A 57,671-nucleotide genomic window follows, 5' to 3' on the forward strand; every position below is an offset into this window, starting at 1 on the left:
CTGGACCCGGGCCTCCGATTCGCCGGGCAACTTTTTGATGAGGAAAGTGGTTTATTTTATAATCGGTTCCGCTATTATTTGCCGGAAGCAGCGTGCTACCTCAGTCCCGATCCAACTGGCCTCTGGGGCGGTGAGAATACCTATGCATATGTGACAAATCCCGCTGGATGGGTTGACCCTCTGGGACTTAGTAGATGTTCTGCCGGAGCTGCTACTGGTAATGGAAAGAGCATTACTAACAAGTGGTTGAAGGGCTCTCATGGTAATGCAGGATTGTTTCCTGCTTCTATTGCTGAGAAAATGAAAGGAAAAACGTTTAAGTCGTTTGATGATTTTAGAGAAACCTTTTGGAAAGAAGTTGCTAAAGATCCTCATTTATCACAAGAGTTCAGCAAATCTAATATTACTAGAATGTTAGATAGCAAGGCACCTATTTCTCATAACACCCAATGGAATGGGAAAAATAGATCTTATGTTCTTCACCATCGAACACCAATTCAGCATGGAGGAGGCGTATACGATATGGATAATATATTAATAGTTACACCTAAATACCATTTGGATGTTCTTGATCGGTCATATCATTTTTGAGGTTCAATATGATGTCTAGAAATGAACTCGTTGAATTAATAAGGAAGATCCAACGAAGTGAAGGCACAGAGGAGGAAGCGGATAAGAATATTGATTTATTGTGTAATAGTGTATTAGATCCAATGGCTTCAAATTATATATTTTATGATGACCTAAGTGCCGAAGAAATTGTAGATAAAATATTATCTTATAAACCTATATCTCTTTAATCATAACCACCCGCATAGCGGGTGGTTTGCTCTAGCCCTATAAGGGCATATTACCGACTGCGCCTAAATGACGCCCTTTCGTAAACGTCCGGTCATCTCACCTTGTTCTTCCTCTCCGGCCCATGCACGCTACTGCTTCCTTATCTTCACCTGGAGACTGACACCATGAGCCGTAGCCGATATACCCCGGAACAAAAACAGCAACATGTGACCCAATGGCGCCACAGTGACCTGACTCGAAAACAGTATTGCGAACAGCATCAGCTGAGTTTTTCCTCTTTCCGCGACTGGATTGCCGACAGTAACAACATCCCCCAACCTCTCAGCCAGACACTACCCGCCATCTTGCCGGTTTCACTCCAGCCTGACGACGCGCGCACCGTCACCCTGCATACCCCAGACGGGTATGCCATCGCCTGTCCATTAACACTGTTGCCTGACGTGATGCGGGTATTGGCCCGATGCTGAAACTGCAACAGCTCTTTCTGGTGCGAGAGCCCGTCGACATGCGTCGGGGCATTGATGCCCTGACTCAACACCTCGAGGGACTGAATTTGCGCTGGCAGGACGAAGCCGCTTTTGTTTTCTGCAACAAGGCCCGCTCCCGTCTCAAGGTGTTGCGCTGGGACCGACACGGTGTCTGGCTCTGTACCCGCCGTCTGCATGCCGATACCGATATCGCGGTGCTGGAGACCCAGCTTTCACGCCTGCATCTCCCGGAAGCTCCCCCGGCGGTCTGCCCCAAACGACAGCCTTATACCGACGACTTTACCCTGTGAAGATATCTGGTTGGCGCTGGAGATGGAGCCTTACTTTTATTACCAGAGAACCGTTGATATTTTTTCTATCTCCGCCCCGGAGACAGTTATGCTTATTTACTCTAGACGTGATACCTGACGGCTTCCACAAAAGCCATAAAAGCCGGTGAAGCTTGTCGCCGGTTGGGATAATAAAGATGAAATCCCTGAAAATATGGACACCAGTCTGCTAAGACTTCCTTTAATTTCCCGTCGGCAATGTAGGGTTTAGCTAAATATTCAGGAACATAAGCCAGTCCTATACCATCCAGTGCGCTATTCAGAAGATGAATAGTACTATTTGAGGTAAATTGCCCATTGACCCGAATATTCAGCTTTCTGCCATCTTTCTCAAATTCCCACACGTAAATACCGCCAACAACTGAATAACGGGCATTAATACAACAATGGTTTGTCAGATCATGAGGAGATTGCGGAATTGGATACTGCTCAAAATAGGCGGGTGTCCCAACTACGGAGAGGCGCCAATCCGGACCAAGACGTACTGCTATCATATCTTTACTGATAGCTTCGCCAAGCCGGATTCCTGCATCAAACCGCTCACTGACAATATTCGTGAAACCGTAATCGATATTGACCTCCACGTTGATGTCAGGATATCGGGCAAGAAACCTGGCAAGCATGGGCCTCAGGATCATCTGTACCGCATCGTCTGAGCAAGTGATCCGAATTGTACCCGCAGGTTTATCCCGAAGTTCACCCAATCTTTCAATTTCAGCGTTAATCTGTTCAAAAAGAGGACTAATAGAATGTAATAATCTTTCCCCTGCTTCTGTCGGTGCGACATTACGTGTTGTGCGGGTTAATAAACGTACTCCAAGTCTTTCCTCCAGAGCTTTAATGGTGTGGCTGAGGGCTGATGGCGTGACGCCCATTCTTGCCGCAGCCTTTGTAAAGCTTCGCTCCTCTGCCACTAACAAAAATGCTTGCAGATCATCCATCCTGAAACCTCAATTGTTGAATTTTTCTCACAAGAGCATGCTAATTATAGCGTCTAATCAAAGAAACACTATGCAATTAAGATCTACATGAGTTTGATTATCGCCATAGTTGTTTGGGATGCATAAAGCACGTCATTCCGTTCTGCTATCAAATGAATGCCGGAGAAAAATGAAAACTGTTGATATTGATGTAAGACCATACACGCATTCAACACAGCCACCTGCATGGGGAGCGGTCTTTTCGATGGCTCTCTGTGTTGTTGTATTGATTGCGTCAGAATTTATGCCCGTCAGCTTGCTAAGTCCAATCGCACAGGACTTGCAGATGAGCCAGGGGCAGGTGGGTCAGGCTATTTCAGTTTCAGGCTTTTTTGCCGTGCCGACCAGCCTGCTGAATACTCCCCTGACAGGTAAGTTCGACCGGAAAAAAGTGCTGCTGAGTTTCACGCTGCTTCTGACAATATCCGGGGTGATTGTGACACTGGCCGCTAATAACGTGGAGTTCATGGTCGGACGGGCTTTATTGGGCATCGCCATTGGTGGTTTCTGGTCAATGGCGACGGCGACTGTGATGAGGCTGCTTCCACCTGATTCTGTTGCGAAAGGGCTGGCTCTGATAAACGGTGGCAATGCGCTGGCAGCGACCATTGCAGCTCCGTTAGGCAGCTTTTGGGGACAGTATATTGGCTGGCGAGGCGCCTTTTTTATGGTAATCCCACTTGCCATACTGGCGTTTGCCTGGCAATGGCGGGGGATTCCTGTGATGGAAGCCAGTAAAAAAAATGAAGTAGTCAATCCATTCAGGTTGTTGAAGAGAGCGCAGGTTGCTCTGGGTATGGCTGGCATCATGTTGTTATTCATGGGGCAGTTCGCTGTTTTTACCTATCTGCGGCCGTTTCTGGAAACGATTACTGGCATCAGTGTGACTGAATTATCCCTCACGTTCCTTCTGTTGGGTGCTAGCGGTCTGGTTGGAACATATTTCATCGGATTGTTATTAAAAAAACGGTTGTTTGCCTACCTGATTGCTATCCCTCTCGCGATGGCAGTGGTTGCGGTAGTCCTTACCATTTTCGGAAATTTTGGCATAGCGGTTGCGGCGTTACTGGCAACTTGGGGATTAGTCGCCACGCCAGCACCGGTTGCTTGGGGACTCTGGTTGAGCCGCGCACTGCCGGATGATGCGGAAGTTGGTGGTGGCCTGATGGTCGCGACTATTCAGCTAGCTATTACGTTGGGAGCCAGCTCCGGCGGAGCAATGTTTGATGTCATGGGTTGGAAAAGTCTCTTCGTCTTTGGCGCGGTATTACTGTCGTTATCTGCCATTTTTACCTGGGCTGCACAGCGTTCAGCCCATCCAGACGTTATTGCTTATGGGTAAGCATGGACAATAGCAGAGAAAAACGTACTGACTTTTATATTTCATTAAAGGCAAATATATGAACATGAAAAAGATAGTTTCAGCAATAGCTTTGAGTACGATGTTATCAACATCGGCAGTAGCATCTGCCGCGGATACGCTGGCTTGGGATAAAACATTTGCGCAAAGTGACAAGGTAATCCACCAGAAGGTGTCGCTCATTTGTTGACAGAAATCGCATTGGTGTCATTGGTATCTGCGGGAGCGGAGGGTTTGCACTCAGTGCTGCGGCTGTCGATCCTCGGATGAAGGCCATAGTGACTATCAGTATGTATGATATGGGCCGGGATCGCCGTCAGGGATTGGGGGACACAATGACCAAAGAGGATAGGATCAAAGCACTTGAAGACATTGCCCAGCAACGCTACGTCGAATTTGAAGGTGGGCAGAAACGCTATGTTATCGGGACTCCGGAAGAAATTACCGCCGAGTCACCCGCTGTAGCTCGCTAGTTCTATGATTACTACCGGACGCCGAGGGGACACCATCCTCGTTCAACAACAGCAATGTCTCTGACCAGCAACCCGGCATTAATGAATTTCTTTCCGTTCTCTCAAATAGAGGCAATCTCGCCCCGTCCGATTCTGTTCATTGCGGGTGAGAAAGCTAATTCCCGTTACTTCAGCGAGGATGCTTACAAATTGGCGGCTGAGCCTAAGGAACTTTACATTGTTTCCGACGCATTGCATGTGGACTTATATGATCGGACGAAATTCATTCCATTTGACAAGATTACATCATTTTTCACTCACAACTTGAAATAAGATAATAACAAACTAAAGGCGCCTTTAGTTCCAGGCCGCTGATAAATCGCGTTTAAAATAGCGAGGTTCGTCAGCGGCCTGAATACCCTTTTTATAACAGGCATCAACAATGTGGAGCATATCAGCCGTATTGCGCCTAGAGGAGGCTACTGTCTGCTTTGCCCGGTTTTAATATGGCTCAGAGCTGAATGATGATGCTCCGTTAAAACCTAAGGTATTAAGGAAGTTAATGCGCGGTATATCCACCATCAACGGGGTGGTAACTACCGGTAATGAAAGACGCATCCTGAGATAGCAGGAAGCAAGCTAGTGCAGCGACTTCATCTGGTGTTCCGAGGCGGCTGACAGGATGAAGCTTGGTAGCTTCTTGGACTACATTGGTGTCGAGCCTGGATAGCAATGATGTGTCGATGCAGCCGGGCCCGACGGCGTTAATCCGGATCCCTTGTTTTGCATACTCCAGCGCGGCAGTCTTTGTCATGCCTAGCAACGCATGCCCGGCGGCTACGTATGCAATCAAGTTGGCGAAACCAACACTACTTATGGCCGAGGCTATGTTAACAATTGCACCACCGCCAGAAGCCAGCATCGCGGGGATCTCGTACTTCATTGAGTACAGGACACCGTGCATGTTGGTGTTGATGACCTGATGCCAGTCATCTAACGGATAGTCCGCGGTCGGATGGAGCGGGCCGGTTATCCCTGCGTTGTTGACTGCCAGATGTAGTGCCCCAAAGGTTTTTACTGTTTGGGCCACTAAGCGCTCTACCGCAGACGCTTGGGTAACGTCGAGCTGAATGGCGATAGCATTATCAAGGTCATTGGCAAGGGCTTGAGCCGCGTTGCCGTCGATATCGGCCACGACAACTTTTGCACCGTTTGCCGCTAGTCTGCGGCAGATTGCAGCACCAATACCCATTGCACCGCCGGTAACGATTGCTACCTTATTATTAAAATTTAAAGTCATATATTTTACTCCTGTAAGTGAATGATACAAACTAATTAGTTTTAGTTTGCGTTGGTTTTTTTCTATATTGTCTTAATATAACGTCTAATAAATCTTTTCTCAACTTAGCCCTATATTTTTCGGGATTTGGTATATTGGATGATTTTGTGAGTATTGAATAAGTTGTATTTTTAATTAATATCACGTCAATTTTCTAGAATATATTGTTTGTTTTTTGGATAGTGATCAAAATAAAATTTTTTATAATTAAATTTAATTTTTATTTGTTTAATCTTATTTTGTATTTTTTTAATAATTTTGTTTGGTATTAATTAGGGTGGAATAAAGTATAATCTGATTTAGTATTCATGTATAATAAATGCAGATAACAATTTCGCTTTTAATGATGAAATTCAGTGTATGATAATAAAAATTGCAGAAAATGAAAGGAAATTATTTAAGAAATAAAGACTAAAATGAAATATCTTATCTAGAATAACAAATTGATAGTTAAAATAAGACACCGTATGGTCAATTTGTTATAAACAATCTAAGTACATTGCGATCTAAAAAGCTGATACGGACAAAGCGATAATAATCTCCTCTTTAGGCTTATTACGGCTAAAGGAGGCTACTGTCTGCTTTGCCCAGTTTTAATATGATTCGAAGCTGAATGATGATGCTCCGTTAAACCCTAAGATATTAAGGAAGTTAATGCGCGGTGTATCCACCATCAACGAGGTGGTAACTACCGGTAATGAAAGACGCATCCTGAGATAATAAGAAGCAAACTAGTGCAGCGACTTCATCTGGTGTTCCGCGGCGGCCGATAGGATGATCATTGATCATCTCTTGGACTACATTGGTGTCGAGCCTAGATAACATTGGCGTGTCGGTGCAAGCGGGCCCGACGGCGTTAATCCGGATCCCTTGTTTTACATACTCCAGCGCGGCAGTCTTTGTCATGCCTAGCACTGCATGTCCGGCGGCTGCGTATGCAATCAAGTTGACGAGACCAACACTACTTGCGGCCGAGGCCATGTTAACAATCGCACCACCGCCGGAAGCCAGCATCGCGGGGATCTCGTATTTCATCGAATACAGGACACCGTGCATGTTGGTGTTGATGACCTGATGCCAGTCATCCAACGGATAGTCCGCGGTCGGATGGAGCGGGCCGGCTATCGCTGCGTTGTTGACTGCCAGATGTAGCGCCCCAAAGGTCTCTACTGTTTGGGCCACTAAGCGCTCTACCGCAGACGCTTGGGTGACGTCGAGCTGAATGGCGATAGCATTATCAAGGTCATTGGCAAGGGCTTGAGCGGCGTTGCCGTCGATATCGGCCACGACGACTTTTGCACCGTTTGCCGCCAGTCTGCGGCAGATTGCAGCACCAATACCCATTGCACCGCCGGTAACGATTGCCACTTTATTATTAAAATCTAAAGTCATATAATTCTACTCCTGTAAGTGAGTGATACAAACTAATTAGTTTTAGTTTGCGTTGGTTTTTTTCTATATTGTCGTAAAATAACGTCTAATAAATCTTTTTTCAACTTAGTCTTATATTTATTTTGTGATTTGGTATATTGGATTATTTTATGAATATTGAATAAGTTGTATTGTTAATTAATGTTTTGCCAATTTTCTAGAATATATGGTCGGTTTTTTAGGTGGTGACTAAAATAAAATTTTTTATAATTAAATTTAATTTTTTTTATTTAAACTTATTTAATGTTTTTTTAATTATTTTGTTTGGTGTTAATTAGGGTGGAATAAAATATAATCTGATTTAGTATTCATGTATAATAAATACAGATAGCGGTTCCGCTTTTAATGATGAAATTCAGGGTATGCTAATGAAAATTGCAGAAAATGAAAGGAAGTTATTTAATAAATAAAGACTAAAGTGAAATGTCTTATCTGGAATAACAAATTAATAGTTAAGATAAAACACGTATGGTCAATTTATTACCAACAATCTAAGTATATTTTGTCCTGAAAAATTGATACGGACAAAGCGACAACAATCTCCTCGTCAGGCTTATTACGACTAAAGGAGGTCACTGTCTGCTTCGCCCAGTTTTAATATGGCTCAGAGCTGAATGATGATGCTCCGCTAAAATCTAAGATATAAAGAGATCAACGTGCGGTATATCCACCGTCAACGAGGTGGTAACTACCAGTAATAAAAGACGCATCCTGAGATAGCAGGAAGCAAACTAGTGCAGCGACTTCATCTGGTGTTCCGAGGCGGCCGACAGGATGATGCTTGATAGCTTTTTGGACTACATCGGCGCCGAGCCTGGACATCAATGGTGTGTCGATGTAACCAGGCCCGACAGCGTTGATCCGGATTCCTTGTGTCGCGTATTCTAGCGCGGCGGTCTTTGTCATGCCTAGCAATGCATGCTTGGCTGCTACGTATGCAATCGAGTTGGCGAGACCAACACTACTTGCGGCCGAAGCCATGTTAACAATCGCACCACCGCCAGAAGCTAGCATCGCGGGGATCTCGTATTTCATCGAATACAGGACACTGTGCATGTTGGTGTTGATGACCTGATGCCAATCATCTAACGGATAGTCTACGGTCCGATGGAACGAGCCGGCTATCCCTGCGTTGTTGACTGCCAGGTGTAGTGCCCCAAAGGTCTCTACCGTTTGAGCCACTAAGCGCTCTACCGCAGACGCTTGGGAGACGTCGAGCTGAATAGCGATAGCATTATCAAGGTCATTGGCAAGAACCTGAGCTGCGTTGCCGTCAAGATCGGCTATGACAACTTTTGCGCCGTTTGCAGCCAGTCTGCGGCAGACCGCGGCACCAATACCCATTGCACCGCCAGTAACGATTGCTACCTTACCGCTAAAATCTGAAGCCATATTCTACTCCTATAAATGATATGGAATAAGTCATGTTTTGGAAGATGAATTGATCCCATTGTTCAAAGTTTGATCTTAAACGAACTCGTGTTGTCACGTTCCAGCATGAGAAATCAAGGGGCTGGAATACCCTTTAGTGGAATTGGCAGTAAATAGATTTTTTTTATTTTTCGTTATAGAACATCTGGAAATGCAATATTTTTAATAGTTGGTCAGATTAGTTTTAGTTTTTATTGATATCTTTCTATTTACATTAACGATATTACCTTATTTTCTGTAAAATAATGCTTAATAAATTATTTTTCAACTTAATCTTGTGTTTTTTTATAATTTGGCATGTTGGATGATTTTGTAAATATTGAATAAGTCGCATTTTGGATTAATGTTGCATCTGTTTTTTAGAATAGATCTCTAATTTTATTGGTGTTTTTCAAAATAAAATTTTTTATAATTAAATATAAAATTTTTAGTTTATATGTCAAAACACTTAATATTTTTAAATAATCTCGGTTGGATATTAGTATAAAGAAAATAAAATATAAAGTGATTTGACATTCACACATAATAAATGCAGATAACAATTCTACTTTTAATGATAGAATTCAGCGTCCGCTAATGATAATTTCAGAAAATTAAATGAGAACGCTTAAATGATAAATTGATAGCAAAGATTATATCTATTATTTCAGCTGTACGTTAATACTATATATTAACGCCTTAGCGAGCCAGAAAAGTAGTCACTTTAAGCTCTGAATAGAGAGTTGGTGATCAGTTGTGATGGAAAAGTTTCATAATGCTAATATGTTAAGAAGTAATGAATTTTTTTGCGTCGGTATGATCATTCGGTATAAATTGTATTTCGGTTTTTTCTGGATAAAAATAAGATTGAGGAAAGTGATAATCTCTATTGAATAGTTTTCACTTGAAAAGGCTTTACCTGTTTCTCTAATCTAAGTAAATCATTGAGGTAGGGTACAATAAAGTCAATTTGTGAAAAATAATCTCAATAGGCAGGGGTATTATTGTTGTCTGAAATTTAAGAGCATTTGGATATAGTCAATTTTCTTAACTGGATAGTTAATTCTACATTAAATTATTGTCAGATTATTCACTTCTTTTGTTGTTTTGGGTTATCGGTTTACTCTGGTTTTTAAAAGTTAAATTACGTCAAATTTTATTTTACATTTAAGTAAATAAATTCCTAGCGTTATTAATGAATAATTATTTATTTATTCTTTTCATCTATATGTAGCAGATTTCATTTATGCACAATTTATTCGCTTTTTATTCACTAAAAGTGCATAAATTGTGCATAAAAATACTTTTTGGAATTTTGAACGAGATCAAAAAGTATTTTTTTTGTGTATAACTTGTGTTGACTTTGTTAAAGGCGGGCAACAGTATCTCTCTAGTGGCTGTGCAGCTATTTTTGGGAATAGTCATGGGATTAATAAGAATAATATTAAAAAGATCCTGTAATTCTATTATTTTTAAGGATTTTTAGGTTTCAGTTTGGTAAACCTTTTCCTCGGCATACATTAATAAGTTGTGTAAGTGTGAGACGAAAAATGATGCGGGGTATATTACTTTCTTTCGTCCGTGTACTCTCTATTTTAAGGGGAAATGATCTATGTTAGAAAATATTCAGAGAAGTTGGTTTGATCACTATATGGTTCCTTGTTTCTCTCCTGCCAGGTTCATACCTGTTCGGGCCAAAGGTTCGAAAGTATGGGATCAGGATGGTAAGGAATATATCGATTTTGCAGGTGGAATTGCCGTTAATTCATTAGGGCATGCACATCCTGAATTAAAGGATGAGTTAATTTCTCAAATTGAGAAAATGTGGCATATAGGTAATGGTTACACCAATGAACCTGTCCTGAAATTAGCAAAAAAACTCGTGGAAAATACTTTTGCTGATAAAGCATTTTTCTGTAATTCAGGAGCGGAAGCTAACGAGGCAGCATTAAAGTTAGCCAGAAAATATGCCTCTGATAAATATGGGAAAAATAAGAGTGAGATTATTTCATTTAAAGATTCTTTTCATGGGAGAACATTATTTACCGTTACAGTAGGCGGGCAGCCAAAATATTCACAAGATTATGCCCCCCTGCCGCAAGGAATTACCCATCTTCCTTATAATGATTTATCGGCAATTAGAGAACACATTTCTGAAAATACCTGTGCGGTTATTGTCGAGCCTATTATCGGTGAGGCCGGTGTTGTTCCCGCAGATCCTGCGTTCTTGCAGGAATTACGTACTTTGTGTGATCGTTTTCAGGCGTTGCTTATTTTTGATGAAGTTCAAACTGGGGTAGGTCGTACAGGGTATCTTTATGCTTATCAGGAATATGGTATTGAGCCTGATATTCTTACCAGTGCTAAAGGTCTCGGCGGAGGCTTTCCTATCGGCGCCATGTTAACAAAACAACATATTGCAGCGGTTTTTCAACCAGGAACGCATGGTACTACGTTTGGCGGTAATCCTTTGGCGGCAGCAGTTGCCAATAAGGTGTTTTCCATTGTTAATCAGCCAGAACTGCTCACCGGCGTTTTGCAACGTCATGATTACTTCATGGATAAATTGTCGAAACTGAATCAGCGTTGCCGAATATTCAGTTGTTTGCGCGGTAAGGGGCTGCTTTTAGGCGCTGAATTGGATAAGGCTTGGCAGGGTAAGGCGAAGCAATTAACTAATTTGGCCGCAGAGGAGGGGTTAATGGCCTTAATCGCGGGTCCAGATGTATTGCGCTTTGCGCCGGCATTAAATATCGACTTGGCTGATATCGATGAAGGTCTGGCTCGTCTTGAAAGCGCCATCATGCGGTTTGTCGGTTAATAGTAAGGTTTATAGGTTAATAGTAAGTTGAAGGTGACGTTATGATGCTTTTCCGAGCTGTCCGGCATAGTGACTTAAATGGGGTTCAGTCTTTATCTCAACGCGCTGGTATAGGTTTGACATCTTTTCCCAATAACCTGGAGCAGCTGCGCGCACGTATTGCGCGTAGCGTTGATACTTTTGATGGAAAACTGTCCAGGGCTCAACAGGGATTCCTTTTTGTGCTGGAAGATACGGGCGTGAATCGGGTGGCGGGTGTCAGTGCCATCGAAGTGGCGGTTGGGCTGGAGGAGCCGTTTTATAACTTTCGGGTACAAAAAACCGTTCGCTCATCACGTGAATTGGGGATTTATAAATCTATTGAAGCGTTAACTTTGGAGCAAGATCAGACCGGTAACAGTGAATTATGTACCTTGTTTCTAGATCCAGAATATCAGAAGGGGAAAAATGGAACATTTCTCTCCAAAGCTCGTTTTCTTTTTATCGCCGCATTTAGGGATATTTTTTCTAAAATTATATTCGCTGAAATGCGGGGAGTTGCAGATGAGCAAGGAAATTCCCCTTTCTGGAATTCATTGGGACAACATTTTTTTGGTATTCCTTTTTCTCAGGCAGATTACTTAACCGGTATTGGATCGAAAACCTTTATTGCAGAGCTAATGCCCCTTCACCCTATTTATATATCCTTATTATCGGCTGAGGCTCAGAAGGTGATTGGGCAGGTCCATGAGAAAACTGTACCTGCCCGGGCTATTCTTGAAAAAGAAGGTCTTTCCTATCAAGGCCATATCGATATTTTTGATGGCGGCGCTTTATTACAGGCCGAGATTGACCGGCTACGTGCGGTAAAAGAGAGTCGTCTCGTTCCTGTTAGTAAAGCAGCATCAGTGACCAGAGATGATGGTGTTTCTTGCATCGTTGCCAATCAGCAGTTTAGTGAATTCCGAGCGCTTTTATTAAATGTGGCGTGTGACAGTAATGAACTGTTTTTAACAACCGCTGAGATGGATGCACTTCAAGTAAGCGATGGGGAGCAGGTTCGACTGGTTAGTCTCTTTCCAAAGGAAAATTAAACATGAATTATAAAGCACATTACATTGGGGGAAGATGGATTGAGGGGCAGGGTGAGTCAATAACTAAATTTTCCCCAATAGATCAACAGATTCTGTGGCAAGCTAACAGCGCTGATGCTTCTCAGGTCAGAGCCGCTTGTCATGCTGCCCGCGAGGCGTTTTATGTCTGGTCGCATTTGCCCGCCAGTGAGCGGATTAAAGTCGTTCAGACGTTTGCGGCTTTACTGAATGAGGAGAAAGAGACGCTCGCTCGTGTTATCTGTCAGGAAACCAGTAAACCGTTATGGGAAACGCGGACTGAAATACAATCTATGATAGGTAAAGCGGCGATTTCTATCGAAGCGTGGGAACAGCGTACCGGTGAATCAGAAACGATTATGCCAGATGGCCGTGCCTTACTGCGTCACCGTCCTCACGGTGTGATGGCGGTTTTTGGTCCGTATAACTTTCCCGGACATTTGCCTAATGGTCATATTATTCCTGCGCTTATTGCGGGTAATACGCTGGTGTTTAAACCGAGTGAATTGACGCCGATGACCGCGGAAGAGACGGTAAAACTATGGGAAAAAGCGGGTTTGCCCGCCGGTGTGCTCAATCTGGTTCAGGGAGCGCGCAGTACCGGGACTGCATTACTGGAGGATAAGCAGATTGATGGCGTGCTGTTTACGGGGAGCGCCAATACTGGCTTTCACTTTCACCGCGTGCTTGGCGGTCAGCCGGAGAAGATGTTGGCGCTTGAAATGGGGGGAAATAATGCATTGATCGTCGATGGTTGCGACGATATTGATGCCGCGGTTTACACCATTGTGCAATCAGCATTTATCTCAGCCGGTCAACGTTGTACTTGTGCTCGCAGATTGTTGGTGAAAAATGGCGTGCACGGAGACGCGGTGATTAAGCGTCTGGTGGAGGTGACAGAGCGGATCGTGCCATCCCATTGGGATGCTCAACCTCAACCGTTCATCGGTGGCGTCATTTCTCTACAGGCTGTGCAAAATCTATTGGAAGCTCAAGATCGGTTGCAAAAACTGGGAGGCATCTCTTTGGTTTCACTGGAGCAATGTCAGCCGCAATCAACGTTTCTGACCCCCGGAATTATTGATGTTAGCCAAATCACTGATGTTCCTGATGAAGAGTATTTCGGGCCGCTACTCATGCTTATGCGTTATGACACATTTGATGAAGCGTTGGCAATCGCTAACAACACCCGATTCGGGCTGGCGACCGGTTTAATTTCGCCGGATGCCGCCTTGTTCCAACACTTGTCAGAAGATGCCAGAGCGGGCATTGTGAACTGGAATAAGCCGTTAACCGGGGCTTCCAGTAAAGCGCCTTTCGGCGGCATTGGCGCGTCAGGAAACTACCGACCTAGTGCTTATTATGCGGCTGATTACTGTGCCTGGCCGATGGCATCTCTGGTTGCCGACGAACTTACTTTTCCTGAGACGCTTGCGCCGGGGATCTGCTTCCCTGATTAACCGTTTAACGGAATAGGTTTCAATTTATACAATTTTTTCAGAGGGATTTATGGCTGGTTTTGAAGCAAATTTTGATGGATTGGTCGGCCTGACCCATCATTATGCGGGGCTTTCTGTGGGTAATAAGGCTTCGATTAATAATAAGGATAGCGTATCTAACCCGTGTAAAGCCGCGCTGCAAGGTGTGATGAAAATGAAAGCGCTGGCTGATGCGGGGTTTATTCAGGGAGTGCTTCCGCCGCAACAACGCCCTAATATCCCTGCCTTACGTAATTTAGGTTTTGTCGGCAGTGATGAGCAGATACTTCATAAAGCGGCTAAATATTCTCCGGTGTTATTATCAAAACTGAGTTCTGCTTCATCAATGTGGACAGCAAATGCGGCAACCGTGTCGCCTTCGGCGGATAGCGCTGATCAGCGAGTTCATTTCACGGTGGCAAATTTGAATAACAAATTGCACCGTTCGCTGGAGGTAGAAACGACAGCCGCCGCGTTAAAAGCCACGTTTGCTGATCAAAATTATTTTGTCCATCACCAGGCTCTTCCACAACATGAAGATTTTGGTGATGAAGGGGCGGCAAACCATAATCGCCTTGGCGGCGATTATGATACGCCCGGCGTACAGGTGTTTGTTTATGGCCGTAGCGCGTTTCGCGGCGGCCCGGTGCCTAAACATTATCCGGCGCGGCAAACATTGGAAGCCAGTGAAGCAATTGCCCGACTGCATCAGCTTAATCCGGCGCAAACCGTTTTTGTCCAGCAAAATCCGGTCGCCATTGACAGTGGTGTTTTCCATAACGATGTGATTGCGGTAAGCAACCGAAATGTCCTTTTTCATCATCAACATGCTTATCTTCATCAATCTCAGGCGCTGGCCGAAATTAAGCAGAAACTGTCGGTGTTGGGACAGGATTTTGTCTCAATTGAGGTGCCGTCTGAGCGAGTAAGCATTAAAGAGGCCGTTAATTCCTATCTTTTTAATAGTCAATTGTTGAGCAAAACTGACGGAAAGATGATGATCGTTGTTCCTGAAGAGTGCCGTCAAAACGCTGTTGTTTGGAGCTATTTACAGTCGCTGATTGCGCAATCCTCTTCACCGATTAATGAAGTTTGTGTTTTTGATCTGCGGGAAAGCATGCGCAATGGCGGCGGACCGGCTTGTTTGCGTCTGAGGGTGGTACTAAACGATGCTGAATTTCGTGCTGTCAATCCCGCAACATTGTTGAATACGCCGCTTTACGATCGCCTGACCAAATGGATAGCGCGCCATTATCGTGACGAATTATGTGCCGGTGATTTGGTTGATCCTCAGTTACTTCGTGAAGTTTATACCGCTCTGGATGAGTTAACGCAGATCCTGAATTTAGGATCAATCTATGAATTTCAGCGCTAAATTGGAGCAGATATGGATCTGTTAACATTATTGCTTGAAAAAAAACTTGCCGACCACCTGACATTTCCAGAGACAATGAATGTGCATTGGTTGGCAGAAGGGGTATTGCAGCTGATTCCCCATGAGGGAGAAAATCGGTCTCTGGTGATTTCTGCCGGTATTCACGGTAATGAAACCGCGCCCATTGAAATATTGATTCAGTTACTTGCACAGTTGGCGGATGGTACGTTAACACTAAAAAATAAATTGTTGATTATCTTCGGTAATTTGCCTGCGATACGGGCGAATCGACGTTATTTACAGCATGATTTGAATCGCATGTTTGGTGGTCGTTATCTGGATTTTCCGCAGGGAGATGAGCGATCACGCGCGGCTGAACTTGAAGATGTCGTGAGTCGTTTTTTTGCTGAACCTTCGGTGTCGTCGACAAATATTCGCTGGCATATTGATCTGCATACCGCTATCCGCGCTTCTCACCACGAACAATTCGCCTTGTTGCCTGTCAAGAGCTGTCCCTTTTCTGCTGAATTTATGCAATGGTTGCATGATAGCGATATTGATGCACTGGTTTACCATCGTGAGAAAGCCGGGACTTTCAGCCATTTCTTGAGTGAAAAGTTTGGGGCGGATAGCTGTACGATGGAAATGGGTAAAGCAATGCCTTTTGGGGAAAATGATTTAACCAAATTCCAAAAAATTACCGATGCTCTTTATAATTTAATTTCTTTATCACCAATAATTGCACGTATTAAATCTGAGTTGAAACATTATCAGGTAATTGACTCTATTATTAAGAGTGATAATAGTTTTCAGCTTCATATACCCACGGATACTTTGAATTTTACTGAATTGCCAGAAGGATTTGAAATCGCCAGCCAACATGATCGTCATTGGAAAGTTAAATTTCCGGCGAAGTTTATTTTATTTCCTAATGCTGAGGTCGCTAATGGATTAAGGGCGGGATTGTTACTTGCGTTAAATGAAAAAATAATTAAATAAGATATTACTCTATTTTCTTCCTGAAGCCGTGGTAACTTCTTCTTTGGGAAGATTTGGCAGTCAACTGATTCTTTAACGACGGACGGGTATTATCATGATAAAAAACAATAAAACTCAACAAAACCTTTCGGCAGAGAAATTTGCTGATACACAAACGCTTCATAGAGGGCTGAGTGCGCGTCATATTCAATTGATTTCCATTGGTGGCGCTATTGGCACAGGTTTATTTATGGGATCAGGAAAAACCATTGCCGTATCGGGTACATCAATCATTATTACCTATGCGATTGTTGGTTTTTTTGTCTATATGGTCATGCGGGCAATGGGGGAATTGCTCCTGACGAAATTGAATTATCGCTCTTTTGCCGATTTCGTTTCCGATTATTTAGGTACCAAAGCCAGTTTTTTTCTCGGCTGGACTTATTGGATGAGTTGGATTGTTTCTTGTATTGCTGATGTTGTTGTATGCGGCGGCTACATTCAATATTGGTTTCCCGGCGTTTCTCTTTGGGTGCCCGCATTTATAACGCTAGGTTTACTGGGTACTTGTAATCTTCTTTCTGTCCGCTTATTTGGCGAAGCTGAATTCTGGTTCGCCATGATTAAAGTCATTGCGATTTTAGCGCTGATTATTATTGGTGTTGGTATGGTGATGGTAGGTTGGCAATCACCGGATGGTATGATCGCCTCGGTGAATAATTTAACTGATCCATCGGTATTTCTGCCAAATGGTATTTTTGGTTTTTTTGCCGGTTTTCAAATAGCGATTTTTTCTTTTACCGGTGTTGAGTTAGTTGGCACGATGACGGCAGAAACCAAAGATCCGGAAAAGATATTGCCGAAAGCCATTAATAATATCCCGATAAGAATTATTATTTTCTATATTTTCTCCATGTTAAGCATCATTGCTGTCACTTCCTGGGGGCGAATTTCAGCGGAAGTTAGCCCTTTTGTGACGCTATTTGCCTTGGCTGGTTTGCCTGCCGCCGCCGCAGTGGTTAATTTTGTTGTGTTAACGTCGGCAATGTCCTCTGCTAATAGTGGATTATATGCTTGTACACGTATGCTTTATGGCTTATCAACAGAAAAAAATGCCCACCGGAAATTTAAAATTCTTTCCCGCAATACCGCAATTCCTGTACATAGCCTGATGTTTTCTTGTTTCTGTATGGTGATTGGTACGTCGCTTTTATTTATCATACCGAATGTCATGCAGTTGTTTACTATTGTATCCACTGTTGCTTCGATTATGGTGATTTATAGCTGGTGTGTGATTTTGATTGCCTATTTGGTTTATCGTAAGAATTGCCCTGATGTGCATAAACGTTCAATATTTAAGATGCCTTTGGGGATGTTAATGACTTGGATAACCCTGACCTTTTTCATCTTTACCATAGTGGTAATGGTTTTTGACCCGGATACACTGGTTGCACTTTGTGTCACGCCTTTATGGTTTATTTTGTTAAGTATTTTATGGCGTGTAAAAAAGAGAAATGAGGCACAGGAAGAACAACGTTATCAGATATCAAAAGAGAGTTTTCGTTCATAGACAGGAATGAAGAAATAATGGATTGAAACAGATAGAAAAATGGCTTCAATGGTGATCTCATATTAGCCGAAACGGCTCATTTGATTGTACGATATTCAACGGATATCAAACAATTACCTCAGGTGATAATCAAATCTTTTGCGGGCAGGGGCCTGCCTTTGCAGATATTTTAGTCAAAGTTGCGTTATTTCTTTTGACCTATTTCCAATTGAGACTTTGTTAAGTCCATTAGTTTTCACCTGCTAAGTATTTAGTCCCTTCAATGCCAAATAGGCTTCCATGCTACCTGTATTATTAGTCGAATCTAGCATTGGATATTCATGACCTCGGTGCTTTTATTAAATTTTAAATTAAATTTATTGATGATTTATTTTGTTTTTCGTCAAATTTTTTAATTCATTTTGAATCGTTGACCGTTTTAGTTAATGCCTCTGGTTTCTCTACATAAGGATATACAACATTAATCTTGGCTATTAGTGTATATTAAATAGTACAGGGCATGGATTTAATAATTAATATTATTAATTGTTGTATGATAGATTATATGTAAATATATTATCTATTATCAGTCGATAATTGATAATTGTTGTGTGGGAGGATGTTCATAGTGAGTGAAATTCAGCAATCCACCAGGAAAATTGAAATGGGTTATACGGTTTCCATAACTATAATACAGCCTTTAAATTTCTAATAAAATCAATAATATAAATATAGGCACATATGCAGCAAATTAATATCTCAAACAGCCACCGTTTGGTTCAATCCGAGGCTGAGCTACTCGGCCTTATTCTCGCCGAAGTAACTAATACTCCACATCCAGATCTCGTCATTATGGCGGGGCATTTTATGCTTTTTCTTGACGAAGAACGGGGATGCCTCGTACCGGGGGTTATTGAAGAAAATAGTTCGCCCATGCGAGAAAAAATTGAACGACGCGTAGGAATCTTTCCAGGATATACTTGGGAACTTGGTGTTCGAATCGCAGAGCAGCTTGATCCCCAATTCGAAGCGATTAAATTTCTGTTGCTTATCAACGATTGGCAATATGTTTCGCGCGATAATGGGCCTGCATCCGAATTAAGGCGTGTCTTCTACGAGCAATTCTCCGCGCTTCCGGCCTCATACCAATCTGTCTTGGAGCGCGGCGGGCGATTCTCTGAACAAAACATACTTGCAAGCCGCAAGCACCCTATTGCCTACCCGGAGACTTGGCTGAAATATCGGTTCCAGAAAAGCGCCGATAAGTTGGTCAAAGCGGGGCTTTTAAATCGTCGTGTTCTCGACAATGGTCCTGATGCTGGAACCGAAATTTCTCTTGTGGATGAAAACGGCGACTATCGGCCTCTCATTACCTGTGGTGTTACCGGATGTGCGGGAGAGATCACGGAGATGATCTCTGAGGTCTACAACGCGCAACATCGTCTTCTGGTTATTTTTGCCCCCGGCGAATGTTTTCAACCGGTCAAAACAGGGGTAAGTACCGCGCTCTCTCTGTATGGGCTTTCGGGTATGAAGGTGATTGTTGCAGATCCCGGTGGAAGCGGAGAGATGCGGCAGCAAGAGATCTACTCGAAGCTTGTTAACGTTGCTGTTTTCACTTCCTGATAGGCAGTCGCTATGAATGTCAATGAAAACACGACTGGCGCAATCTATCTGGATCATTGCGCCACGACACCATGCTTTCCAGAGGTCGTCGACATCATGCGATTCTATATGGAGCATGAATTCGGCAACGCTTCTTCCGCTCATGTGATGGGGCGTCGTGCCCGGCATGCGATTGAGAACGCTACCCAACAAGTTGCGTCTCTCATCGGCGCCCGCCCGGAAGAGATCGTCTTCACATCAGGCGCTACAGAAGCCAACAACATCGCTCTTTTTTCGAGTTTTGCCCACAACGAATGCGCTCCTGCGGGAGCGCTGCTTTGCCCCATCGACCACAAATCTGTGTTGCTCGTCGGCAAAGAGTTGGCTCGTCGGGGGCTTGATGTCGAGTATCTGCCGGTTGCCGCCAATGGTCGGGTAAAACCGGAAGATGTCATGACTAGACTGACCGCCGACACCCGTATCGTCAGCGTCACTCATGTGAATTCTGAGCTAGGCACCGTTCAGCCGGTGGATGAAATCGCTGCAATCACGCGTCGGTCAGGCACTTGGATACATGTGGATGCTGTCCAGTCTGTCGGCAAAATTCCCATGAACGTCAAGAAAACCGGAATTGATATGCTTTCGTTTTCTGCCCACAAAATGCGGGGACCGAAAGGGATTGGGGCGCTCTTCGTCGATGCGCGTATTGCGGCACGTTTGAGGCCCTTTATCTATGGCGGCGGTCAGAATCATTTGCGTAGCGGCACTTTGCCAACGCCGTTGATTGTCGGGTTTGGCCTTGCGTGCCAGGTAGTTCAGTCGACCCTCATGCAACGTCAGGCAAAAGTCACCGCATTGAGAGACTATTTCATCACTCGTCTGCATCAAAGAGTGCCGAATGCAGTGTTAAATACTGATCTCGCTTGCAGTTCCCCATATGTGGTGAATGTTCAGTTCAAAGGTATCGCTTCGGAGGCATTGATATCCGGGTTGCATCAGGTGGCTATATCGTCAGGTTCAGCCTGCAACTCCGCGGAACTACAACCTTCGCATGTGCTCACAGGCATCGGCTTAAGCTCGTCTCAGGCCAATGCGTCGGTTCGGTTCTGTTTTGATCCGGATCTCGATAATGCGATACTGGATACCGCAATTGAACACCTTGTCTTCCGATTAAATTCTATTCGCTAGGAGCATTATCTATGACTATGCAAACTTCCTCCTCAAGCCCTGGCACTGGTTTTTACGAACGGGCTTTCGGTAGTTTCTCTGCGGAAGCGGTATCTGAGGTACGCAAAGAGACCTATGGCGAAGATCTGGGGCAGAACAACTGGTCTTCTGCTGATGAGTTTAGAAAGTTCTCCCAATGGCTTCAATTATCTGACCGCTCTCATGTGCTGGATGTATGCAGTGGGTCTGGAGGGCCGGCTCTGTTTCTGGCAAGGACCAGCGGTTGTAGCGTGACGGGGGTTGACATTAATCCTCACGGTCTCCTTACCGCTCGGCAACTTGCGGCAGATTTCGGACTGGAAGATCGAAGCAATTTCGTTGACAGCGATGTTCGTCAGCCTCTGCCATTTCCTGACGGTACCTTTGACGCGTTATGGTGCATTGACTCGGTAATACATATTCCGGATCGGCTGGCTTTGCTGAGTGAGTGGTATCGGCTACTGAAGCCAGGCGGACGGTTTTTGTATACTGATCCTACTCTGGTAACGGGTATGCTCAGTAAAGAAGAGATAGTGATACGTGGCATGCCGGGTTATTTCCTCTATAGCCCAGTTGGATTGAATGAGCGCCTGATCAACGAAGCGGGCCTTTGCCTCGAAATGCAAGTGGACCTGACACAAAGCGTTGTTGAACTCAGTGAACGCTGGCGTGCCGGGCGTAATAAGCGCAAGGAGCAGTTTATCGCAATAGAAGGTGAAGAGACGTTCGAGCGTATGCAGAACTTCTTGTCCACCACTCAGTTAGTCTCAATCGAACGCAGGTTGTCGCGCGTAGCCTTTGTCGGTTATCGTCCATGATTATTCCCTGTTGATTGGATATCTTACTTTTTTTATCTTCATTATTGCCGGGCTGGATGCCCGGTTTAATCGTTCTGATTGGATCACATATCATGCTCGTTGCTCCCCTGATTTCTTTAAATAAAAAACTAATGTGAGTTATTATTTAAATAGCAGGAAATATTTTCATTGAGAGATATATTATAAAGAGAGATAAATAATTATTTGTCTTTATTATCAATGGACTTTTATAAGTTTTTACGATGTCATTACAATAATGAGAAATTATTCTTTAGATTATTATGGTATAAAAATATAATGATTATTTGATTGTATATATAATATTGTAAGAATTCTCGGGTTGTTAATTATATAGGTGATTGAAATTATTTTATTTTTACTTTTTGTCATTTTATTTTTATGTTTAAATCAAACTTTTATTGATTATATAGAGGTTTGTCTTTTTTGATTTAATAACCTATTTTTATTTAAGTTGGGAAATAACAAGATAAACGCATTAAACAAAATGGTTTATATTGTAATATTATTTTGTTGTTAAGTTCTTATTCATAGCATGATGGTGTATTAAGTTATTGTTCCTGTTAAAGACTGTATGGGTATGTTAATGATAATAATGAGGGTTATTCTCATTTCATTGGATACCGAAATCATAATTAAAGCAAGGAAAAAAGTATGAATTTAAATAAAAAGGCTTTTCTTATTTCCCCTTTTTTATTCGCTATTAGTTACGCTAGTCAGGCATGTAATGTTGATCCACAGATAGAAAGGATAATAACCCAAAATGGGTTAGCTAATACTAAAGTGATGTCCATGTATAGAAGTTGCACACTTACCGTCACGGCAGACACACCGAATAAAGTCACATTAACAAACAGTAAAGCGGCAAAGCGTGATAATGTAGCAGAAAAAGCGATGTACTGGTATCGAGGAATGGGGATAAATGAATATATAGCATTTGATCAGAATAAGTATAAAAATGTCCCTTGTGTTACACAAGCAAGTTTCTGTGGCATTGCGCCTGAATATACTTATTCACAGAGTTATCTGACAAATAGAAATCCGGGTGTTGTTATTGAGTTTAGTACGATAGAACCCAGTTGGTTATATAACGATTTTACAGTTAAACATCAGTGCCAATATAAAGCTGAGGGTGGAGGAACATATGGGCTGGGTGTAACAGGAACATCGGCAAGTTGCGATGCTGAATATAAGAGAATTGGAATAGGAAATATATTTAATGGATGGTTATCAGGAAAACCAGCCAAAATAGACGTTATAATCTCTTATGTATTGTTAGCAAAATAGATTTTAGCCTTAAATGATTTATGTTGAAATATATTGCACCGAGTGTTTATAACTTCGGTGCTTTTTATTGGCGATGTTTTTTATGTAAAAATATACTTTACAGGCAAGATATTATCATGTAGTAAAAGAAAATTATAATTAGTAGATATTCTACAATAAGTATGAATAAAGATTTTATCTTTTTGAATTATTTTGATGACTATAATTGCAATTAGATAATGTTATTTATATTGATTTTGAATGGTAAATAGGTGTTTTTTTATTTACATGATATTGTAATAAATAAAAAAGTATCTATTTTAAATGTTATTGAAATTATCTTTTTTTGTGTTTTTCCTGTTTTTTATTTAATTATTATAGGGCTTGTTTTTTTTGATTTCATAATCTACCTTTATTTAATAAGGCTAATAACAAGAGAAACTGATTAAATGATATGATTTATATTGCAAAGTTATTTTGTTGTTGGTTTCTTATTTGTGGTGGAATTTTATTTATAGTGGAATTGTACGTTAGGTCATTATGTGTCGGTAAAGATGATGACTGGATTTATTAATAACGGCTATGAAATATATCTTCGTTCTTTTGGGTATCAATACCATCGATAAAGTAAGGAGAGAAGTATGAGTTTTAATAAAAAAACCTTTCTGATTGCCACTTTATTAGTTGTGAGTCACTTTAGTATGGCATGTAATACTGATCCAATGGTGGAAAATATAATAAACAGCTATGGTCTACAAGAGACTAAAGTGATGTCTATGTATAAAAATTGCGAATTTGAGGTGGTGAATAGTGGCAATAGAGTGATATTAACTAATAATAAATCCGAAAATAGAAATGAACGTGCAGAAATAGCGATGTATTGGTATAGGGGAATGGGAATAGAAGAATTTAAGTTATTTGATAGTAATAAATTTAAGAGTATTCCTTGTGTTAACGTGCCAAATCGCTTTTGCGGCATTTCCCCTGAATATATTTACTCCAAGAGCTATCCAATTAGAGAAGATAAAAAATTTGTTATAGAGTTTAAGACAATAGAACCTGGCTGGCTATATAATGAATTTACCACTAAGCATGATTGCGAAATTGATGTTAAATCAAGAGGAAGATCATATGGGCTTGGTGAAATAAGTGCCTCGAAAAAAGATGAATCAAATTGTAAGCCTAAAGGTTATAAGATAGGAGATGAGTTCAATAAGTGGCTATCAGGAAAACCAGCTAAAATAGAGGCGATAATTGCTTATGTACAATTACCCATACCAGACTAATCTTAATATCTGTTATATATACCCGTCATCTTTCAAGTTGCCTCTTTGTTGGCCGCGCTCGCTCACCCCGGTCACATAGTTTGCTATGCTCCCGGGGATTCACTCCCTTGCCGTCGCGATGCATCTTGAAATCCATAGGGTATAATCGTGTCATTATCAGCTTTAAACTCTCTTTTTAGCGCCGAATGTCTTATCGCTTTGGTGCTTTTTTGGGTTAAATTTCATCCTCCTTGCGGGAGGATATAACTGATAGTACTCGATAGAATGTTAAAGGAATAAGTGTACATTGCAGCAAGAATTCTATTAAGTCACAAAGAAATTTTTTATTGAGAAATGTTTTTCAAAATACGTATTTTCATATAACTATTGGTTTTTTTCTTATATACTGTTACTATATCTTTTTGTATATATTATAATGACATATTTTTTAATTTAATCATATTGGAATTTGTTTTTGTTTTTTATAGTTAAATAATCTATCTTATTTCACTCAGATAATAACAAAGAAGATTAATGCAACAGGTTAATTTATTGTATGTTGTCTGTAATAGTGTTTTTTTAATCAATATATAACAATAAAATCTATTTCAATTAAGTACCAAAACTATAAATAAAGCAAGGAGAGAAATATGAGTTTGAATAAAAAAGTTTTCCTTATTTCCCCACTTTTATTAGCTATTAGCAGTTTTAGTATGGCTTGTATGAAAGATCCGGAGAACATCAGAAATCAGGTAAAAGATGCAATAACTGCAAATGGATTGGCAAAAACCAAAGTAATGTCTTTATACACAAATTGTGTTCTTAGAGTTAAAGACAACACACCAAATAAACTTACGCTAAAGAGTAGTAAAACCTCAAATAGTGATAATGAGGCAGAAAAATCGATGTACTGGTATCGAGGAATGGAGATAAAGGAATATCAAACATTTGATAAAAATAGGAACGAGAAAATTTCTTGCGTTCAAGAAAACAGTTTCTGTGGAATTGCGCCTCAATTCACTTACTCACAAAGTTATCTAACGAATAAAAAACCAGGTGTTGTTATTGAATTTAAGACGGAAAAGGCTGGTTGGTTATATAATGACTTTACAACTAAAAATGGATGTAAGACTAAAGCTGAAGGTGGAGGAACATACGGGCTTGGTGTAACAGGAACATCGGCAAGTTGTAATTCTGCATATAAGCAACGCGGAATAGGAAATATATTTAATGGGTGGTTATCAACGAATAAAATACAAGCTCAAGTTGCGTATGTATTGTTAAAAAAATAAGATTTAACTTTTATTCTGCAACCATGTAATTATCAATCTTAAATTTGTGCAGATAACTATAAAAGGTAAGGTGCCGCATATATGCGGCACAATTAGATTGTTTTTTGTAGTTCATTGCGTGCAGCCTGAGCTAGAAAACCACTTCTGCTGCCATATTCGGGATGGTTATGTACAATGATATCAATACGATGTAATAAACGATGTGGCAAAGTAATATTGATCCGCTCTGCTCTGCCATCGAATTTATCCATATTGACGTCAACTAGAATCCATTGACCATCAATATATTTGCCAATGTTTTCAGCGAGATGTTCTTACATCGTTCTGGCTGTAGGGAGTTCTGATTCATTTTGCGTTAATAATTCAAAATGTACCTCAATAGCACTTTTAGCGTCTTCCCAAGCTTCTTCAAGTGTATCGCCAGCAAAATAACAGTCGGATACATCAGGAAACCAGCCGCTTGTACTGCCATCTGTGTCAACTTCGATAAAAGCGGGATATAGCATATTTTTTCTCCTGATTTGAGTATTTCTAATTACTTCATTTGAGAACACGATATTTAATAAGTTGGCATAATTTTCCAATCTTATATCTTTCTGGGAATAAAAAGAAAATAAAAAGGCCAAATCCAGTGAAGTACAGGATTCAGCCTTTATCAGTCATTAATCTGCTACGGATAAGAAGCGGTTACGCTTCCCCCTGTGCTGATTGAATCGCAGTCAATGCAACGGTGTAAACAATATCGTCTACCAAAGCGCCACGGGACAGGTCGTTAACCGGTTTACGCATACCTTGCAGCATTGGCCCGATAGAAACCAGATCCGCAGAACGTTGTACCGCTTTGTAGGTGGTGTTACCGGTGTTCAGATCAGGGAAGATGAACACGGTGGCTTGACCGGCAACCGGTGAGTTTGGTGCTTTGGATTTCGCTACATCTGCCATGATTGCGGCGTCATATTGCAATGGGCCGTCAATGATCAGGTCCGGGCGTTTTTCCTGTGCCAAACGAGTTGCTTCACGAACTTTTTCAACATCACTACCGGCGCCGGAGTTGCCGGTAGAGTAGGAGATCATGGCTACGCGCGGTTCGATACCAAATGCTTTAGCTGAATCCGCAGATTGGATAGCGATTTCAGACAGTTGTTCAGCCGTCGGATCTGGATTGATTGCACAGTCACCGTAAACCAGAACCTGTTCTGGCAATAGCATAAAGAATACGGATGATACCAATGAGCTACCCGGCGCGGTTTTGATTAACTGCAATGGTGGGCGGATAGTGTTGGCCGTGGTGTGTACCGCACCGGATACCAAACCATCAACTTCGCTCTGTTCCAGCATCAACGTACCCAGAACAACGTTGTCTTCCAGTTGTTCACGTGCAACGACTTCGGTCATGCCTTTGTTTTTACGCAGTTCAACCAGACGTGGAACATAACGCTCACGTACAGCGACCGGATCAACAATTTCAATACCCGCGCCTAGTTCTACCCCCTGAGCAGCGGCGACACGACGGATCTCTTCTGGGTCACCAAGTAGAACGCATTGCGCAATACCACGGTCAGCGCAGATAGAAGCCGCTTTCACGGTACGAGGTTCGTCACCTTCCGGCAGAACAATGCGTTTGCCTGCTTTGCGCGCCAGTTCTGTTAATTGATAACGGAATGCGGGTGGAGACAGACGATGTGGGCGCTCAGAGTTCGCTGTCAGGGAGTCGATCCACTCTTTGTTGATATGGTGTGCGACGTAGTTTTGCAGTTTTTCAATACGTTCATGATCATCTGCCGGAACTTCCAGGCTGAAACTTTGCAGGCTCAGGGAAGTCTGCCAGGTGTTGGTATCAACCATAAAGACTGGCAGGCCAGTGTTGAAGGCACGTTCACACAGTTGCTTAATCGGCTCATCGATGGCATAGCCGCCGGTCAACAGAATTGCACCGATTTCAACCCCATTCATAGCCGCCAGACAGGCCGAAACCAGAACGTCTGGACGATCAGCCGAAGTGACCAGCAGAGAACCGGGACGGAAGTGCTCTAACATGTGTGGAATGCTGCGTGCACAGAAAGTCACCGATTTCACACGACGGGTTTTGATCGCGCCTTCGTTGATAATACGGGCGTTCAGGTGTTTTGCCATATCAATTGCACGAGTTGCAATCAGGTCAAAACTCCACGGAATGCAACCCAGAATCGGCAATGGGCTGTTTTTAAACAGCGTGTTCGGATCGATGTTAGCTACGGTGGCTTTTGAGGATTCGTCAAAGATCTCTGACAGATCAGGACGGGTACGGCCTTGATCGTCAACCGGCGCATTCAGTTTGTTAATAATAACACCGGTAATGTTCTGGTTTTTGCTGCCGCCAAATTCAGCACGAGCCAGTTCAACACGTTCTTTCAACTGTTCCGGGGAATCGTTACCTAGCGCCAATACGAATACGATTTCAGCATTCAGCGTTTTGGCAATTTCATAGTTGAGAGATTGGGCGAATGAATGCTTGCGGGTTGGAACCAGACCTTCAATCAGAATGACTTCTGCATCTTTGGTGTTTTCGTGGTAAAGGGCCACGATTTTTTCCATCAGTACATCTTTCTGATTGGTTGTCAGCAAAGATTCCACATGCGCCATGTCCAGCGGTTCAGCGGTTTTTATGCTGGAATGAGAGCGGATGATTGTCGTGGTTTGATCTTGGGCGCCACAGCAACGGGATTGGGCGATAGGTTTGAAGACACTCAGGCTAACGCCTTTTTGCTCCATTGAGCGAATTACACCTAAACTAACACTGGTCAAGCCGACGCTGGTGCTAGTAGGGATCAACATAATTGTTCGGGACACGGAAACCTCTTTACGGTTGCTCGTTGGTCAAAAATAGTACCGCCAGCAGTGGCTGGCGGTTGGTCAAATTATTACGCGGTCAGGCGTGCCGCATCTTGAGCGATCACTAATTCTTCATTGGTTGGGATCACCAAAGCAAGACGGCTGTTGTCAGTCGTGATAGCGCCGGATTTACCGAAGCGAGCGGCCAGGTTACGGTCGTGATCGTATTCGAAACCTAACAGAGCCAGTTTTTTCAGTACCAGCTCACGAACCAGTGAGGAGTTTTCACCAATACCGCCGGTAAAGATAATGGCATCCAAACGGCCTTCCATCAGTGCGGAATAAGAGCCGACGTATTTAGCCAGACGGTGGCAGTAAACGTCCATCGCGCGTTTAGCGTCGGCTTTGGTTTCATAGTTATCTTCTATATAACGACAATCACTGGTGACTTCGGTCAAACCTAGCAGACCAGATTCTTTGGTCAACAGTTTGTTGATTTGTTCAACGCTCATGCCCAGTGAATCATGCAGGTGGAAAATGATAGCCGGGTCGATGTCACCGCTGCGGGTACCCATTACCAGACCTTCCAGTGGCGTTAACCCCATAGAAGTATCAACACATTGACCATTAACAATAGCGGAGATAGAGCCGCCATTGCCCAGATGGCAGACGATAACGTTCAGCTTTTCAACCGGTTTGTTGAGCGTTTTTGCCGCTTCACGGGAAACGAAGAAGTGGCTGGTTCCATGTGCGCCATAGCGACGAATGCCGTGTTCTTTGTACAGGTTGTATGGTAGGGCATACAGGTAAGCCTCTTCCGGCATGGTCTGATGGAACGCGGTATCGAATACGGCAACGTTTTTGTCAGTCAGGTGTGGGAACCCTTTTTTCGCTTCTTCGATGCCAATCAGGTGAGCCGGGTTGTGCAATGGCGCGAATGGAACCGCGTCTTTAATCCCTTGAATCACTTCATCATTGATGGCGACGGATGCCGTGAATTTTTCACCGCCGTGAACAATGCGGTGGCCGATTGCAGAGATTTGATCAGAAAGTTCTGGTTTTTCCGCCAGAATAGTATTAACAATAAAGTTCAATGCTTCGCTGTGGGCTGCACCAGCACCTAAAGCGGCTTCATGTTTCGCGCCATCCATTTTCCACTTAATGCGGGCTTCGGGCAGGTTAAAACATTCAGCTAGACCAGAAAGATATTCTTCACCGTTAGCAGGATCGATGATAGCAAATTTCAGAGAAGAGCTACCGCAATTGAGGACCAGTACCAGCTTACTTGACATGGAAATACCTATATCGTGTTTGTCATTGAGTCTTACAGATAAGACATGTTGATTAATAAAACGTCAATTACTTATTAGCGTAGCGCGTAAGGTGATGACATTAAATGATTAACATCATGCTCTATGCAAAGAGCATGATGATAAGGTTTCGATTTTCAAAAACCCTTTTTCGCCAGCCATGATGTTAAGAGATAGCGTGATTTGTTAACAAAATGAACCTAAATGCAGTAAAAAAGGTAAAATGTGTCACTTTACTGCTGTGTATAACACAAAAGTGGATGTAGGATACCGATAGCCAGCAGTAAAAACAAAATATACTTAATCCTACAAAAAATATTTTATCATTTACAATGTTTTTTTAAAAAATGTGTTTTTAATTGATTGAGGTCATGATGAGCGCAATACCTCCCACCAGTAATGGATGGTTGAGAAAGATGCAACTGGGACAGCACTATATGAAAACTTGGCCGATTGAGAAACGATTGGCGCCCATGTTTCCTGAAAACCGGATTATTAAGGCAACTCGTTTTGGTATCCGGTTTATGCCGCCGTTGGCTATTTTTACGTTGACGTGGCAAATCGCACTGGGTGGTCAGCTTGGTCCGGCTGTGGCGACGGCGTTGTTTGCCTGTAGTTTACCGATGCAAGGGTTATGGTGGTTGGGGAAAAGGGCATCAACGCCACTACCGGCGGCATTGTTGAAATGGTTCCATGAAATCCGTGATAAATTTGCCGCCGCCGGTATCGCGATGGCGCCGGTGCAGCAAACGCCAACTTATCAATCTCTCGCGGAACTGTTGGAACGCGCATTTAAACAACTTGATCGTTCGTTTCTCGATGATGTTTAAGCCAGGAGAAATCTGTTGCTAGATTATTGCCGTCAATGTGTTGAAAAATCAGAAATGATGGTTCATGGCGAAAAGTGGGGGCATTGTTGATCGCAACCGGAGATTTTCCCCCGATAAAATGGTCTACTAGCCAAGTTTTCGATATTAATATCTTCTTCTTTGTTGATAGAGGCCATTTTGAATAGCGAACTCTTGTGGGTATTGACCCTGCTGTTGATAGCTATTGTTCTTTTTACTACCAATAAACTGCGCATGGATATTGTTGCATTATTGGTGATTATCGCGTTTGTCATAAGTGGAACGTTGACGCTCGGTGAAGCGACCAGCGGTTTCAGTGATCCCAATGTGTTGTTGATAGCTGCCCTGTTTGTTATTGGTGAAGGGTTGGTAAGGACTGGCGTTGCTTATCAAATGGGGGACTGGCTGGTAAGGGTCGCCGGAAACAGCGAAACCAAGATGTTGGCGTTACTGATGCTGACGGTGGCGGGGCTTGGCGCTTTTATGAGCTCTACGGGTGTGGTCGCGATTTTCATTCCTGTGGTGCTTAGTGTGGCGGCAAGAATGAAAATTTCGCCGGGGCGGTTGATGATGCCTTTGAGTTTTGCCGGGCTTATCAGTGGCATGATGACGTTGGTAGCGACGCCGCCCAATATGGTGATTAACAGTGAGTTGATAAGGGAGGGGCTTCCCGGTTTCAAATTCTTCTCTATTACACCGATTGGTATTTTGATTCTGTTTGCCGGTATTGGTTATATGCTGATCGCTCGCCATTGGTTGGGAAATAATCAATCAGATAAAGGTCATGATAAATGGAATCGCCGCACTTTCCGTGACCTTATCCGCGACTATAAATTATCCGGTCGCGCACGTCGTCTGGCGATCCGCTCGGGCTCCCCGCTGATTGGCCTTTCTCTTGATGAATCAAATTTGCGCGCCCGCTATGGGGCTAATGTCGTTGGTATTGAGCGTTGGCGACGTTTTCGACGCGTTATGGTCAGTGCAATGGGCAATACCGAATTGAGGGCGCGAGATGTGTTGCTGGTTGATATGTCAGACAGTGAGGTGGATCTGCGTGAGTTTTGCAGTGAGCAATTATTAGAGCCGATGGTGCTGCGTGGGGAGTACTTTTCTGAACAATCTCGTAATGTGGGAATGGCGGAGGTTTCTCTGATCCCGGAGTCAGATTTATTAGGAAAGTCGCTGCGGGAAATCTGTTTTCGTACCTGCTATGGCTTGAATGTTGTTGGTATTCGACGCGATGGTGAATCGTTGCCGGGTAAACTGGTCGATGAGCCGTTGCAACTGGGCGATATTTTGCTGGTTATTGGTGACTGGAAACTGATCCGTGTCCTGCAAACCAAAATGCGCGATTTTATTGTCCTTAATCTGCCGGTTGAGATCGAAGAAGTAGCCCCGGCAACGTCCCAAGCTCCACATGCGCTTTTTAGTTTGGCGCTGATGGTAGCCATGATGCTTACCGATGAAGTACCCAATGTGATTGCCGCATTGATAGCTTGCCTGTTGATGGGAAAATTCCGTTGTATTGATATGGAAAGTGCGTACCGCTCTATTCACTGGCCCAGTATTATCCTGATTGTCGGGATGATGCCATTTGCACTGGCATTACAGAAAACCGGCGGGATTGATCTGATTGTTCGCGGTCTGATGGATATTGCCGGTGATATGGGACCGAGGGTAATGCTGGTATGTCTGTTTGTACTTTGTGCGGTAATCGGTTTGTTTATTTCTAATACGGCAACGGCGGTATTAATGGCGCCGATAGCCATTGCTGCCGCACGTGAAATGGCAGTCTCTCCGATGCCATTTGCAATGATTATTGGTGTGGCGGCTTCCGCCGCATTTATGACCCCGGTGTCATCCCCAGTGAATACGCTGGTTCTTGGCCCCGGTGGCTATAAGTTTTCCGATTTTGTCCGTTTGGGCGTGCCATTTACCCTGCTGGTGATGGTGATAAGTGTGCTGGTCATCCCTTGGTTGTTTCCATTTTAATGGGGGATATCAAGGCTAATTTCATCCAGTGATAAGCTGAACCCAGGGACAAAAACTTTCATAAAGTAATCCATCTCCTGGCTGTGACGATCAGCCAGGGTTTTTTCAAGCCGGGCTTTCGCCAGATTGAATTCATGGTTACCTGCCGATAACTCTTCCAGACATTTCAGATAAGCGCACAGGGAATCGGCCTGCTTAATGATAAAAGTTTCTTCTGCTGTATGCTGACTATCATCTAGGATTGGGAGGAAATCCTTTTGTAGCTCTGCGGGCAGCATTTCCAATAATTTCTTCTGTGCGATTTTTTCTATCTTTTTGTATTCCCGTGCGATATGTGGATTGTGATATTTGACCGGTGTGGGTAAATCTCCGGTGATAACTTCGCTGGCGTCGTGATACATAGCCAACAACGCAATGCGTTCAGCATTCACATTGCCGCCAAATTTGCGGTTTTTGATAATGGCTAAGGCGTGTGCGACAAAGGCTACCTGTAGGCTGTGTTCAGACACGTTTTCTGTACGTACATTGCGCATCAAAGGCCAACGGTTAATCAGTTTCAAGCGGGAGAGGTGGGCAAAAAAGTGGCTCATAATTATCTCTTACAGTAAACATTGCTGTTATTGTGAGCTGTGGGTGGGGTGAAGTAAACCTTAAAATCGTTTCTTAATTTTTATCCCTTTATTTTGTAGGGGAATGTGCTATTTACCTGGAGCACATTAAAACGGGTATCCAGACCGTATAGCAAGGGCGATAGGGTTAATTTACATTTACCATTAACTGGCAATGTTATAATCGTGATGGATATATTTTTTAAAAGAAATTTATTTCTCTACTCCATTTTATATACAATTCATATACAAAAATTTCATATAATTTACAATGGGTTATTATTTATTCAGGTGTTCTCTTTTATCAAGTTTAATAAATGCAATGTTTAATTCTTTTGTATCTTGCTAATGCCTTATATAATCACTGCAAGAGTCCTCTATAAAATAAAAAAATGAGTCTGTGTTACCGGTAAAAAATGAAAATTTATTGGTCTTATTTTGCAGAGAGTCATCATTTGGCATCAATAAAGAAAGCTATGGAAATGGTTATCAAGGATTTCTCTCTGACAGGTGAGGTTTTCCTCAGTGAGGGAAAAACGGGTAGGCTAGGTTTATCGGACAGACTAGATTTATCGGAATAGAAGAAATAGGTTTTCTTCTACACCGACAGAACGTATGGTATGAATAATCTCCGTTATCAGTAATCTCTTTCTGTGAACGGAGATTATTTTTGCTGGTGATATTTGCCAATAAATCGAGCGAATTTTTGAATCGCCATCTCCAGTTCGTCGAGCCTTGGTAACGTCACGATGCGGAAATGGTCAGGTTCCGGCCAGTTAAATGCGGTTCCTTGCACTAACAAAACCTTCTCTTGTAATAAAAGGTCAAGCACCATCTTTTGGTCATCATGAACATTAAAGCGCTTCGTATCAATTTTGGGAAACATATATAAAGCGCCTTTAGGTTTTACGCAGGAAACGCCGGGGATTTGATTAATTAATTCCCATGCCCGGTTACGCTGCTCATACAAACGACCACCAGGTAAAATGAATTCACTGATACTTTGGTAACCACCCAAAGCAGTTTGAATAGCATGCTGCATTGGCACATTGGCGCATAAACGCATTGATGCCAGCATCTCTAAACCTTCAATATAGCTCTTAGCGTGTTTCTTCGGGCCGTTTAATACCATCCAGCCTTGACGAAAACCTGCTACCCGATATGTTTTGGATAGCCCGTTAAATGTTACCGTTAACAGATCAGGAGCGAGTGCGGCAATTGAATGATGCTCTGCATCGTCATATAAGATTTTGTCGTAAATCTCATCAGCAAAAATAATCAAATTGTGTTGACGGGCTATTTCAACAACTTCCAGCAGCAATTCTTTACTATATACAGCACCCGTTGGATTATTAGGGTTAATAATCACGATCCCACGTGTACGAGGTGTAATTTTGTTGCGGATATCGTTTAAGTCAGGAAACCAATCTGACCCTTCATCACACATATAATGTACGGCTTTGCCGCTGGAAAGTGAAACCGCCGCGGTCCAGAGAGGATAATCAGGCGCGGGAACCAGCATTTCATCACCGGTATTCAGTAATGCTTGCATTGCCTGAACGATTAATTCAGAAACGCCATTGCCGATATAAATATCTTCAACGGTTACATCCATCATATTCCGGGCTTGATAATGTTGCATGATAGCTTTGCGTGCGGAATACAGACCTTTCGAATCTGAATAACCCTGCGCGGTTGGTAAGTTACGGATAACATCTACCAAGATTTCATCTGGCGCTTCAAAACCAAAGGGGGCTGGATTACCAATATTTAATTTGAGGACTTTATTACCTTCTTCTTCAAGGCGTTTCGCTTCCTTGAGTACGGGGCCGCGGATGTCGTAACAAACATTATCCAATTTGCTGGATTTTTTAACTGCTAGCATAGAGAGTCTTACCTTATCTTGGCAAAAAAAGGGGCGCCTGGCACATAGCGTGTAACATTTAATGTACTCTTCCCGCTGAATGTTTTGAAGATGCCTTGATATATTTGGTTAAAATGGTTGTTTTAGTAGGGAAGTTGTTATTTGAGTATCTTTTTATGCAAATTATGTCAGTGTTAAATTCTGAATTTATTAACAAGATTAAATTTATAATCTTAATTGTGGGTGTTTTCTAGTGTGGAAATGGAGTGTTTTTAACGTGATAACGGCTTGATTGCGCCATTTTGGGCAGAAAGTGATCATGGTTCAATTTGCCAATAAAAGTTGTTGTGTTTGTATAATTTATTCTTATGTATAAGATTTGCCTTGAATTGGCAATTCAGAACTATATATTTTAGAAAGATCGAACAATATTTTTGATCATTTCTGGAAACTAGTTGTAAATTTATCTGAATAGGATTATTAAACATTAGTGATATTGTAGATTTTTACTTTATATTTAGTTTTTCTGATATAACTTATGTTATTCTTTGACGTGAGTCAGAAAACAAAATAACCAAACTAGAAATCACATATAGGGTGTTGTAAATAGGGATTGTCCCCAATTTATTTAGGAATCCGAGTAACTTTTGCTAACGAAGAGGAGAAAATAAAACCCGCAATGGGTTCAATAGGTAAAAAAACAGCAGTAAATCTTTGCCCTATTTAATAGAGTAGAGTACTGTCTAAGCGATGTTAATTTAATTTGATAGTGCTTACGTAAAAACACCAGGTTAGTTAGTAATTAAAATCAAAAAAAAGTGATGAATAAACAATGATAAATGCAAATCGTCCGATAATGAATCTCGATCTCGATCTGCTAAGAACTTTTGTTGCTGTTGCTGATTTAAATACTTTTGCAGCAGCAGCAGCAGCAGTATGCAGAACGCAATCGGCTGTAAGTCAGCAAATGCAACGTTTGGAGCAGTTGGTGGGCAGAGAGCTGTTTGCCCGCCACGGCCGTAATAAGCTTCTTACAGAGCATGGTCTTCAACTTCTTGGTTATGCAAGACAAATTCTGCGCGCTAACGATGATGCCAGCGCATCATTAACCTATAGCGACGCGGAAGGCGAACTAAGAATCGGTGCATCCGACGATACGGTGGATACACTGCTCCCTTTTTTGCTAAATCGCATCGCTTCTGTTTATCCGCGGATGGCAATAGATGTCCGTATAAAGCGTACTCAATTTATTGAAAGTATGCTGGATAGCCATGAGATCGATTTGGCGCTCACAACCGCGAAGATCAGTCATCATCCAAGGACTGTTCTGCGCTCAACACCGGTATTATGGCATTGCGCCCCTGATTTCCAGCTACAACCAAATGAGCCTGTGCCACTGGTTGTGATGGATGAAACCAATCCATTCCGTCAGTTGGCGTTGGATACGTTGGATGAGGTGGGAGTATCGTGGCGGATTGCTTATGAAGCCGCTTCTCTGTCGGCAGTTCGCACGGCAGTGAATGCAGAAGTCGGTATTACTGCCCGTCCTCTGGAAATGCAAAATGCCGATCTGCGTATTTTAGGGGAGAGTGAAGGGCTTCCTCGTTTGCCTGAAACTCAATTCTCTCTTTATAGACATAGCAATGAACAAAATGAATCTGTTCTGACGGTTTTTAGTGCTATAGAGAATAAGAAAACGCCATACACGATATCAGGTGTTCCAGAAGAACTTCCTGATGATGACGATATTATTGATGAGTAATATCTGAAACACTTGTCTTTGCTAATACCTCCATTATGGACGGAAGGAGGTATTAGCTCCCTGGATATATTTATAAGAAATCATCAACTGAATTCATCTTATTTTGTTGTTATCGTAATCATTAAATATACGGTGGCATTTTTCTTAACACCCCCCTGATTTGGTTAACAAATTGTTATATTGTTAACAAAGTAATAATTCGCTGAATTGATGAAATAAGAATTTCTGTAGTGAACGGGAACTTTTCTTGTCGCTAATGGATAAAAAATATAATTTCTTCAGATTTGAATGAATTATCATCAGCAGTAAAATTTTTTTCTGTCAAATTGTGTACTTGATCAAAGAAATACTCCCTATGTAGCAGTGGAAAGGCAGGTTTTTCCTGAGATAATGATGTAGTAAAAGCGAGTTATCGGTTAGACTAGTTTCCGCCGCTATTCGCATGCCAGTTTACTGACACGTTTTAGCAGCGCGGCGGCACGATCCGTTAAGACTAAGTTTGTTGTTTGTAAATAAATGTTAGATTAATTTTGTCATAACAGACAAAATATTGTTGAGAGGAGTAAAAACCAAGAAGATTCACTCCATCAATCATTGATTAACAGTGTTTCAGATTTGGTTGTTACCCCTTCCCTTGAATCGATGTGGTGCAACACTGCCAGACAAAAGAGCAGACACTTTTGACACCACTTTTGATGAGTAAGCAATGAGTATGTCAACATCCACTGAACTCTTTGCCCATCACTGGGCATTCGCGGTATTTCTTTTAGGTGCTTTCGGTCTGTGTGCTTTGATGCTGTTAGGGGCGTTTTTCTTGGGCGGAAGAGCGAAAGCCCGGGCAAAACATGTCCCTTATGAATCCGGTATTGATTCTGTCGGTAGTGCTCGTCTCCGTATGTCGGCCAAGTTCTATCTGGTCGCTATGTTCTTTGTCATCTTCGATGTTGAAGCGCTGTTTTTATATGCATGGTCAGTTTCTATCAAAGAGAGTGGCTGGTTAGGCTTTATCGAAGCAAGCATTTTCATTTTGGTGTTACTCGCAGGCTTGTTTTATCTGGTGCGTATTGGGGCGCTGAATTGGACGCCATCTCGTTCAAGCCGCCAGGTAAGTAAACCAAGTGTTGTGATTAACATTAACAATAGTCATCCGCAGTAATAGCGAGGCATTTAAAGATGGATTATACGCTCACCCGCATAGATCCGAACGGTGAGAATGACCGTTATCCCCTGCAAAAACAGGAAATTGTCGCAGACCCACTGGAGCAGCATGTTCACCGTAGTGTTTACATGGGCAAACTGGAACACGCTCTGCATGATATGGTGAACTGGGGGCGTAAAAACTCCCTGTGGCCCTACAACTTTGGTCTTTCCTGCTGTTATGTGGAAATGGCCACATCATTTACCGCTGTTCATGATGTCGCCCGTTTTGGCGCTGAAGTTTTACGTGCGTCACCTCGTCAGGCGGATTTTATGGTGGTCGCTGGCACTTGTTTTACCAAAATGGCGCCGGTTATTCAGCGCTTGTATGACCAGATGCTTGAGCCGAAGTGGGTTATCTCTATGGGAGCCTGCGCCAACTCTGGCGGTATGTACGATATTTACTCTGTAGTTCAAGGCGTCGATAAGTTTATCCCCGTTGATGTTTATATTCCTGGTTGTCCTCCTCGTCCTGAAGCTTATATGCAAGCTTTGTTGCTGTTACAGGAGTCGATCGGCAAAGAGCGTCGTCCGCTGTCTTGGGTGGTGGGAGATCAAGGGGTTTACCGTGCCAATATGCAGTCAGAAAGAGAACGTAAGCACGGGGAACGTATCGCAGTGAAAAATCTGCGTACGCCAGACGAAGTTTAGAATCTGTCTTTTAGACAGTAGGCGTGACTCAAAGTAGCCTAATGAATGTAACCAGAGCAATGTGTTGCGATACTAATCCTGATCAAAACGAACACTGATCAAAGCGTTGTGGTGAAAAATGATGATAGATCAGATAGCGCAAGAAAGCGCCCGGCCTGCGTGGCAAACTCACGACCATCTTGATGATCCGGTTGTGAGTGAGCTGCGTAACCACTTTGGCCCGGATGCCTTTACTGTTCAGCCAACCCGTACTGGTATGCCAGTTGTTTGGGTGAAGCGTGAACAATTACTGGAAGTAATGACTTTCCTGAAGAAGCTGCCCAAACCGTATGTCATGCTATTCGATTTACATGGCATGGATGAGCGTCAGCGTACTCACCGCCAGGGTCTGCCAGAGGCAGATTTTTCTGTGTTTTATCACCTGCTTTCTATTGAGCGTAACCGCGATGTGATGTTGAAGGTCGCCCTCAGTGAAAAAGACCTGAATCTCCCGACTGCAACCCCTCTGTTCCCAAATGCCAACTGGTATGAGCGTGAAACATGGGAAATGTTCGGCATTGTCTTTAACGGCCATCCAAACCTGCGCCGTATTATGTTGCCGCCGACTTGGGAAGGGCATCCGCTGCGTAAGGATTATCCCGCTCGGGCGACGGAATTTGATCCTTTCGAACTGACCAGACAGAAAGAAGATCTGGAAATGGAAGCGCTGACCTTCAAACCAGAAGAGTGGGGAATGAAACGAGGTACCGAGAATGAGGACTTTATGTTCCTTAACCTTGGTCCTAACCATCCCTCTTCTCATGGTGCGTTCCGTATCATTTTGCAACTGGATGGTGAAGAGATTGTCGATTGTGTCCCGGATATTGGTTATCACCATCGTGGCGCGGAGAAGATGGGAGAGCGCCAATCTTGGCACAGTTATATTCCCTATACAGACCGTATTGAATACTTAGGCGGTTGTGTTAATGAAATGCCTTATGTGCTGGCGGTGGAGAAACTGGCGGGAATTGAAGTACCTGACCGGGTAAAAACCATTCGCGTTATGTTGTCGGAATTGTTCCGTATTAACAGCCATCTACTCTACATTTCAACTTTCATTCAGGACGTTGGCGGGATGACGCCGGTGTTCTTCGCCTTTACTGACCGCCAGAAAGTGTATGATCTGGTGGAGGCGATTACCGGTTTCCGTATGCACCCGGCGTGGTTCCGCATTGGCGGTGTCGCTCATGACTTGCCGCGTGGTTGGGATAGATTATTGCGCGATTTCCTGAACTGGATGCCTAAACGCCTTGATTCCTACGTGAAAGCAGCGCTGAAAAACAGCATTTTGAAAGGCCGTTCTATTGGGGTTGCCGCGTATAATTCCAAACAAGCCCTTGAATGGGGCACCACTGGCGCTGGGTTGCGGGCAACGGGCATTGCGTTTGATGTGCGTAAATGGCGCCCATACTCCGGCTATGAAAATTTCGATTTCGACGTGCCGATTGGTAATAACGGCGACTGTTATGATCGCGTGATGTTGAAAGTGGAAGAAGTGCGTCAGAGCTTGCGAATCTTGAAGCAGTGTCTGGACAATATGCCTGAAGGTCCATTCAAAGCAGATCACCCACTGACGACGCCACCACCCAAAGAGCGTACTTTGCAGCATATTGAAACCATGATTAACCACTTTTTGCAAGTGTCATGGGGACCGGTAATGCCGGCAAATGAATCTTTCCAAATGATTGAGGCCACCAAAGGCATCAACAGCTATTACCTCACCAGCGACGGCAGTACTGTGAGTTACCGTACCCGCGTCCGTACACCGAGTTATCCGCATTTGCAGCAGATCCCATCGGTAATCCGCGGTGGCTTAGTGTCTGACCTGATCGTGTATCTGGGCAGTATCGATTTTGTTATGTCTGATGTGGATCGCTAACTATGCAAAGTGAAATTAACGCGAGTGCTCAACAAGCGCGACTTGATGTGGTTAACGTAACAGAGTCTCAGGCAAAAGCAGATTTTGTGCTGAGTATCGAAGAGCACGATGCCATTGAGCACGAAAAACACCACTACGAAGATCCGCGCGCCGCTTCGATAGAAGCATTGAAAATTGTACAGAAGCATCGTGGTTGGGTACCGGATGGCGCCATTTACGCGATCGCTGATGTGCTTGGTATTCCCGCTAGTGATGTGGAAGGTGTGGCGACATTTTACAGCCAGATTTATCGTCAACCGGTGGGCCGCCATATTATTCGTTATTGTGACAGCGTGGTTTGTCATATTACCGGTTATCAGGATGTCCAGGCTGCGATTGAAAAACATCTGAATATCTGTCCGGGGCAGACGACGAAAGATGGGCGTTTTACGCTGTTGCCAACCTGTTGTCTGGGTAACTGCGACAAAGGCCCGACCATGATGATCGATGACGATACGCACAGTTCTGTCAGACCTGAAGAGATTGAAAAGTTACTGGAGCAGTATCCATGACAGCATATTCAGGAATAAAAGAAATTATTCTTACTGAGGAAAACCATCCTCTTACCTGGCGTTTACGGGGTGATAAACAACCGGTATGGTTGGATGAGTACCGTAGTAAAAGTGGTTATCGTGGCGCTGAAAAAGCACTGAAAGGCATGTCCCCGGATGAAGTGGTTTCTCTGGTAAAAGACGCCGGGCTGAAAGGCCGTGGCGGTGCAGGCTTCTCTACGGGTTTGAAGTGGAGCCTGATGCCAAAAGATGAAAGCATGAATATCCGTTATCTGCTATGTAACGCAGATGAAATGGAGCCGGGTACTTACAAAGATCGCTTGCTGATGGAGCAACTTCCTCACTTGTTGGTGGAAGGGATGTTGATCAGTGCGTTTGCCTTGAAAGCTTATCGTGGCTATATCTTCCTGCGTGGTGAATATGTGGAAGCGGCTGTGCATCTGCGTAAAGCCATTGAGGAAGCGAAGGCAGCGGGTTTACTGGGTAAAAATATTATGGGCAGCGGCTTTGATTTTGAGTTGTTTGTTCATACCGGGGCAGGGCGTTATATTTGTGGTGAAGAAACCGCGTTGATTAACTCACTGGAAGGCCGTCGAGCAAATCCTCGCTCAAAACCGCCATTTCCAGCCACTTCCGGCGCATGGGGTAAGCCTACTTGCGTCAACAACGTTGAAACCTTGTGCAACGTTCCTTCAATTCTCGAATACGGTAAAGAGTGGTATATCGGCCTGAGTGCGGGCAAGAGTAAAGATGCCGGTACCAAACTGATGGGCTTCTCTGGTCGGGTGAAAAATCCGGGCTTGTGGGAGCTGCCATTTGGTACGACTGCCCGTGAAATTCTTGAAGATTATGCCGGCGGTATGCGTGACGGCTTGAAATTCAAAGCCTGGCAGCCCGGTGGGGCGGGGACTGACTTCCTGACCGCTGAACATCTGGATCTGCCAATGGATTTCGAAAATATCGCTAAAGCGGGCAGCCGTTTAGGCACTGCCTTGGCAATGGCGGTTGACCATGAAATCAACATGGTTTCTTTAACCCGTAATCTTGAAGAGTTCTTTTCCCGTGAATCTTGCGGTTGGTGTACTCCATGCCGTGACGGGTTGCCGTGGAGCGTGAAAATCCTGCGTGCAATAGAGCGTGGGGAAGGGCAACCCGGGGATATTGAAACGTTGGAACAGCTCTGTCGCTTCCTTGGGCCAGGTAATACATTCTGTGCTCATGCACCAGGGGCCGTGGAACCACTACAGAGTGCCATCAAATATTTTCGTGATGAATTCGAAGCTGGAATTATAACCAAAGACTATGGGAACACTCATCTCATTGCGGGTATCCAGTCAAACCTGTTGAAACAGCGTTGGTAATGGGTTCTTCACGAAATTAGCAGAATTTTTGATTAACACTTGCTGAAAAGCAGGTCATTTGGAAGCATGCTGACTATGGCTACGATACATGTAGACGGCAAAAAATATGATGTAGACGGGGCTGATAACCTGTTACAAGCTTGCCTCTCTTTGGGGTTGGATATTCCTTATTTTTGCTGGCATCCAGCGCTTGGAAGCGTTGGCGCTTGCCGCCAGTGTGCGGTGAAGCAATATCAAAACGCGGATGATACGCGCGGTCGTCTGATAATGTCCTGTATGACTCCGGCAACGGATGGCGCTTTTATCTCGATTGATGATGAAGAGGCTAAAAAGTTCCGTGAGAGTGTGGTTGAGTGGTTGATGACTAACCATCCGCACGATTGCCCGGTGTGTGAAGAAGGGGGCAACTGCCACTTACAGGATATGACCGTGATGACCGGTCATACATTCCGCAAATACCGTTTCACTAAGCGTACTCACAACAATCAGGAATTGGGGCCGTTTATTTCTCATGAAATGAACCGCTGTATTGCCTGTTATCGTTGTGTGCGTTACTACAAAGATTATGCCGACGGCACTGATTTTGGTGTCTATGGCGCTCACGATAACATCTATTTTGGTCGTCCTGAAAGCGGCACGTTGGAAAGTGAGTTCTCCGGTAACTTGGTAGAAATCTGTCCAACAGGGGTATTTACTGATAAAACCCACTCTGAACGTTATAACCGTAAATGGGATATGCAGTTTGCGCCAAGTATCTGCCAACAGTGCAGCATTGGTTGCAATACCAGCCCGGGAGAGCGCTATGGTGAATTACGCCGTATCGAGAACCGTTATAACGGGACAGTAAACCACTATTTTATGTGTGACCGTGGTCGTTTCGGTTACGGTTATGTCAACAGTAAGGATCGCCCTCGTCAGCCACAGCAATTGCGTGGTGATCATTGGATCTCGCTTAACGCTGAACAGGCTATGCAGGGTGGGGCGGATATTTTACGTCAGGCCAAAAATGCCATCGGTATCGGTTCCCCACGCGCCAGCTTGGAAAGTAACTTTGCACTGCGTGAACTGGTGGGTGCGGAAAACTTCTATAGTGGGATTGCCGCGGCTGAACAACAACGCCTTGATATGATGTTGGAAATTCTTCAACAGGGCGGCGTTTATACACCATCGCTGCGTGAAATTGAAAGCTATGATGCGGTACTGATTTTAGGTGAAGATCTAACGCAAACCGGCGCCCGGATGGCACTGGCTGTTCGTCAGGCTGTGAAAGGTAAAGCCCGCGAAATGGCGGCCGCTCAGAAAGTTGCTGATTGGCAAATTGCCGCTGTGATGAATATTGGTCAGCGTGCGAAATATCCCCTGTTTGTGACCAACGTGGATGATACTCGTCTGGATGATATCGCCGCGTGGAATTATCGCGCACCGGTTGATGATCAGGCGCGTTTTGGTTTTGCCATCGCCCATGCATTGGATAACACTGCGCCGGCAGTCGAGAATTTGCCTGACGAACTGAAAGCTAAAGTGGAAATGGTTGCGCAAGCATTGATTGGCGCGAAGAAACCACTGATTATCAGCGGCAGTAACGTCGGTAGTGATGCGATTATTCAAGCAGCGGCCAATGTTGCCTGGGCACTGAAAGACCGAGGTTCAGATGTCGGTTTGTCGTTTGTTGCAATCTATGCGAATAGTATTGGATTGGGAATGATGGAGGCTCAACCACTGGATGTTGCGCTGCAACGGATAAGCAGTGGTGAATCTGATACGGCTATCGTAATGGAAAATGATCTCTATCGGCATGCCGCAGCAGATAAGGTAGATGATGCACTGAGCAAGCTGAAAAACCTGGTTGTGGTTGATCATCAACGCACTGCCATCATGGATAAAGCCCATTTGATTCTTCCAGCTTCCAGCTTTGCAGAAAGTGACGGTACGCTGGTAAATCAGGAAGGCCGGGCGCAGCGTTATTTCCAAGTTTTCGAACCCTCTTTCTACGACAAATCGGTGGTGATGCTGGAGAGTTGGCGTTGGTTGCACTCCTTGCACACAACTTATACTGAACGCCATTTAGACTGGACGCAGCTCGACCATGTTATTGATGCCTGTGTTGAAACAATGCCACAGCTTAAAGGCATTGTTGACGCCGCGCCTGATTCTACATTCCGCATCCGTGGTCAGAAACTGGCGCGTTCACCGCACCGTTACAGTGGTCGTACTGCAATGTTGGCGAATCTCAGCGTACATGAGCAACGTCAACCGCAGGATGTCGATTCGCCATTTGCTTTCTCAATGGAAGGTAACAATAGCCCTAATGCCTATCGTCAGCAGGTGCCATTTGCATGGGCGCCGGGCTGGAACTCACCACAGGCTTGGAACAAATTCCAAGCGGAAGTAGGTGGTCATCTGCGCTTTGGTGATCCCGGTGTGCGTCTGATTGAAACCACTGACGGCGGTTTGAACTATTTTGATCAGATCCCGACAGCCTTTACTGCGCAAAATAACCAGTGGACAGTGGCTCCTTACCACCATTTGTTTGGTAGTGAAGAGTTAACTCAGCGTTCTGATGTGATTCAGGAACGTATGCCGGAGCCTTATGTGATGCTCAATAGCAAAGATGCGGATCAATTGGGTGTGAAAACGGGTTCTGTTCTGGAGTTTGATTGTTTTGGTCAGCAACTGCGTCTGGCAGTTCGTCTGAGTGAAAATCTTGCTCAAGGGCAGATTGGTTTGCCAATGGGAATGCCGGGTATTCCTCCGGTATTGGCGGGTGTTTCCGTGAATAATTTACGGGAGGTTGCATAATGAGTTGGTTAACCCCCGAAATTATTGATGTGCTGATCGCTGTTCTGAAAGCAGTGGTGATCCTGGTAGTGGTTGTTGTCTGTGGGGCGTTGATGAGCTTTGGTGAACGTCGTTTGCTAGGGTTGTTTCAAAACCGTTATGGACCAAACCGAGTAGGTTGGGGGGGATCGCTACAGATCGTCGCTGACATGATCAAAATGTTCTTTAAAGAGGACTGGGTACCCCGGTTTGCCGACAGAATGATCTTTACCTTGGCGCCGGTGATTGGTTTCGTTTCTCTGTTGTTGGCATTCGCCATTGTGCCGATTACGCCGACTTGGATGGCCGCCGACCTGAACATCGGTATTTTGTTCTTTATGATGATGGCGGGTCTGGCTGTCTATGCGGTGCTGTTTGCTGGATGGTCAAGTAACAATAAATACTCGTTACTGGGGGCGATGCGTGCTTCTGCGCAGACACTGAGTTACGAAGTGTTTATCGGCCTCTCCTTTATGGGCGTTGTTGCTCAGGCTGATTCCTTCAATATGGTGGATATCGTCAATGCACAGGAGCATATGTGGAATGTCATTCCTCAGTTCTTTGGCTTCCTGACTTTTGCTATCGCCGGTGTGGCGGTGTGTCACCGTCATCCATTTGACCAGCCGGAAGCGGAACAGGAGCTGGCTGATGGTTATCATATTGAATATTCCGGTATGAAATTCGGTCTGTTCTTCGTTGGTGAATATATCGGTATTGTCACGGTTTCTGCCCTGATTGTGACAATGTTCTTTGGTGGCTGGCATGGTCCGTTCTTGCCGCCGTTTGTCTGGTTTGCGTTGAAAACGGCATTCTTCATGGTGATGTTCATCTTGATACGTGCCTCTTTACCACGTCCGCGTTATGACCAGGTGATGGCGTTTGGTTGGAAAGTCTGTCTGCCGCTGACCTTACTTAACCTGCTGGCGACTGCGGCAGTGATTTTGTACAACGCTCAATAAGGGGGGAATGAACCATGACATTGAAAGAGTTAGTGGTTGGTTTTGCCACCCAGGTACGCAGTATTTGGATGATTGGCTTGCATGCCTTTCATAAGCGCGAAACCCAAATGTATCCAGAGGAACCGGTTTATCTGCCGCCCCGTTACCGTGGCCGTATTGTGTTGACGCGCGATCCGGACGGTGAAGAGCGTTGTGTCGCCTGTAACCTGTGTGCTGCCGTTTGTCCGGTGGGATGTATCTCACTGCAAAAAGCTGAACATAAAGATGGTCGTTGGTATCCAGAATTTTTCCGCGTTAACTTCTCACGTTGTATTTTCTGTGGCTTATGTGAAGAAGCTTGCCCGACGACTGCGATCCAATTAACGCCGGATTTCGAAATGGGGGAATTTAAGCGCCAGGATTTGGTGTATGAAAAAGAGGATCTGACGATTTCAGGTCCGGGTAAATATCCTGATTATAACTTTTACCGTAAGACAGGTATGGCGATTGACGGCAAATCGAAAGGTGAAGCCGACAATGAAGCGAAACCTATCGACGTTAAAAGCCTGTTGCCGTAAGGAGCGATATTCATGGAATTTACGTTTTATACTGCCGGGCTGATTGCCATATTGGCAACTATCAGGGTGATTACCCATACCAATCCGATACACGCGCTTTTGTATCTGATTGTGTCTCTGCTGGCGCTTTCAGCGGTGTTTTTTTCGCTGGGCGCTTATTTTGCCGGTGCGCTAGAGATCATCGTCTACGCCGGGGCCATCATGGTGCTGTTTGTTTTCGTGGTGATGATGCTTAACCTTGGCAAATCTGTTGTTGAACAAGAGCGTGTCTGGTTGAAACCGAGGACCTGGATTGGTCCGGGGATACTGTCAGCCGTGCTGCTTGTTGTGCTGGTGTATACCATTATCAATGTTTCTCATGGCGATATTGCTGACAATATCACCGGTGAAGTTATCAGTGCTAAAGAAGTGGGTATCAGTTTGTTTGGCCCGTATGTATTGGCCGTTGAACTGGCTTCTTTGCTATTACTTGCCGGTATGGTGGTGGCGTACCACATAGGCCGTGAGCACAAACAGGGTGAAGTGCTCAGCAACCGAAATGCGGAGGAACAACCATGATACCTCTTCAACATGGACTGATTTTGGCGGCCATTCTATTTGTGTTGGGCCTGACCGGGCTCATCATTCGCCGTAATCTGTTGTTTATGTTAATTGGACTCGAAGTGATGATTAATGCTGCGGCTTTGGCTTTTGTTGTGGTAGGCAGCTATTGGGGCCAGCCAGATGGTCAGGTGATGTTTATTTTGGCTATCAGCTTGGCGGCGGCAGAGGCGAGTATTGGCCTGGCGCTGTTATTGCAGCTCTATCGTCGTCGCCAGAATCTGAATATTGATATAGTCAGTGAGATGCGCGGATGAACTTACTCTATTTAACAATTCTGCTGCCACTGCTGGGATTTTTGCTGTTGGCATTTTCCCGTGGCCGCTGGTCTGAAAATATATCAGCCACCATCGGGATTAGTTCTGTTGGTTTGGCTGCGTTGGTTACCTTATGGGTTGCTATCGATTTCAACAGTCAGAATGGTGCGGGTGATCTGGTTTACAGTCAGAACCTGTGGAACTGGATGGAAGTTGGGAATTTCAGTATCCCGTTCACTCTGGTGCTTGATGGTTTATCGCTTACCATGTTGAGTGTGGTAACCGGTGTTGGTTTCCTGATCCATATGTATGCCTCGTGGTATATGCGTGGTGAAGAGGGTTATTCCCGTTTCTTCGCTTATACCAACCTGTTTATCGCCAGCATGGTGATATTGGTTCTGGCAGATAACATGATGCTGATGTATCTCGGTTGGGAAGGGGTAGGTCTGTGCAGTTATTTGCTGATTGGCTTCTACTATACCAATCCGGCGAATGGCGCCGCGGCAATGAAAGCCTTTGTCGTTACCCGTGTGGGTGATGTCTTCCTGGCTATCGGCATGTTCATTCTGTATGACAATCTGGGAACCTTGAACTTCCGCGAGTTGGCGATTTTAGCGCCGCAACATCTGGAAGCCGGTTCTTCGGTGATTACTTGGGCGACCCTGATGATATTGGGGGGAGCGGTAGGTAAATCAGCCCAGTTGCCGTTACAAACTTGGTTGGCCGATGCGATGGCAGGTCCAACGCCGGTTTCTGCGCTGATTCACGCCGCGACGATGGTAACCGCCGGGGTGTATTTGGTCGCGCGTAGCCACGGCTTATTCCTGATGGCGCCGGAAATCCTGCAACTGGTTGGCACTATCGGTGCTGTCACGCTGGTGTTGGCAGGTTTTGCTGCGTTAGTGCAAACCGATATTAAGCGTGTATTGGCTTATTCAACCATGAGCCAGATTGGCTACATGTTCTTGGCGTTGGGTGTTCAGGCGTGGGATGCGGCAATCTTCCACCTGATGACTCATGCTTTCTTTAAGGCGCTGTTGTTCTTGGCATCGGGTTCCGTCATTCTGGCCTGTCACCACGAGCAGAATATTTTCAAAATGGGAGGGTTGCGTAAATCCATTCCGTTGGTTTATGTCTGCTTCTTGGTGGGTGGCGCGGCGTTGTCAGCGTTGCCAATCGTCACTGCCGGTTTCTACAGTAAAGATGAAATTCTGTGGGGAGCAATGTCACATGGCCATATCAACCTAATGTTGGCGGGTTTGGCGGGGGCATTTATGACTTCCTTGTATACTTTCCGCATGATTTTCATTGTTTTCCACGGTGAGGCGAAAACAAAAGCCCATCCTGTTAAAGGTATTACCCATCACCTGCCGTTACTGGTATTGCTGGTGCTTTCCACCTTTGTGGGCGCACTGATTGCGCCGCCATTGGCGGGTGTGTTGCCGGGAAGCCATGCAACGGATCACACAGGTAAAATGACCCTGGAAGTGGTTTCTGGCGTGATCGCTGTGGCGGGTATTTTGCTGGCAATGGCACTGTATCTGGGTAAACGTCAGTTGGTGAATGGTGTGGCACAAAGTGCTCCGGGGCGTTTCTTCTCCGTGTGGTGGTTTAATGCTTGGGGCTTTGATGTTCTCTATGACTGGGTATTTGTTAAGCCGTTCAAGAACATTACACATGTATTGCGAAACGATCCGCTGAATTCACTGATGAATATTCCTGCGGTGTTATCACGCTGGAGTAACAAAGGTCTTAGCCTGAGTGAAAATGGACAGGTCCGTTGGTACGTTGCCTCTATGGGGTTGGGTGCAGTGCTGGTTTTAGCTCTGCTGCTACTGGTTTAATTTAAGGGATACATTGCGCCATGCTATTACCTTGGCTAATTCTTATGCCCTTCATCGGTGGCCTGTTGAGTTGGCAGGCTGAACGCTTCGGTACCCGTGTACCGCGCTGGATCGCGTTAATCTCGATGGGGTTGACTCTGGTACTCTCTCTGCAACTGTGGTTGCAGGGGGGCTACACCTTGGCTAATCCACAAGGGATACCTCAATGGCAAGAGGAATTTCTTATGCCGTGGATCCCACGTTTTGGCATCAGTATTCACCTTGCTCTGGATGGCTTATCGCTGCTGATGGTGGTGTTGACCGCGCTACTGGGGCTGATGGCTATTCTCTGTTCATGGACGGAAAATCAGCCATATCAGGGCTTTTTCCACTTGAACTTGCTGTGGATCTTGGGTGGTGTGATGGGGGTGTTCCTCGCGATCGACATGTTCCTGTTCTTCTTCTTCTGGGAAATGATGTTGGTGCCGATGTACTTCCTGATTGCACTATGGGGACACAGAGGCTCAGGCGGTAAGACTCGTATCACCGCGGCGACCAAGTTTTTCATTTACACTCAGGCAAGTGGCTTGGTGATGTTAATTGCGATTATGGCGCTGGTACTGGTTCACTATAACGGAACAGGCGAGTGGACATTCAGCTATCAAGAACTGCTGAATACACCAATGTCACATACCGTTCAATACTTACTGATGCTCGGTTTCTTCATTGCGTTTGCGGTAAAAATGCCGGTTGTGCCTTTACATGGGTGGTTGCCTGATGCGCACAGTCAGGCGCCAACAGCGGGTTCTGTTGACTTAGCCGGCATCTTGCTGAAAACCGCGGGTTATGGTCTGTTGCGTTTTGCTTTGCCGTTGTTCCCGGAAGCTTCTCATGAGTTCACGCCGATTGCGATGTGGTTCGGCGTGCTTGGGATCTTCTATGGCGCATGGATGGCGTTCAGCCAGACAGATATCAAACGCTTGATTGCTTATACCAGTATCTCTCATATGGGATTTGTGCTAATCGCGATCTATTCTGGCAGCCAGCTTGCTTACCAAGGGGCGATTATTCAGATGATTGCTCATGGTTTGTCAGCCGCAGGGATGTTTATTCTCTGTGGGCAACTTTATGAACGCTTACATACCCGTGATATGAATCTCATGGGCGGTTTGTGGAAACGTGTGCAGTTCTTGCCTGCGTTATCGCTCTCTTTTGCTGTCGCGACACTGGGAATGCCGGGGACCGGTAACTTCATCGGTGAATTTATGATCCTGTTTGGTAGTTTTAGTGAATTTCCGTTAATTATAACGATTTCTGTATTTGGTCTGGTCTTCGCCTCTGTTTATGCCCTGTACATGATGCAGCGTGCTTACTACGGTGAGGCAAAATCAGACGAACCACTAAGACGGATGGATATGCGAGAAGTATCCATTGTAATGGTGCTGTTGATATTACTGGTGGTGATGGGTTTCTACCCACAACCTATCCTTGATACTTCAGCGGCAGCGATGGATAACATCCAGACCTGGTATTCAGCTTCAATTTCAACTACAAGGCCGTAATTCGCCATGACAATAACTCCTCAACAACTGATCGCGCTGTTACCGCTGTTGATCGTCGGATTGACGGTAGTGGTTGTGATGCTGTCCATTGCGTGGCGACGCGATCACTTTATTAACACTACTCTGACCGTGGTAGGTTTGAATCTGGCTTTGCTGTCTCTCTATTTTGTCGGACAGCAAGAAGCGATGGATGTCACCCCACTGGTTCATGTGGATCGCTATGCTATGCTCTATATCGGTCTCGTGCTGGTTGCGAGCCTGGCAACGACGACTTTCGCCTATTCTTGGTTAGAAAATTATCCAGATAACAAAGAAGAGTTCTATTTGCTGGTGCTAATTGCGACAGTAGGCGGGATTCTTCTGGCTTGTGCAAACCACCTGGCATCATTGTTTATCGGTATTGAGTTATTAACTTTGCCGCTGTTTGGTTTGATTGGTTATGCATATCGCCAGAAACGCTCTCTGGAAGCAGCTATCAAGTATATGCTGCTGTCCGCGGCAGCCTCTTCTTTCATGCTGTTTGGTATAGCGTTGCTATATGCGGAATCAGGAGATCTCTCTTTTGCCGCACTGGGGCATCGTTTGTCTGACAGCTATATCTATCAACCTTTGATACTGTCAGGCTTGGGCATGCTGGTTGTTGGCCTTGGCTTCAAATTATCACTGGTACCTTTCCATCTCTGGACACCGGATGTTTATCAGGGAGCGCCGGCTCCGGTCTCTACCTTCCTGGCGACAGCCAGCAAGATAGCGATTTTCGCGGTAGTAGTGCGCTTGTTTGTTGAAGCGCCAATGGCGGATAGCGAAGCATTGCGCACGGTGTTAACCGTTATCGCGATTGCTTCTATGTTGTTCGGTAACTTGATGGCGTTGACCCAGACAAATATCAAACGTCTGCTTGGTTACTCTTCTATTGCTCACCTTGGTTATTTGTTGGTGGCGCTGGTGGCGGTACAGAATCACCAGCTTTCAGAAGAGACGGTCGGTATCTATCTGGCAGGTTATCTGTTTAGCAGTATCGGCGCATTTGGCGTTGTTAGCCTCATGTCTAGCCCATATAAAGGGCCGGATGCGGATTCCCTCTACTCATATCGTGGCTTGTTTTGGCATAAACCTATTCTGTCCGCGGTGATGACGGTGATGATGTTGTCGCTGGCGGGGATACCAATGACATTTGGTTTTATTGGTAAATTCTATGTCATTGTGTTGGGTGTGAAAGCGGAACTGTGGTGGCTGACGGGGGCTGTGGTGGTAGGTAGTGCTATCGGTTTGTATTACTACCTGCGGGTGATGGTCAGTTTGTACCTGCCTGCGCCAAAGGCCCTTAACCGCGATACACCAAGGAACTGGGCATCAACTGCCGGCGGGATCGTTGTTCTGGTTTCCGCATTATTGGTATTAGCGTTAGGTATCTGGCCTCAACCGCTGATTGATGTGATACAGCAAGCGAAAATTATTCTCTAAATAGCCAGTCGGTTGTTACGGACTATTTGGAATATAAAAACCCGGTAAGATTATTCTTGCCGGGTCAGTTTTGAAAAGACTTGGGTTATAAAAATAAAATATTTTATTTATTAAAATAGTCTCGTCATATGATTTTAGGTTTTCTCTTAAAACCATGTCTATTTAAATGATGTTTAAATAAATCAGTAAATTCATTTAATAATATTTTATGTTCTTATTTGCCTTTTTTACGGGGTATAAATGAGATTTCAAAATGGTTATAAATAAGATTCTAAAATAGCGCTACATCTTATACTACCCATAATTCTATGTATAACAATGGGTTGGAGAAGGTCATGTGTAGCAGAATTATGAAACATTATTTATATCTTATGTCACTTATAATTATATGTATAACAATGAGTTGAAAATGGTCATGTGTAGTAAAATTATGAAACGTTATTTATAATCATTGGTAAAGTTAATTATTTTCTCATTTTTCACTGATGGTTTTATGGTGAGCAGGTTTTAAATAGCTATTAAAAACTATTTTTTTTAGAGCCTGTAATTTAAATTTACCCATTTTCATTAAATCGACACTCTGATTTTCTCGTTTCTCGTTTCTCGTTTCTCGTTTCTCGTTTCTCGTTTTTCCTTTTTCTTTTTTTCTTGTATTTAATTTTTAGGCTTAAAATCAAAGAGGGTAAGAAATATATTAATGGTATTAAAATTAAAGTCCATTTCTTTAATTATCGCATCCAATCTGACTTCTTCAAGAATATATTCAGGATAACATCTTTCACAGTAAACAACGTATTTAGCAATGCGCCTTTGGCACATATCCAAAGGCGCATCCTTAACAGTTCGTGTTAGTTGTAGTTTACCCAGCAGTCATAGGATGAAATGTACGGCGGCTGATACAACCCGCCCGTGATATTTCCGACTTTCATTTGCAGGGTAATCCTACAGTCTGCTGGAACATTAGCTCCTGCGGCATTGATTGTGGCTGAGTCGCTGGCTACATCCGGAAATGCTTCCCATGCAGCAGAATTATCCGGGGTGGTGATGAAAAGACGCAGCGTGATTTGATTTTGCCAGCCAGCCCAATTGATTCGGTCATAAGTACACTGAATGGTGTTCACAATTCCTGAAGGCGTCGGTCCGTTCAAGGGAGCTAAGGTTGTACCAGAAATATACTTTCCGCCTTGAGTTGGTTTAGGGCCTAAACCAGAGCGATACCAACGTGGTCCGGTTTGTTGCGTGAGACTGTCCTCGGCTTCAATTTGCTGTTGTAGCAACTCCAGCAGAGATGGGTCTTCTTTGGTTAGGTCTACTTGGGTCAACGAAACAGTTTGTTCCTCTTTCAACAACATATTAGAGGACAGAATTAGCTTGCTCATTTACATTCTCCTAATTTATATCGAAAAAATGGTGACGAGCATTAAAACATCACTCGATCATGCAATACAATCGATCATGCGACACAATCGATAATGCAGGACTGATGCTTATTAGAAGGGTAGATTTGTGAAAGTCTTTCAGTTTTCGCGTAATGATATTATGCTCCCAATCTAGCAGACGTGCGGCCTTGCTTATGTCTTTGGGAATGTTTTTAAATGGGTTGGTCAATAACCTGACCCGGTAAGGTTTATTCCTACCGGGTTGTTTTTATCTCCTATTTTTTATCTCCTATATAGGAGAATGAGTCTTCTTAGCACTTAACTCAGTAGCATTGAGTGATATTGCAATGCTAAATCATCAAGGAAATCCAACTGTTTGTGTATGATCTTGGTTAGATCTTGTTGGTCGATTTTACCATCTATGGTGTTCTGTAATTGTTTGGCAAATATATTCCATGCTTGTTCTAATTTAGCTGCTTGAAGTAGTAATGTGGTTCTCTCCTTGTCGATTTGGTGCACATCCTCTATACCGGCAATCCGTTGTTCTACTCCTTTTAATTGGATTTTCAGGTCGTCGCAATCTTTGTTTATCTGGCTGATTCGTTCATCCAATCTGGCTCTGGCATCAGCCAATTCTATATATTTCAATCCCTTGGAAATATTGCCCAGAATCTTCTTAGCAATTTCAACGCCCTGCTTAATTGCCTGTTTGATCAGTTCTTTTTTAGGATTGGCTAAATCTAGTTTATCCAGATCGCTGATATTGGGAATATAGTCTTTGAACATGTCAGCCAAATTGTATTGACGGATAACGTCTTGGCTTTCGATGATTTTGTTGCGATCTACAACCAATTTAGCTTTATTCTGCTCTTGCTGAGCAATATCAGCCTGAATCTCTGCTTTTCGTTCTTGTTCCTCTTTCAGGCTACTTTCCAGGCGTTCTAAGATCACGACATTGCTTACATCGGCAATCCTACTTGCCATTAGGTTCGCTTCTTTGCGTAAGCTGCGAATAACACCTTTGACATCTTTCTTCAGATTGCGGATATGTTCTGAACGTGCTTCCAAAAGAGTATTTCGAGACTCATCATCTAATTCGGGATCTTCCAGCTCTGTATCGATTTCAATGAGGGTCAGAAAGTAGTCTTGAGGGGGTAGTTGTCTCAGGACAGTTTGCAATTGAGGCACAGAGGCACGTGCTGCTTCGTCGAGGGCACGGCTGTATAAGCTTATCCGCAGTGTTTTTTCCTGAATGATTTCGATACCTGACTTTTGCTGATGTGACAGACGCCAGATATTTTTCACTGCTTGACTCAAGGTTGTTACATTAATTTCTGGATAAACAACAGCCTGCTGTGGAAAAGTGATGATCTCACTCATGCTAATACTCCTTTTTTCTATTTCCTATTTCATACGAGAGGGAACAATTAGTTGTAGCGATTTTTGTATTCTTTCAGCGCTTCATCGAAAACTCTGACTAATTGTTTAGCGGAGCCTTCTACCTCTTTCCAAGGGCTTATCACTTGTTGGAATTTAGTAATAAAAGAGGTCAATTTTAGTGCGTCGTTAATCTGAGAGAATTTATCCCTGGAGGCATTGATTTGAGTTAACATCGATTGCCACATGTAATCCAAATGGTTCAATGCCACTTCCGCATCCAGCAAACGGGTATCAATGTCACTAAAATCAAGAGATAAGGTGGTAATGGATTTTTGTAGGGCGCGCTTACCCTTAATGTCATCTTCTAAACTGCGTACTTCCGCAATCAGTTCATTTTTTAGTTTACGTACTTCTTCTGCCTTAGAACCAAAGATGCCGCCAGTAATTGCGAGACCTATAATCCCTCCGGCAATACCAGAAAAAGCCAGGCCAACGAATTTGTTGTAATCTTGCTTGAGTTGGTCGATTTCCGCTTTCTTTTCGATAATTCTTTCGTCCAAATCTCCAATACTGACTGACATTTTATTGTCTTTCATCAGCTTTCTTTTACTTTCAACTTGTGGTTGCAAGCCCATAGCAATACTGCCATTTGACAGCCTGCCGCCGATCAGTTTTAGTTTGAAATCGGATACTTCGTTTTTGACTTTTTCAGTTTTTTGCCGTTGTTTCTCAATATCGCTCTTCATGGTGTCGAGGATTTCTACCAGAGCATACGATACTTCTCTATCTTCGTAGGTATAAGTGATCTCGGAAAGTTGTCTTCTTGAGATATCTCCCAATCTTCTCTTGATGCGTTCAATAATTGGCATCTCATTGATGATACTGAGTATATTCTCTCCAGTTTCGGTAATTTGTTGACCAATAACTTCCAGATCAATGCTTTGTTGTAGAACATCTTCTTCTACTTCACTCCAACTAAGAGAATGGATGCGGATTTCTTCAAACAAGGCATAAATATCCTCTGGTTCCAGTCCAGCGATATTGACTCTTTGGTAGCCGAGATAGCTCTTCACTTCCTCAAGATTAAAAGGTAGTGACAGACCTTTCTTGACATACAGTTTGATATTAATCAGGTCTTCTTTGGTAAATATTCCTCCGGGGCGTGCAACACCTTCTCGTTTACCAGTCAGTAATTGCAAGGTGGCCGAGGGAATATCTGTTTCGTTCAGTGTTTTTTCCGCTGGAAGTTGAGCTAATAACATATATTTCTCCATTAGTGGTTCTTGCTTTATTAAAAAATTATTAAATACATCAAGGCACAACCGAACGTCATAATACTTATGTTGTTAAGTTAATGTTGTATTTTTTATTGAATAATCTGAATTAAAAATACATATATTTTCGTGATTGATTGTTGAAAAAATAGTTTTATTTATGAGTTTTGTTAAATAATTTTTTGTCGTTTTCATTAATCTTAAATGAAATTTTTTATGATTTTTGTATATGTAATGTATGGAATTAAATAATATGAATTTTTATTATTTTAGTCATTAAATGTGAAAACAATCTTTTGTTTTTCTTGTTTATATGATTTTAAATTTCATTTTTTAATTGATGTTAATGTAAAAAACATAAAAAATTTTAATGTTGTTTTGTGAAAGTCATTTTAAAACAATTGGTTGTGTTAGTTTGTAATGTGGGGTTATGTGATTTTTACCTTATTAATTTAAAAAGTGGGTAATATAGTCTTTTTATAAAGAATTAGTTAAATGTTTTTTGATCTGTCATTTATGGCATGTTTAAAAAAGATGGGATCGTAACCTATTTTTCTGATGTTATTGAATAAAGTCTTTTGTTATTTTTAGATCTATATTTCAATTAAATTGTTAATTATTCACACAATAGGTTAGAATTAACAAATAAGGTGGATATTTTTATAATTCTATTTGGCTATTGTGAAAATAATATATGTTTTTTTATAGCGCGATTTTTTTAGAAAAATAGATATTTATTTCTTGGTTTATAATAACGGTATTTATTTAGTAAATTTTCCGTAGTAAGTAAAAGAGTCGTTTTTTATAAATTGCATCGAAAGAATTGATCATACTAATGAACTTAATATTCCTTATCTAAAGGACAAAACGTCTGATGTAGCTTGTTTCAGTATTGGGATAATGGCATATCGCTAACGGAATCGAACAAGCATAACTGCATAAATAATCAGGGCTTTAATTATTATTAATGCCCCGTATAATCCTACTTTTTATCACGTCTTTTGAGGCAGAAGTGGTGAATCAAATTGCTAATGTTGTCGCTAATGTATGCAAGACACTGAATAATAAACAAGTTAGCGAAGTTGGTATCCAACAGATTTCATTTCCTCTGCCAGCCGGTTGCAACACTTACTGGCTGGAATGGCTGGCGGCTCAGTCTCATTATCCGCAGTTCTACTGGCATCACAGAGAGGGCCATGAAGAGGTCGTTGCTTGTGGGCAAATCCATCTTTTCAGTGATATTGTTTCAGCCGAAAATTTTTTGCACAGAAACAGTCAATTTCCACAGATACGGATCTGGGGGCTGAATGCCTGGGATCGGATTCGACCAGCTCGTATTACGCAATCTAAAGCAGGGGAAGCCGGTTATCTGTT

Annotated in this window: 46 protein-coding genes and 1 pseudogene (1 of these 47 running past the window's edge); 35 read left to right on the plus strand and 12 right to left on the minus strand. The window is 43.5% G+C overall.

Features of this window, described 5'->3' with window-relative positions; all coding sequences use genetic code 11:
- The 4 genes from Phpb_RS07245 to tnpB all read left to right on the plus strand — a co-directional run.
- A partial coding sequence (locus Phpb_RS07245; RefSeq protein WP_276204251.1) for an RHS repeat-associated core domain-containing protein occupies nt 1-591 on the plus strand: 591 nt, incomplete at its 5' end.
- 11 nt (nt 592-602) lie between these two features.
- A complete protein-coding gene (locus Phpb_RS07250) occupies nt 603-800 on the plus strand; it encodes a bacteriocin immunity protein (protein WP_065389777.1) in 198 nt (65 codons plus the stop codon).
- A 165-nt stretch (nt 801-965) separates the two neighbouring features.
- The gene (tnpA, locus tag Phpb_RS07255) at nt 966-1,268 is read left to right on the plus strand and encodes an IS66 family insertion sequence element accessory protein TnpA (RefSeq protein WP_065389778.1); all 303 of its coding nucleotides are present in this window, start codon (nt 966-968) and stop codon (nt 1,266-1,268) included.
- Complete coding sequence (gene tnpB / locus Phpb_RS26635; RefSeq protein ID WP_240492437.1) at nt 1,262-1,579, plus strand: IS66 family insertion sequence element accessory protein TnpB; 318 nt, start codon at nt 1,262-1,264, stop codon at nt 1,577-1,579. The genes tnpA and tnpB overlap by 7 nt, the downstream gene beginning before the upstream one ends.
- Nucleotides 1,580-1,680: 101 nt before the next feature.
- On the opposite strand, the gene Phpb_RS07265 is transcribed toward tnpB, so the two are convergent.
- A complete protein-coding gene (locus Phpb_RS07265; RefSeq protein ID WP_065389779.1) occupies nt 1,681-2,559 on the minus strand; it encodes a LysR family transcriptional regulator in 879 nt (292 codons plus the stop codon).
- A 169-nt stretch (nt 2,560-2,728) separates the two neighbouring features.
- Here Phpb_RS07265 and Phpb_RS07270 point away from each other — a divergent pair, with 169 nt between their 5' ends.
- Together Phpb_RS07270 and Phpb_RS26285 are read left to right on the plus strand one after the other, a co-directional pair.
- Nucleotides 2,729-3,940, plus strand: coding sequence for an MFS transporter (locus Phpb_RS07270; RefSeq protein ID WP_065389780.1), 1,212 nt, complete (start codon nt 2,729-2,731; stop codon nt 3,938-3,940).
- Between the two features lie 296 nt (nt 3,941-4,236).
- Nucleotides 4,237-4,431 carry a hypothetical protein gene (locus Phpb_RS26285; RefSeq protein WP_205634748.1) on the plus strand — a complete coding sequence of 65 codons (195 nt, stop codon included), beginning with the start codon at nt 4,237-4,239 and terminating at the stop codon, nt 4,429-4,431.
- 538 nt (nt 4,432-4,969) lie between these two features.
- Here the strand turns inward: Phpb_RS26285 and Phpb_RS07280 are convergent.
- The 3 genes from Phpb_RS07280 to Phpb_RS07290 form a co-directional block, all read right to left on the minus strand.
- Nucleotides 4,970-5,710, minus strand: a complete 741-nt coding sequence (locus tag Phpb_RS07280) for an SDR family NAD(P)-dependent oxidoreductase (protein WP_065389781.1) — start codon at nt 5,708-5,710, stop codon at nt 4,970-4,972.
- Between the two features lie 690 nt (nt 5,711-6,400).
- Complete coding sequence (locus Phpb_RS07285; RefSeq protein WP_065389782.1) at nt 6,401-7,141, minus strand: SDR family NAD(P)-dependent oxidoreductase; 741 nt, start codon at nt 7,139-7,141, stop codon at nt 6,401-6,403.
- A 690-nt stretch (nt 7,142-7,831) separates the two neighbouring features.
- Nucleotides 7,832-8,572 (minus strand): SDR family NAD(P)-dependent oxidoreductase, encoded by a 741-nt coding sequence (locus Phpb_RS07290; RefSeq protein WP_065389783.1) that lies wholly within the window; start codon nt 8,570-8,572, stop codon nt 7,832-7,834.
- Between the two features lie 1,630 nt (nt 8,573-10,202).
- On the opposite strand from Phpb_RS07290, the gene Phpb_RS07295 reads away from it, so the two are divergent.
- From Phpb_RS07295 to Phpb_RS07350, 12 genes are all read left to right on the plus strand, one after another.
- On the plus strand, nt 10,203-11,411 hold the full coding sequence (locus tag Phpb_RS07295; protein ID WP_065389784.1) for an aspartate aminotransferase family protein: 1,209 nt from the start codon (nt 10,203-10,205) through the stop codon (nt 11,409-11,411).
- Nucleotides 11,412-11,455: 44 nt separating this feature from the next.
- On the plus strand, nt 11,456-12,484 hold the full coding sequence (astA, locus tag Phpb_RS07300) for an arginine N-succinyltransferase (RefSeq protein WP_240492443.1): 1,029 nt from the start codon (nt 11,456-11,458) through the stop codon (nt 12,482-12,484).
- A 2-nt stretch (nt 12,485-12,486) separates the two neighbouring features.
- Complete coding sequence (gene astD, locus Phpb_RS07305) at nt 12,487-13,962, plus strand: succinylglutamate-semialdehyde dehydrogenase (protein ID WP_065389786.1); 1,476 nt, start codon at nt 12,487-12,489, stop codon at nt 13,960-13,962.
- Between the two features lie 49 nt (nt 13,963-14,011).
- Entirely contained in the window at nt 14,012-15,355 is a 1,344-nt protein-coding gene (gene astB, locus Phpb_RS07310) for an N-succinylarginine dihydrolase (protein ID WP_065389787.1), read from the plus strand.
- 12 nt (nt 15,356-15,367) lie between these two features.
- Nucleotides 15,368-16,354 (plus strand): succinylglutamate desuccinylase, encoded by a 987-nt coding sequence (gene astE / locus Phpb_RS07315; protein WP_065389788.1) that lies wholly within the window; start codon nt 15,368-15,370, stop codon nt 16,352-16,354.
- A 94-nt stretch (nt 16,355-16,448) separates the two neighbouring features.
- Nucleotides 16,449-17,903: an amino acid permease gene (locus Phpb_RS07320; RefSeq protein WP_065389789.1), complete on the plus strand. Its 1,455-nt coding sequence runs from the start codon at nt 16,449-16,451 to the stop codon at nt 17,901-17,903.
- Nucleotides 17,904-18,623: 720 nt separating this feature from the next.
- Nucleotides 18,624-19,508, plus strand: a complete 885-nt coding sequence (locus Phpb_RS07325; RefSeq protein ID WP_065389790.1) for an LPD16 domain-containing protein — start codon at nt 18,624-18,626, stop codon at nt 19,506-19,508.
- Between the two features lie 96 nt (nt 19,509-19,604).
- A complete protein-coding gene (locus Phpb_RS07330; RefSeq protein ID WP_240492445.1) occupies nt 19,605-20,675 on the plus strand; it encodes a cysteine desulfurase family protein in 1,071 nt (356 codons plus the stop codon).
- A gap of 11 nt (nt 20,676-20,686) precedes the next feature.
- Nucleotides 20,687-21,511, plus strand: a complete 825-nt coding sequence (locus tag Phpb_RS07335) for a class I SAM-dependent methyltransferase (protein WP_065389792.1) — start codon at nt 20,687-20,689, stop codon at nt 21,509-21,511.
- Nucleotides 21,512-22,183: 672 nt separating this feature from the next.
- Entirely contained in the window at nt 22,184-22,816 is a 633-nt protein-coding gene (locus Phpb_RS07340) for a hypothetical protein (RefSeq protein WP_065389793.1), read from the plus strand.
- Between the two features lie 620 nt (nt 22,817-23,436).
- Nucleotides 23,437-24,081: a hypothetical protein gene (locus Phpb_RS07345; protein WP_065389794.1), complete on the plus strand. Its 645-nt coding sequence runs from the start codon at nt 23,437-23,439 to the stop codon at nt 24,079-24,081.
- Between the two features lie 629 nt (nt 24,082-24,710).
- On the plus strand, nt 24,711-25,352 hold the full coding sequence (locus Phpb_RS07350; protein ID WP_065389795.1) for a hypothetical protein: 642 nt from the start codon (nt 24,711-24,713) through the stop codon (nt 25,350-25,352).
- Nucleotides 25,353-25,444: 92 nt separating this feature from the next.
- Here Phpb_RS07350 and Phpb_RS07355 read toward each other — a convergent pair.
- The 3 genes and pseudogenes from Phpb_RS07355 to ackA all read right to left on the minus strand — a co-directional run bounded on the left by Phpb_RS07355 (nt 25,445) and on the right by ackA (nt 29,455).
- A pseudogene (locus Phpb_RS07355) lies at nt 25,445-25,858 on the minus strand (type II toxin-antitoxin system HicB family antitoxin).
- Nucleotides 25,859-26,039: 181 nt separating this feature from the next.
- Nucleotides 26,040-28,166 carry a phosphate acetyltransferase gene (gene pta, locus Phpb_RS07360; protein ID WP_205634749.1) on the minus strand — a complete coding sequence of 709 codons (2,127 nt, stop codon included), beginning with the start codon at nt 28,164-28,166 and terminating at the stop codon, nt 26,040-26,042.
- Between the two features lie 86 nt (nt 28,167-28,252).
- Entirely contained in the window at nt 28,253-29,455 is a 1,203-nt protein-coding gene (ackA, locus tag Phpb_RS07365) for an acetate kinase (RefSeq protein ID WP_065389797.1), read from the minus strand.
- A 392-nt stretch (nt 29,456-29,847) separates the two neighbouring features.
- Here ackA and yfbV point away from each other — a divergent pair, with 392 nt between their 5' ends.
- Together yfbV and Phpb_RS07375 are read left to right on the plus strand one after the other, a co-directional pair.
- A complete protein-coding gene (gene yfbV / locus Phpb_RS07370) occupies nt 29,848-30,303 on the plus strand; it encodes a terminus macrodomain insulation protein YfbV (RefSeq protein WP_065389798.1) in 456 nt (151 codons plus the stop codon).
- Between the two features lie 177 nt (nt 30,304-30,480).
- Complete coding sequence (locus Phpb_RS07375) at nt 30,481-32,313, plus strand: SLC13 family permease (protein ID WP_065389799.1); 1,833 nt, start codon at nt 30,481-30,483, stop codon at nt 32,311-32,313.
- Here Phpb_RS07375 and yfbR read toward each other — a convergent pair.
- Entirely contained in the window at nt 32,310-32,903 is a 594-nt protein-coding gene (gene yfbR / locus Phpb_RS07380) for a 5'-deoxynucleotidase (RefSeq protein ID WP_065389800.1), read from the minus strand. The genes Phpb_RS07375 and yfbR overlap by 4 nt on opposite strands.
- A 682-nt stretch (nt 32,904-33,585) precedes the next feature.
- Nucleotides 33,586-34,806, minus strand: coding sequence for a pyridoxal phosphate-dependent aminotransferase (locus tag Phpb_RS07385; RefSeq protein ID WP_036781379.1), 1,221 nt, complete (start codon nt 34,804-34,806; stop codon nt 33,586-33,588).
- Nucleotides 34,807-35,617: 811 nt separating this feature from the next.
- On the opposite strand from Phpb_RS07385, the gene hexA reads away from it, so the two are divergent.
- From hexA to nuoN, 14 genes are all read left to right on the plus strand, one after another.
- Complete coding sequence (gene hexA / locus Phpb_RS07390; protein WP_036781377.1) at nt 35,618-36,547, plus strand: transcriptional regulator HexA; 930 nt, start codon at nt 35,618-35,620, stop codon at nt 36,545-36,547.
- 706 nt (nt 36,548-37,253) lie between these two features.
- Nucleotides 37,254-37,703 carry an NADH-quinone oxidoreductase subunit A gene (locus tag Phpb_RS07395; RefSeq protein WP_011147306.1) on the plus strand — a complete coding sequence of 150 codons (450 nt, stop codon included), beginning with the start codon at nt 37,254-37,256 and terminating at the stop codon, nt 37,701-37,703.
- Between the two features lie 17 nt (nt 37,704-37,720).
- The gene (locus Phpb_RS07400) at nt 37,721-38,395 is read left to right on the plus strand and encodes a NuoB/complex I 20 kDa subunit family protein (protein ID WP_011147305.1); all 675 of its coding nucleotides are present in this window, start codon (nt 37,721-37,723) and stop codon (nt 38,393-38,395) included.
- A gap of 118 nt (nt 38,396-38,513) precedes the next feature.
- Nucleotides 38,514-40,313, plus strand: coding sequence for an NADH-quinone oxidoreductase subunit C/D (nuoC, locus tag Phpb_RS07405; protein ID WP_109396574.1), 1,800 nt, complete (start codon nt 38,514-38,516; stop codon nt 40,311-40,313).
- 2 nt (nt 40,314-40,315) lie between these two features.
- Nucleotides 40,316-40,864 (plus strand): NADH-quinone oxidoreductase subunit NuoE, encoded by a 549-nt coding sequence (gene nuoE, locus Phpb_RS07410; RefSeq protein WP_036781371.1) that lies wholly within the window; start codon nt 40,316-40,318, stop codon nt 40,862-40,864.
- The gene (nuoF, locus tag Phpb_RS07415; protein ID WP_065389802.1) at nt 40,861-42,225 is read left to right on the plus strand and encodes an NADH-quinone oxidoreductase subunit NuoF; all 1,365 of its coding nucleotides are present in this window, start codon (nt 40,861-40,863) and stop codon (nt 42,223-42,225) included. Before nuoE ends, nuoF begins: the two co-directional genes overlap by 4 nt.
- Nucleotides 42,226-42,300: 75 nt before the next feature.
- The gene (gene nuoG, locus Phpb_RS07420) at nt 42,301-45,024 is read left to right on the plus strand and encodes an NADH-quinone oxidoreductase subunit NuoG (protein ID WP_109396578.1); all 2,724 of its coding nucleotides are present in this window, start codon (nt 42,301-42,303) and stop codon (nt 45,022-45,024) included.
- Nucleotides 45,024-46,001, plus strand: coding sequence for an NADH-quinone oxidoreductase subunit NuoH (gene nuoH / locus Phpb_RS07425; RefSeq protein ID WP_040152056.1), 978 nt, complete (start codon nt 45,024-45,026; stop codon nt 45,999-46,001). The genes nuoG and nuoH overlap by 1 nt, the downstream gene beginning before the upstream one ends.
- Nucleotides 46,002-46,015: 14 nt before the next feature.
- On the plus strand, nt 46,016-46,558 hold the full coding sequence (nuoI, locus tag Phpb_RS07430) for an NADH-quinone oxidoreductase subunit NuoI (RefSeq protein WP_036781362.1): 543 nt from the start codon (nt 46,016-46,018) through the stop codon (nt 46,556-46,558).
- A gap of 12 nt (nt 46,559-46,570) precedes the next feature.
- A complete protein-coding gene (gene nuoJ / locus Phpb_RS07435) occupies nt 46,571-47,116 on the plus strand; it encodes an NADH-quinone oxidoreductase subunit J (RefSeq protein ID WP_036781359.1) in 546 nt (181 codons plus the stop codon).
- On the plus strand, nt 47,113-47,415 hold the full coding sequence (gene nuoK / locus Phpb_RS07440; RefSeq protein WP_015833671.1) for an NADH-quinone oxidoreductase subunit NuoK: 303 nt from the start codon (nt 47,113-47,115) through the stop codon (nt 47,413-47,415). Before nuoJ ends, nuoK begins: the two co-directional genes overlap by 4 nt.
- Nucleotides 47,412-49,259: an NADH-quinone oxidoreductase subunit L gene (nuoL, locus tag Phpb_RS07445; protein WP_065389804.1), complete on the plus strand. Its 1,848-nt coding sequence runs from the start codon at nt 47,412-47,414 to the stop codon at nt 49,257-49,259. The genes nuoK and nuoL overlap by 4 nt, the downstream gene beginning before the upstream one ends.
- Before the next feature lie 20 nt (nt 49,260-49,279).
- Nucleotides 49,280-50,800 carry an NADH-quinone oxidoreductase subunit M gene (nuoM, locus tag Phpb_RS07450; protein WP_065389805.1) on the plus strand — a complete coding sequence of 507 codons (1,521 nt, stop codon included), beginning with the start codon at nt 49,280-49,282 and terminating at the stop codon, nt 50,798-50,800.
- 6 nt (nt 50,801-50,806) lie between these two features.
- On the plus strand, nt 50,807-52,264 hold the full coding sequence (nuoN, locus tag Phpb_RS07455) for an NADH-quinone oxidoreductase subunit NuoN (RefSeq protein ID WP_036811909.1): 1,458 nt from the start codon (nt 50,807-50,809) through the stop codon (nt 52,262-52,264).
- Between the two features lie 848 nt (nt 52,265-53,112).
- On the opposite strand, the gene Phpb_RS07460 is transcribed toward nuoN, so the two are convergent.
- The 3 genes from Phpb_RS07460 to Phpb_RS07470 all read right to left on the minus strand — a co-directional run bounded on the left by Phpb_RS07460 (nt 53,113) and on the right by Phpb_RS07470 (nt 56,297).
- On the minus strand, nt 53,113-53,586 hold the full coding sequence (locus Phpb_RS07460; RefSeq protein WP_131817502.1) for a hypothetical protein: 474 nt from the start codon (nt 53,584-53,586) through the stop codon (nt 53,113-53,115).
- Between the two features lie 375 nt (nt 53,587-53,961).
- The gene (locus Phpb_RS07465; protein ID WP_065389807.1) at nt 53,962-55,023 is read right to left on the minus strand and encodes an alpha-xenorhabdolysin family binary toxin subunit B; all 1,062 of its coding nucleotides are present in this window, start codon (nt 55,021-55,023) and stop codon (nt 53,962-53,964) included.
- A 47-nt stretch (nt 55,024-55,070) separates the two neighbouring features.
- Nucleotides 55,071-56,297, minus strand: coding sequence for an alpha-xenorhabdolysin family binary toxin subunit A (locus Phpb_RS07470; protein WP_065389808.1), 1,227 nt, complete (start codon nt 56,295-56,297; stop codon nt 55,071-55,073).
- A 1,015-nt stretch (nt 56,298-57,312) separates the two neighbouring features.
- On the opposite strand from Phpb_RS07470, the gene menF reads away from it, so the two are divergent.
- Nucleotides 57,313-57,671: the beginning of an isochorismate synthase MenF gene (menF, locus tag Phpb_RS07475; protein WP_065389840.1), read on the plus strand. Its footprint extends 961 nt past the window's final position; only the first 359 of its 1,320 coding nucleotides appear in the window; its start codon is at nt 57,313-57,315; its stop codon lies beyond the right edge, outside the window.

The sequence above is a fragment of the Photorhabdus namnaonensis genome, assembly GCF_001684335.1.
GTDB classification, from domain to species: Bacteria; Pseudomonadota; Gammaproteobacteria; order Enterobacterales; family Enterobacteriaceae; genus Photorhabdus; species Photorhabdus namnaonensis.

Bases quoted from the DNA above. Each gene is read 5' to 3' on its own strand.
- Phpb_RS07250 (WP_065389777.1), top strand. From the start codon at position 603: ATGTCTAGAAATGAACTCGTTGAATTAATAAGGAAGATCCAACGAAGT.
- tnpA (WP_065389778.1), top strand. From the start codon at position 966: ATGAGCCGTAGCCGATATACCCCGGAACAAAAACAGCAACATGTGACC.
- tnpB (WP_240492437.1), top strand. From the start codon at position 1,262: ATGCTGAAACTGCAACAGCTCTTTCTGGTGCGAGAGCCCGTCGACATG.
- Phpb_RS07265 (WP_065389779.1), bottom strand. From the start codon at position 2,559: ATGGATGATCTGCAAGCATTTTTGTTAGTGGCAGAGGAGCGAAGCTTT.
- Phpb_RS07270 (WP_065389780.1), top strand. From the start codon at position 2,729: ATGAAAACTGTTGATATTGATGTAAGACCATACACGCATTCAACACAG.
- Phpb_RS07280 (WP_065389781.1), bottom strand. From the start codon at position 5,710: ATGACTTTAAATTTTAATAATAAGGTAGCAATCGTTACCGGCGGTGCA.
- Phpb_RS07285 (WP_065389782.1), bottom strand. From the start codon at position 7,141: ATGACTTTAGATTTTAATAATAAAGTGGCAATCGTTACCGGCGGTGCA.
- Phpb_RS07290 (WP_065389783.1), bottom strand. From the start codon at position 8,572: ATGGCTTCAGATTTTAGCGGTAAGGTAGCAATCGTTACTGGCGGTGCA.
- Phpb_RS07295 (WP_065389784.1), top strand. From the start codon at position 10,203: ATGTTAGAAAATATTCAGAGAAGTTGGTTTGATCACTATATGGTTCCT.
- astA (WP_240492443.1), top strand. From the start codon at position 11,456: ATGCTTTTCCGAGCTGTCCGGCATAGTGACTTAAATGGGGTTCAGTCT.
- astD (WP_065389786.1), top strand. From the start codon at position 12,487: ATGAATTATAAAGCACATTACATTGGGGGAAGATGGATTGAGGGGCAG.
- astB (WP_065389787.1), top strand. From the start codon at position 14,012: ATGGCTGGTTTTGAAGCAAATTTTGATGGATTGGTCGGCCTGACCCAT.
- astE (WP_065389788.1), top strand. From the start codon at position 15,368: ATGGATCTGTTAACATTATTGCTTGAAAAAAAACTTGCCGACCACCTG.
- Phpb_RS07320 (WP_065389789.1), top strand. From the start codon at position 16,449: ATGATAAAAAACAATAAAACTCAACAAAACCTTTCGGCAGAGAAATTT.
- Phpb_RS07325 (WP_065389790.1), top strand. From the start codon at position 18,624: ATGCAGCAAATTAATATCTCAAACAGCCACCGTTTGGTTCAATCCGAG.
- Phpb_RS07330 (WP_240492445.1), top strand. From the start codon at position 19,605: ATGCGATTCTATATGGAGCATGAATTCGGCAACGCTTCTTCCGCTCAT.
- Phpb_RS07335 (WP_065389792.1), top strand. From the start codon at position 20,687: ATGACTATGCAAACTTCCTCCTCAAGCCCTGGCACTGGTTTTTACGAA.
- Phpb_RS07340 (WP_065389793.1), top strand. From the start codon at position 22,184: ATGAATTTAAATAAAAAGGCTTTTCTTATTTCCCCTTTTTTATTCGCT.
- Phpb_RS07345 (WP_065389794.1), top strand. From the start codon at position 23,437: ATGAGTTTTAATAAAAAAACCTTTCTGATTGCCACTTTATTAGTTGTG.
- Phpb_RS07350 (WP_065389795.1), top strand. From the start codon at position 24,711: ATGAGTTTGAATAAAAAAGTTTTCCTTATTTCCCCACTTTTATTAGCT.
- pta (WP_205634749.1), bottom strand. From the start codon at position 28,166: ATGTTGATCCCTACTAGCACCAGCGTCGGCTTGACCAGTGTTAGTTTA.
- ackA (WP_065389797.1), bottom strand. From the start codon at position 29,455: ATGTCAAGTAAGCTGGTACTGGTCCTCAATTGCGGTAGCTCTTCTCTG.
- yfbV (WP_065389798.1), top strand. From the start codon at position 29,848: ATGAGCGCAATACCTCCCACCAGTAATGGATGGTTGAGAAAGATGCAA.
- yfbR (WP_065389800.1), bottom strand. From the start codon at position 32,903: ATGAGCCACTTTTTTGCCCACCTCTCCCGCTTGAAACTGATTAACCGT.
- Phpb_RS07385 (WP_036781379.1), bottom strand. From the start codon at position 34,806: ATGCTAGCAGTTAAAAAATCCAGCAAATTGGATAATGTTTGTTACGAC.
- hexA (WP_036781377.1), top strand. From the start codon at position 35,618: ATGATAAATGCAAATCGTCCGATAATGAATCTCGATCTCGATCTGCTA.
- Phpb_RS07395 (WP_011147306.1), top strand. From the start codon at position 37,254: ATGAGTATGTCAACATCCACTGAACTCTTTGCCCATCACTGGGCATTC.
- Phpb_RS07400 (WP_011147305.1), top strand. From the start codon at position 37,721: ATGGATTATACGCTCACCCGCATAGATCCGAACGGTGAGAATGACCGT.
- nuoC (WP_109396574.1), top strand. From the start codon at position 38,514: ATGATGATAGATCAGATAGCGCAAGAAAGCGCCCGGCCTGCGTGGCAA.
- nuoE (WP_036781371.1), top strand. From the start codon at position 40,316: ATGCAAAGTGAAATTAACGCGAGTGCTCAACAAGCGCGACTTGATGTG.
- nuoF (WP_065389802.1), top strand. From the start codon at position 40,861: ATGACAGCATATTCAGGAATAAAAGAAATTATTCTTACTGAGGAAAAC.
- nuoG (WP_109396578.1), top strand. From the start codon at position 42,301: ATGGCTACGATACATGTAGACGGCAAAAAATATGATGTAGACGGGGCT.
- nuoH (WP_040152056.1), top strand. From the start codon at position 45,024: ATGAGTTGGTTAACCCCCGAAATTATTGATGTGCTGATCGCTGTTCTG.
- nuoI (WP_036781362.1), top strand. From the start codon at position 46,016: ATGACATTGAAAGAGTTAGTGGTTGGTTTTGCCACCCAGGTACGCAGT.
- nuoJ (WP_036781359.1), top strand. From the start codon at position 46,571: ATGGAATTTACGTTTTATACTGCCGGGCTGATTGCCATATTGGCAACT.
- nuoK (WP_015833671.1), top strand. From the start codon at position 47,113: ATGATACCTCTTCAACATGGACTGATTTTGGCGGCCATTCTATTTGTG.
- nuoL (WP_065389804.1), top strand. From the start codon at position 47,412: ATGAACTTACTCTATTTAACAATTCTGCTGCCACTGCTGGGATTTTTG.
- nuoM (WP_065389805.1), top strand. From the start codon at position 49,280: ATGCTATTACCTTGGCTAATTCTTATGCCCTTCATCGGTGGCCTGTTG.
- nuoN (WP_036811909.1), top strand. From the start codon at position 50,807: ATGACAATAACTCCTCAACAACTGATCGCGCTGTTACCGCTGTTGATC.
- Phpb_RS07465 (WP_065389807.1), bottom strand. From the start codon at position 55,023: ATGAGTGAGATCATCACTTTTCCACAGCAGGCTGTTGTTTATCCAGAA.
- Phpb_RS07470 (WP_065389808.1), bottom strand. From the start codon at position 56,297: ATGGAGAAATATATGTTATTAGCTCAACTTCCAGCGGAAAAAACACTG.